53 protein-coding genes and 3 pseudogenes are annotated in these 56097 nt (G+C 72.6%); 31 read left to right on the top strand and 25 right to left on the bottom strand.

Annotated features, from left to right (window positions below; genetic code table 11):
• Positions 1-519 precede the first annotated feature (519 nt).
• Positions 520-906 (top strand): helix-turn-helix domain-containing protein, encoded by a 387-nt coding sequence (locus tag AB0P06_RS28735; RefSeq protein WP_363612333.1) that lies wholly within the window; start codon positions 520-522, stop codon positions 904-906.
• Between the two features lie 31 nt (positions 907-937).
• Positions 938-2160 (top strand): IS3 family transposase gene (locus AB0P06_RS28730; protein ID WP_363612331.1). Its coding sequence is split into 2 segments (ribosomal slippage): positions 938-1199 and positions 1199-2160, totalling 1224 coding nucleotides; the frame shifts between segments, so codons are not numbered across the junction.
• Between the two features lie 30 nt (positions 2161-2190).
• On the opposite strand, the gene AB0P06_RS28725 is transcribed toward AB0P06_RS28730, so the two are convergent.
• Positions 2191-2415, bottom strand: a complete 225-nt coding sequence (locus AB0P06_RS28725; RefSeq protein WP_363612329.1) for a hypothetical protein — start codon at positions 2413-2415, stop codon at positions 2191-2193.
• Positions 2416-2753: 338 nt separating this feature from the next.
• Here AB0P06_RS28725 and AB0P06_RS28720 point away from each other — a divergent pair, with 338 nt between their 5' ends.
• Positions 2754-3086: a hypothetical protein gene (locus AB0P06_RS28720; RefSeq protein ID WP_363612327.1), complete on the top strand. Its 333-nt coding sequence runs from the start codon at positions 2754-2756 to the stop codon at positions 3084-3086.
• 185 nt (positions 3087-3271) lie between these two features.
• Positions 3272-3856, top strand: a pseudogene (locus AB0P06_RS28715) (transposase); the annotation flags it as partial.
• A gap of 231 nt (positions 3857-4087) precedes the next feature.
• On the opposite strand, the gene AB0P06_RS28710 reads toward AB0P06_RS28715, so the two are convergent.
• The gene (locus AB0P06_RS28710; protein ID WP_363612325.1) at positions 4088-4897 is read right to left on the bottom strand and encodes a DUF4389 domain-containing protein; all 810 of its coding nucleotides are present in this window, start codon (positions 4895-4897) and stop codon (positions 4088-4090) included.
• Between the two features lie 378 nt (positions 4898-5275).
• Between AB0P06_RS28710 and AB0P06_RS28705 the strand changes: the two genes are divergently transcribed.
• From AB0P06_RS28705 to AB0P06_RS28685, 5 genes are all read left to right on the top strand, one after another.
• On the top strand, positions 5276-5668 hold the full coding sequence (locus AB0P06_RS28705) for a hypothetical protein (RefSeq protein ID WP_363612323.1): 393 nt from the start codon (positions 5276-5278) through the stop codon (positions 5666-5668).
• Complete coding sequence (locus AB0P06_RS28700) at positions 5665-7527, top strand: GMC family oxidoreductase (RefSeq protein WP_363612321.1); 1863 nt, start codon at positions 5665-5667, stop codon at positions 7525-7527. The genes AB0P06_RS28705 and AB0P06_RS28700 overlap by 4 nt, the downstream gene beginning before the upstream one ends.
• Positions 7524-8369: a hypothetical protein gene (locus tag AB0P06_RS28695; protein WP_363612319.1), complete on the top strand. Its 846-nt coding sequence runs from the start codon at positions 7524-7526 to the stop codon at positions 8367-8369. The genes AB0P06_RS28700 and AB0P06_RS28695 overlap by 4 nt, the downstream gene beginning before the upstream one ends.
• A gap of 218 nt (positions 8370-8587) precedes the next feature.
• Positions 8588-9262: a DUF402 domain-containing protein gene (locus AB0P06_RS28690; protein ID WP_363612317.1), complete on the top strand. Its 675-nt coding sequence runs from the start codon at positions 8588-8590 to the stop codon at positions 9260-9262.
• A gap of 98 nt (positions 9263-9360) precedes the next feature.
• Positions 9361-9807 (top strand): hypothetical protein, encoded by a 447-nt coding sequence (locus AB0P06_RS28685; protein WP_363612315.1) that lies wholly within the window; start codon positions 9361-9363, stop codon positions 9805-9807.
• Here the strand turns inward: AB0P06_RS28685 and AB0P06_RS28680 are convergent.
• The 7 genes from AB0P06_RS28680 to AB0P06_RS28650 form a co-directional block, all read right to left on the bottom strand.
• Positions 9773-10825, bottom strand: a complete 1053-nt coding sequence (locus tag AB0P06_RS28680; protein ID WP_363612337.1) for a bile acid:sodium symporter family protein — start codon at positions 10823-10825, stop codon at positions 9773-9775. The genes AB0P06_RS28685 and AB0P06_RS28680 overlap by 35 nt on opposite strands.
• A gap of 161 nt (positions 10826-10986) precedes the next feature.
• The gene (locus tag AB0P06_RS28675; protein WP_363612313.1) at positions 10987-11265 is read right to left on the bottom strand and encodes a hypothetical protein; all 279 of its coding nucleotides are present in this window, start codon (positions 11263-11265) and stop codon (positions 10987-10989) included.
• A 92-nt stretch (positions 11266-11357) separates the two neighbouring features.
• The gene (locus tag AB0P06_RS28670; protein WP_363612311.1) at positions 11358-12236 is read right to left on the bottom strand and encodes an isocitrate lyase/PEP mutase family protein; all 879 of its coding nucleotides are present in this window, start codon (positions 12234-12236) and stop codon (positions 11358-11360) included.
• Between the two features lie 385 nt (positions 12237-12621).
• A complete protein-coding gene (locus AB0P06_RS28665) occupies positions 12622-13245 on the bottom strand; it encodes a hypothetical protein (protein WP_363612309.1) in 624 nt (207 codons plus the stop codon).
• Between the two features lie 105 nt (positions 13246-13350).
• Positions 13351-14226, bottom strand: coding sequence for a class I SAM-dependent methyltransferase (locus tag AB0P06_RS28660; protein WP_363612307.1), 876 nt, complete (start codon positions 14224-14226; stop codon positions 13351-13353).
• 156 nt (positions 14227-14382) lie between these two features.
• Positions 14383-15774: an MFS transporter gene (locus AB0P06_RS28655; protein WP_363612305.1), complete on the bottom strand. Its 1392-nt coding sequence runs from the start codon at positions 15772-15774 to the stop codon at positions 14383-14385.
• On the bottom strand, positions 15771-16361 hold the full coding sequence (locus AB0P06_RS28650; protein WP_363612302.1) for a TetR/AcrR family transcriptional regulator: 591 nt from the start codon (positions 16359-16361) through the stop codon (positions 15771-15773). The genes AB0P06_RS28655 and AB0P06_RS28650 overlap by 4 nt, the downstream gene beginning before the upstream one ends.
• A 92-nt stretch (positions 16362-16453) precedes the next feature.
• Here AB0P06_RS28650 and AB0P06_RS28645 point away from each other — a divergent pair, with 92 nt between their 5' ends.
• The gene (locus AB0P06_RS28645) at positions 16454-16621 is read left to right on the top strand and encodes a hypothetical protein (RefSeq protein WP_363612300.1); all 168 of its coding nucleotides are present in this window, start codon (positions 16454-16456) and stop codon (positions 16619-16621) included.
• A 68-nt stretch (positions 16622-16689) separates the two neighbouring features.
• Here AB0P06_RS28645 and AB0P06_RS28640 read toward each other — a convergent pair whose 3' ends face one another.
• The 3 genes from AB0P06_RS28640 to AB0P06_RS28630 all read right to left on the bottom strand — a co-directional run bounded on the left by AB0P06_RS28640 (position 16690) and on the right by AB0P06_RS28630 (position 18983).
• Complete coding sequence (locus AB0P06_RS28640; protein WP_363612297.1) at positions 16690-17952, bottom strand: cation:proton antiporter; 1263 nt, start codon at positions 17950-17952, stop codon at positions 16690-16692.
• A 4-nt stretch (positions 17953-17956) separates the two neighbouring features.
• Positions 17957-18442, bottom strand: a complete 486-nt coding sequence (locus AB0P06_RS28635; RefSeq protein ID WP_363612295.1) for a TrkA C-terminal domain-containing protein — start codon at positions 18440-18442, stop codon at positions 17957-17959.
• A gap of 364 nt (positions 18443-18806) precedes the next feature.
• Positions 18807-18983: an antitoxin gene (locus AB0P06_RS28630; protein ID WP_363612293.1), complete on the bottom strand. Its 177-nt coding sequence runs from the start codon at positions 18981-18983 to the stop codon at positions 18807-18809.
• A 246-nt stretch (positions 18984-19229) separates the two neighbouring features.
• On the opposite strand from AB0P06_RS28630, the gene AB0P06_RS28625 reads away from it, so the two are divergent.
• From AB0P06_RS28625 to thrS, 3 genes are all read left to right on the top strand, one after another.
• Positions 19230-20717, top strand: a complete 1488-nt coding sequence (locus AB0P06_RS28625; RefSeq protein ID WP_363612335.1) for a M28 family metallopeptidase — start codon at positions 19230-19232, stop codon at positions 20715-20717.
• A 151-nt stretch (positions 20718-20868) separates the two neighbouring features.
• Positions 20869-22278 (top strand): dihydrolipoyl dehydrogenase, encoded by a 1410-nt coding sequence (gene lpdA, locus AB0P06_RS28620; RefSeq protein ID WP_363612291.1) that lies wholly within the window; start codon positions 20869-20871, stop codon positions 22276-22278.
• A gap of 277 nt (positions 22279-22555) precedes the next feature.
• Positions 22556-23812: a threonine--tRNA ligase gene (gene thrS, locus AB0P06_RS28615; RefSeq protein WP_363612289.1), complete on the top strand. Its 1257-nt coding sequence runs from the start codon at positions 22556-22558 to the stop codon at positions 23810-23812.
• A gap of 206 nt (positions 23813-24018) precedes the next feature.
• Here thrS and AB0P06_RS28610 read toward each other — a convergent pair whose 3' ends face one another.
• Complete coding sequence (locus AB0P06_RS28610; protein WP_363612287.1) at positions 24019-24639, bottom strand: C40 family peptidase; 621 nt, start codon at positions 24637-24639, stop codon at positions 24019-24021.
• Between the two features lie 223 nt (positions 24640-24862).
• Here AB0P06_RS28610 and AB0P06_RS28605 point away from each other — a divergent pair, with 223 nt between their 5' ends.
• On the top strand, positions 24863-25267 hold the full coding sequence (locus AB0P06_RS28605; RefSeq protein WP_363612285.1) for a RidA family protein: 405 nt from the start codon (positions 24863-24865) through the stop codon (positions 25265-25267).
• Positions 25268-25460: 193 nt separating this feature from the next.
• Positions 25461-26684, top strand: coding sequence for a serine hydrolase domain-containing protein (locus tag AB0P06_RS28600; RefSeq protein ID WP_363612283.1), 1224 nt, complete (start codon positions 25461-25463; stop codon positions 26682-26684).
• Positions 26685-26764: 80 nt separating this feature from the next.
• Here AB0P06_RS28600 and AB0P06_RS28595 read toward each other — a convergent pair whose 3' ends face one another.
• Positions 26765-27316, bottom strand: coding sequence for a YceI family protein (locus AB0P06_RS28595; RefSeq protein WP_363612281.1), 552 nt, complete (start codon positions 27314-27316; stop codon positions 26765-26767).
• Between the two features lie 546 nt (positions 27317-27862).
• On the opposite strand from AB0P06_RS28595, the gene AB0P06_RS28590 reads away from it, so the two are divergent.
• The 3 genes from AB0P06_RS28590 (at position 27863) to AB0P06_RS28580 (ending at position 30080) form a co-directional block, all read left to right on the top strand.
• Positions 27863-29362: a class I adenylate-forming enzyme family protein gene (locus AB0P06_RS28590; RefSeq protein ID WP_363612279.1), complete on the top strand. Its 1500-nt coding sequence runs from the start codon at positions 27863-27865 to the stop codon at positions 29360-29362.
• Between the two features lie 173 nt (positions 29363-29535).
• Positions 29536-29787 carry a hypothetical protein gene (locus AB0P06_RS28585; RefSeq protein ID WP_363612277.1) on the top strand — a complete coding sequence of 84 codons (252 nt, stop codon included), beginning with the start codon at positions 29536-29538 and terminating at the stop codon, positions 29785-29787.
• Positions 29784-30080, top strand: coding sequence for a phosphopantetheine-binding protein (locus AB0P06_RS28580; protein WP_363612275.1), 297 nt, complete (start codon positions 29784-29786; stop codon positions 30078-30080). The genes AB0P06_RS28585 and AB0P06_RS28580 overlap by 4 nt, the downstream gene beginning before the upstream one ends.
• Positions 30081-30233: 153 nt before the next feature.
• Here the strand turns inward: AB0P06_RS28580 and AB0P06_RS28575 are convergent, their stop codons facing one another.
• The 3 genes from AB0P06_RS28575 to AB0P06_RS28565 form a co-directional block, all read right to left on the bottom strand.
• On the bottom strand, positions 30234-31604 hold the full coding sequence (locus tag AB0P06_RS28575) for a condensation domain-containing protein (RefSeq protein WP_363612273.1): 1371 nt from the start codon (positions 31602-31604) through the stop codon (positions 30234-30236).
• A gap of 75 nt (positions 31605-31679) precedes the next feature.
• On the bottom strand, positions 31680-32831 hold the full coding sequence (locus AB0P06_RS28570; RefSeq protein ID WP_363612271.1) for a Cmx/CmrA family chloramphenicol efflux MFS transporter: 1152 nt from the start codon (positions 32829-32831) through the stop codon (positions 31680-31682).
• A 258-nt stretch (positions 32832-33089) separates the two neighbouring features.
• Positions 33090-33278 (bottom strand): hypothetical protein, encoded by a 189-nt coding sequence (locus tag AB0P06_RS28565; protein ID WP_363612269.1) that lies wholly within the window; start codon positions 33276-33278, stop codon positions 33090-33092.
• An 87-nt stretch (positions 33279-33365) separates the two neighbouring features.
• Here AB0P06_RS28565 and AB0P06_RS28560 point away from each other — a divergent pair, with 87 nt between their 5' ends.
• The 5 genes from AB0P06_RS28560 (at position 33366) to AB0P06_RS28540 (ending at position 39371) form a co-directional block, all read left to right on the top strand.
• Entirely contained in the window at positions 33366-34055 is a 690-nt protein-coding gene (locus tag AB0P06_RS28560) for a ScbR family autoregulator-binding transcription factor (protein ID WP_363612267.1), read from the top strand.
• A gap of 425 nt (positions 34056-34480) precedes the next feature.
• Positions 34481-35128 (top strand): ScbR family autoregulator-binding transcription factor, encoded by a 648-nt coding sequence (locus AB0P06_RS28555; RefSeq protein WP_363612265.1) that lies wholly within the window; start codon positions 34481-34483, stop codon positions 35126-35128.
• Positions 35129-35177: 49 nt separating this feature from the next.
• A complete protein-coding gene (gene ligA / locus AB0P06_RS28550) occupies positions 35178-37271 on the top strand; it encodes an NAD-dependent DNA ligase LigA (protein WP_363612263.1) in 2094 nt (697 codons plus the stop codon).
• A 464-nt stretch (positions 37272-37735) separates the two neighbouring features.
• Positions 37736-38527 carry a putative protein N(5)-glutamine methyltransferase gene (locus tag AB0P06_RS28545; RefSeq protein WP_363612261.1) on the top strand — a complete coding sequence of 264 codons (792 nt, stop codon included), beginning with the start codon at positions 37736-37738 and terminating at the stop codon, positions 38525-38527.
• A gap of 46 nt (positions 38528-38573) precedes the next feature.
• On the top strand, positions 38574-39371 hold the full coding sequence (locus tag AB0P06_RS28540) for a sterol carrier protein domain-containing protein (protein ID WP_363612259.1): 798 nt from the start codon (positions 38574-38576) through the stop codon (positions 39369-39371).
• 270 nt (positions 39372-39641) lie between these two features.
• On the opposite strand, the gene AB0P06_RS28535 is transcribed toward AB0P06_RS28540, so the two are convergent.
• Positions 39642-40769, bottom strand: a complete 1128-nt coding sequence (locus AB0P06_RS28535; RefSeq protein ID WP_363612257.1) for a nucleotide disphospho-sugar-binding domain-containing protein — start codon at positions 40767-40769, stop codon at positions 39642-39644.
• A gap of 587 nt (positions 40770-41356) precedes the next feature.
• Between AB0P06_RS28535 and AB0P06_RS28530 the strand changes: the two genes are divergently transcribed.
• From AB0P06_RS28530 to AB0P06_RS28520, 3 genes are all read left to right on the top strand, one after another.
• Positions 41357-43978 carry an RICIN domain-containing protein gene (locus tag AB0P06_RS28530; RefSeq protein WP_363612255.1) on the top strand — a complete coding sequence of 874 codons (2622 nt, stop codon included), beginning with the start codon at positions 41357-41359 and terminating at the stop codon, positions 43976-43978.
• A gap of 221 nt (positions 43979-44199) precedes the next feature.
• Positions 44200-44664: a GNAT family N-acetyltransferase gene (locus tag AB0P06_RS28525; protein ID WP_363612253.1), complete on the top strand. Its 465-nt coding sequence runs from the start codon at positions 44200-44202 to the stop codon at positions 44662-44664.
• A gap of 421 nt (positions 44665-45085) precedes the next feature.
• Complete coding sequence (locus tag AB0P06_RS28520; RefSeq protein ID WP_363612251.1) at positions 45086-45505, top strand: hypothetical protein; 420 nt, start codon at positions 45086-45088, stop codon at positions 45503-45505.
• Here AB0P06_RS28520 and AB0P06_RS28515 read toward each other — a convergent pair.
• Positions 45483-46580: a chitinase gene (locus AB0P06_RS28515; protein ID WP_363612249.1), complete on the bottom strand. Its 1098-nt coding sequence runs from the start codon at positions 46578-46580 to the stop codon at positions 45483-45485. The genes AB0P06_RS28520 and AB0P06_RS28515 overlap by 23 nt on opposite strands.
• Before the next feature lie 338 nt (positions 46581-46918).
• Here AB0P06_RS28515 and AB0P06_RS28510 point away from each other — a divergent pair, with 338 nt between their 5' ends.
• Complete coding sequence (locus AB0P06_RS28510; RefSeq protein WP_363612247.1) at positions 46919-47614, top strand: alpha/beta hydrolase; 696 nt, start codon at positions 46919-46921, stop codon at positions 47612-47614.
• 293 nt (positions 47615-47907) lie between these two features.
• On the opposite strand, the gene AB0P06_RS28505 is transcribed toward AB0P06_RS28510, so the two are convergent.
• Positions 47908-48408, bottom strand: coding sequence for an anthrone oxygenase family protein (locus AB0P06_RS28505; protein ID WP_363612245.1), 501 nt, complete (start codon positions 48406-48408; stop codon positions 47908-47910).
• Between the two features lie 1078 nt (positions 48409-49486).
• On the opposite strand from AB0P06_RS28505, the gene AB0P06_RS28500 reads away from it, so the two are divergent.
• Both AB0P06_RS28500 and AB0P06_RS28495 read left to right on the top strand, forming a co-directional pair.
• Positions 49487-49990 (top strand): carboxymuconolactone decarboxylase family protein, encoded by a 504-nt coding sequence (locus tag AB0P06_RS28500; RefSeq protein ID WP_363612243.1) that lies wholly within the window; start codon positions 49487-49489, stop codon positions 49988-49990.
• A gap of 186 nt (positions 49991-50176) precedes the next feature.
• Positions 50177-50704 carry a GNAT family N-acetyltransferase gene (locus AB0P06_RS28495; protein WP_363612241.1) on the top strand — a complete coding sequence of 176 codons (528 nt, stop codon included), beginning with the start codon at positions 50177-50179 and terminating at the stop codon, positions 50702-50704.
• A 167-nt stretch (positions 50705-50871) separates the two neighbouring features.
• Here AB0P06_RS28495 and AB0P06_RS28490 read toward each other — a convergent pair whose 3' ends face one another.
• Positions 50872-51141: a transposase domain-containing protein gene (locus AB0P06_RS28490; RefSeq protein ID WP_363612239.1), complete on the bottom strand. Its 270-nt coding sequence runs from the start codon at positions 51139-51141 to the stop codon at positions 50872-50874.
• Between AB0P06_RS28490 and AB0P06_RS28485 the strand changes: the two genes are divergently transcribed.
• On the top strand, positions 51134-51394 hold the full coding sequence (locus AB0P06_RS28485) for a hypothetical protein (protein ID WP_363612237.1): 261 nt from the start codon (positions 51134-51136) through the stop codon (positions 51392-51394). The genes AB0P06_RS28490 and AB0P06_RS28485 overlap by 8 nt on opposite strands.
• Before the next feature lie 53 nt (positions 51395-51447).
• On the opposite strand, the gene AB0P06_RS28480 is transcribed toward AB0P06_RS28485, so the two are convergent.
• The 4 genes and pseudogenes from AB0P06_RS28480 to AB0P06_RS28465 form a co-directional block, all read right to left on the bottom strand.
• A complete protein-coding gene (locus tag AB0P06_RS28480; protein ID WP_363612236.1) occupies positions 51448-51771 on the bottom strand; it encodes an integrase core domain-containing protein in 324 nt (107 codons plus the stop codon).
• Positions 51752-53125 (bottom strand): annotated as a pseudogene (locus tag AB0P06_RS28475) (IS30 family transposase). The gene AB0P06_RS28480 and the pseudogene AB0P06_RS28475 overlap by 20 nt, the downstream one beginning before the upstream one ends.
• Positions 53016-53402: pseudogene (locus AB0P06_RS28470) on the bottom strand (DDE-type integrase/transposase/recombinase); the annotation flags it as partial. The pseudogenes AB0P06_RS28470 and AB0P06_RS28475, both read right to left, overlap by 110 nt.
• Positions 53403-53457: 55 nt before the next feature.
• Positions 53458-54063: an AAA family ATPase gene (locus tag AB0P06_RS28465; RefSeq protein WP_363612234.1), complete on the bottom strand. Its 606-nt coding sequence runs from the start codon at positions 54061-54063 to the stop codon at positions 53458-53460.
• A 451-nt stretch (positions 54064-54514) separates the two neighbouring features.
• Between AB0P06_RS28465 and proP the strand changes: the two genes are divergently transcribed.
• Positions 54515-56005, top strand: a complete 1491-nt coding sequence (gene proP, locus AB0P06_RS28460) for a glycine betaine/L-proline transporter ProP (RefSeq protein WP_363612232.1) — start codon at positions 54515-54517, stop codon at positions 56003-56005.
• The last annotated feature ends 92 nt before the right edge of the window (positions 56006-56097 follow it).

Here is a 56097-nt window from a genome sequence, read left to right as displayed (position 1 = left end):
GCTACCTCGCCGGCCTTCACCTCCGCGGCGCAATGATCTGGATCAAGGACCTCACCCGAACCCATTGATCACGACCGAATACGCGGCCTAGGGCGGCACGCCGGCGCCTCCGCCGTACTCCCACGTGGTCTCGCACTCGCAGTACGAGCAGTGCGAGGCGGCATGGAACGTCAACTACTGGTCCGGCGGCGTGGCCTTCGCCACCACCCAGTGGAACCTCTGTATGAGCGCCCCGAGCTGACCTGACCCCCGCGGACAGCCCCGGCCGGATCGGGGGCGGGGCTGTCCGCGGCCCGGTCGCCGGGCGTCCGTCCGGGCAGAGAATCGGCCCGGACGGACACAGACGGCCCGCCGTCCGACCGAACTGTCGAACCGTCAGGCATGATGCGGCCTCGTACCGAATTGGTACAGACCACATGCGGTTCGCTGTGGTAGAACCTCAACTCTGCTCCGCGGGAGGCCCCGTGGCGCGGTGCGCCCGCCCCGCCGCACCCGCCGACCGAAGCTGGAGTCGATGTGATGGCCGCCGACCAGGAACCGGGCACGGAGACCTTCCTGACCACCGAGGGCAGCGTGTTCACCGCGCAGGACCTCTCCCGAGCCCTGCCGCTGTACCGGCTCACCACCCTGCAGTACGACGTGTGGCACACCGTGCTGGGGGAGATGACCGACGGCGGCTTCGTCACCCTCACCCTTGACGACATCGCGGAGCGGCTGGGAACCAGCAAGAGCAACATCTCGCCGGCGCTCAACCGGCTCGCCGAGCTCGGCCTGCTGTGGCGGATCTCCAACGGGCTGCACCGGATCAACCCGCGGATCGCCTTCAAGGGCTCCCAGGAAGAGTGGATCGAGGCCCTGGAGGAGGTGCCGGCCGATGTCCCAGAGGTCATCCTGCCCAGCTACTGAGCTTTGCCCCGCGACGTGGACACCCTGACACTTGGATCTTGTAGATCCAGGAAGGGAAGTCCAGACGGGATGTCCGTCGAAGTACTCGGACGAGTTCCGCCGTGATGCCGTCGCGCTGTACCGGGCCTCGGAGGGCCGGCGCACGTTCGCGGCGGTGGCGAAGGAGATCGGGGTCAACCATGAGACCCTGCGGAACTGGGTGCGCGCTGCCGATACCGAGCCGGCGTCGGCCGGGCAGATGCTGAACGCCGAGGAGCGGGCCGAGCTCGCGCGGCTTCGCACGGCCGAGCGCGAGTGGCAGGTCGAGAAGGAGATCCTGCGCCGGGCAGCCGCGTATTTCGCACGGGAGATGAAGTGAGGGCCCGCCGCTGGGACTTCATCTCCGCCCACGCCGCCGAGTTCGGTGTCCAGCGGTTGTGCGAGATCCTGGGCGTCGCCCGATCCGGTTACTACGCCTGGCGGGCCGGTGCTCGGGCGCGTGCCGACCGGGCGGCGGCGGAGGCCGCGCTGGTGGGTGAGATCCGCGAGGTCCACCGGGAGACGCGGGGCGCCTACGGGGTTCCGAGGGTGCGGGCGGAACTGCGGGCCCAAGGTCGGGTGGTCAACCGCAAGCGGATAGCCCGCCTGATGCGTGAGCACGGCATCATCGGCCGTCACCTGCGCAAACGCTGCCGAACCCTCGTCCAGGACAGGAGCGTGCCGCCGGCGCCGGACCTGGTCGGACGGGACTTCACTGCGGGCGGGCCCGATGTCCGGTGGGTTGGCGACATCACATATCTACCGGTCGGCGGCTCGTGGATGTACCTGGCCACCGTCATCGACCTGCACTCGCGCCGGCTCGTGGGCTGGTCGATGGCCGACCACATGTGTATTCGGCTGGTCGCTGACGTCCTGAAGGCCGCGGTGGCGACCTGCGGCGGCCTGGTCGACGGCGTGATCTTCCACTCGGACAGAGGCTCTCAATACGGCTCGGCCGAGTTCGCGGGACTCTGCCGGTGCCACGGGATCCGGCGGAGCATGGGGAAGGTCGGCTCCAGCTACGACAACGCCGCGGCGGAGAGCTTCTTCGCCTCGCTGAAGCGGGAGTTGATGCACGGGGCCCGATGGGCCAGCCAGCATCAGGCGAGGCTGGAGGTGTTCCGCTGGGTTTCCTTCTGCAACCTCCGCCGTCGCCACTCCACGCTCGGCTACCTCAGCCCGGTCCAGTTCGAACAGCAGACAGCGGCGTCCCGTAGGATCACCCTCGCCGCATGAAACCCCGGTGTCCACCTCCCGGGGGAAGGCTCAGTCGGCGACCTGGCCCGCCGCTGGGCCCAGGCCAACGGCCAGCCCAACGAACCGGTCGACCGCGACGGGCCCTGCAAATGCCTCGACGCCGCCCCCGACCACCGCCACCCGCCACTCACCGACGACGACCTGGTCGCCCGGCTCCTCACCGACGCCGACCTGGTCCTCGCCTTCACCGACAACCGGGCCCTGGACGCGCAGATCGCCGACGCCGCCGGGCACGCCCGCATCCCCGTCAGGAGGTTCACCGCATGACCAGCACCACCCAGGAGCCCGGCGGCGCCGACCTCGCCCGCACCGCCCTGCGCGCCGCCCGCCCCAACGGGGACCGAGCGCGACCACCGCCCCACGGTCGAGGACGAGCAGGCCCTGGCCGAAGCCGCCCGAGCCCGCGACCTTCTTGCACGCCACCGTGCCGCCCAGGCCGTCGCCCGCGGCCATGCCGTCCCGCTGCGCACCGCCCGCCAGTCGCAGCCCGGCGCCGTGCGCGGTGCCGCGTGAGGACGCCGACCGCCCGGCCGATGCCGAGTAGCCTCACACCCAACGAGAGGAGCGCCGCCATGAGTCAGCCCGCGCACGACGGAGTCGAGCTTATTCCCAGGCCCGAGCAGAACCCGGCCGCTCTCAAGGCCGCCCTGGCCGTGGTCGCCGCGGACCGCCTCCCGGAGATGATCGACGGGCAGACCAAGGCCATGGCCGAAGCCATCACCACGGGCAGCGTCCAGCCGATCCGCTCGTTCGTCGACCGCTGGGCCACCGTTGTCGAGATCGAACGGCACCCGGCCACCGCGCAGGCCTACCACCGGGCGAACTACCTCGCCAACCACGCCACCACCATCGCCGAGTGCCGTCAGCACGCCACCACCATCGCCGAGCTCTACCGCGCCGCCTAGCCGGCGGTGACCGGATGACCTGGAGCTGGGAGTACCTCCCCAGCCCGGAGCACGTCACCGCCGGCGCCCCGGCCGACTTCCTCGCCGCCGTCGAACACCGGGCCAACGAACTCGCCCGGGCCGCCGCAGCGCTCTACCTCGACGGCACCTCCTACCAGGGCAGCGGCGAACCGATGCGCTACCTCTACACCGACCCGGGCAAGCCCCGCATCGCCTGGAACGACGAGCAGGCCCGCGCCGACCTGGTCGACGCCCTGGTCCGTGACGCGCTCAACCTGCTCGGCCGCCTGCCCGAACGGCAGCTGGACGAGAAGGCCGCGGACGCGGTCGGGCTGCTGGCCCTGGTCGCCGGCCAGGACATGGAGGTCACCGACGGCTCCGACAGGCGCGACGGACGCTGGCGCATCGCCCGCGGCACCGTCCACGACCGGGTGGTCTCCACCGTCGATCCCGAGGCCCGCCACACCCACAAGAACCGAACCCGCTACCAGGACGACTTCCGCGCCCACGGCGCCTTCGAACCCGAGACCGGCCTGCTCACCGAGGTCGAGCTCACCGCCGGCACCGGCGCCGAGAACCACGAGGCCGCCGTCGCCCGGACTCTCCTCGCCGACGGGACCGGGGACCTGACCGTCCTCGGCGACACCGCCTACGGCACCGGCGACCTGCGCGAAACCCTCGAAACCGACGGCCACACCCTGATCATCAAACCGCCACCACCGCGACCCGCCGTCCCCGGCGGCTTCACCGCCGACGACTTCCACGTCGACACCGCCAAAGGCGAGGTGACCTGCCCCGTCGGCCACAGATGGAGGGGCACCCTCACCCGGGACACCCCTCCACCAACAAGATCTTCAGGAGACTTCTAGGCCTCCGGACGGATCGCGGGCCGGAACGCCGGAGAGGGCGCCGGACGGATCGCAAGACGGACCGGCGGACCGGCCGGACCCGACGGGATGGTCGGGGCCGGCCGGTCCGCCGGAGGTGTGATCCCGGGGCCGTTACCGTGCGGTGCCGGCCGCACCGGGCACGAGCGGCCCGGTGACCTGCTCGATGTCGTGACTGTCGTCCTCGTCCGAGGTGACGGCGGTGGTGATCGAGCCGGTGGCCCAGGAGATCAGCCCGATCAGGAGGAACGCCACCAGCAGCCCGCGCCCGCCGCCGCTCAGCACCAGCGGCCGGGTCGCCGACACCGGGCCGCCCGGTACCGAGCCCGGCTCGTCGCCGAAGAGCCGCTTGGGGTAGGCGGAGGAGACAAGCAGCAGATACGCCATGAACCGCATCCGGTAGCGCAGGATCGCCGCCGTCGCCTCGAAGAGCGGCAGCGGCATCCGGCCCATGATCAGCACCACCAGCCAGCCGAAGAACGCGACCGTCCACCACCCGGCGTACAGCAGGCTCTGGACGATCATCGCCGGGACGGCCAGGACCAGCCGGAAGAACACCGCGAGCCGGTTCAGCTCACCGGGCCGCAGTTCCACCCGCACCGGATACTCCGGGGTGTGGAACCGGAACGGCGGATAGCGGTCCACGGTGAGCAGCAGATACGCGTTCACCCGGGTTTCGTACGGGACGTAGTTGGTGAGGTAGACCGCGGCGAAGCCGGGCAGCCGGCCCAGTACCAGTGCGACGAACCAGCCGGCCACGGCGACGAAGAACGCCACCACCGACAGCACCCACACCACCACGAACTGCGGGATCAGCAGCAGGACGCGCACCAGCACGGTCAGCCGGTTCTGCGGGGCCGGGGCGGGCATGTCCAGCACCGGCAGCCACTCGTTCTCGACGGGGGCGGGGGGAGCCTGCCACATCCGGGCCTCCAGGTGTCGACACAACGCGGACGCGGCGGTGGGCGCACCGCGTGCTCCGAAGATCGCAGCCGGGCAGCATCACCGCGCGCTGCGCTGGGCCGAGCGGGGGACATCCGGGGCTCAGGGCCGTGGGCACCCGGAGGGTACGGGACCGAGCGGCGCGGGCGTGGCGCTACCGATCGGTTGGCTGATCGCATTCCGTTCATGGTCAGACATGGATCGGTCAAAAGAGTTCCAAGGAGGGGCACTTCCCGACATCGGGCCTGGCGCCACCGAAGCGGGAGGCAGGATCGCAGCGGCGGTCGGCCACGTCGTGCCACGTCCAGTCATGGAGTGGCATGTCCTGGCCACACAGCGATCACTGTGGGGGTGCCCGTTTTGCCAGCGACCGACGACCTCTTCGAGCCGGCCGACCACGCCGGCCCGGGCGATCTCCCGGACCCGGAGGACCTCGCCGACCGGACCGACCTCTCCGACTTCGACGAGTTCCTCAGGATCTCCGCCGGGCTGACCGGCTTCGACGAGACCGAGCTGCGGGCGACCGGCATGGCCCATGAACACCACCGCACCACGCTGGCCCACCGAGTCCGCGACGAGCACGCCCTCATCCACCTCTGGTACGTCGGAGCCTGGCCCAACGAGGCACCGTCCTCGGCCCGCGCCCACGACGAGGGCCTGATGTGGCGCACCTTCCACGGCACCCCGCCCGGCGCCGCCGCACCCGGCTACGGCAGCTGGGCCGAGGCCCCGCGCGGTGGTGGCGACCGGTGAGCGCGCGCTGGGACGCCATCGTGGTCGGCGCGGGCTTCGCCGGATCGCTCGTCGCCCAACGCCTCGGCGCGCAGGGCTGGCGGGTCCTCGTGCTGGAGGCCGGCCGACCCGCCGACAGCGCCGCCGCCACCGCGACGGCGTACCGCGCCGCAGCCGGGGGCACACCCACCTCCCCGTACCCGCACAGCGCGGACGCCCCGTCCCCCGACGTCGGCGACCTCACCGGGCTCCCGGACGGCGGCTTCACCGCCACCGGCTACCTCGTCCAGCGCGGACCGCTGCCCTACGCCAGCGGGTACCTGCGGGCCAACGGCGGCACCGGCCTGCTCTGGACCGGACTCGCACCGCGCATGCATCCCGAGGACCTGCGCACCGCCGACCTCGGGCACGGCCGCAACTGGCCGATCACCTACCGCGACCTCGAACCGTACTACCGCCGGGCCGAACGGGAGCTCGGCGTCGCCGCCGACGCCGACCGGCAGCGCGAGGCCGTCGGACTGCCCATCCCCGACGACTACGCCTTCCCGATGCGCGCCATCGCGCCGAGCTACCTCGACCGCCGCCTCGCCGACGCCCTCGACGGCCGCACCGTCCGCGACCCCGCCGTGGCCGACCCCGCCACGCTCACCGTCACGGCCACCCCGCACGCCCGCAACGGTCTGCCCACCGAGCCCGGGCGCCCGGGCCGCCCGCTCGGCAGCCCCTGTGCGGGCAGCGCCAGCTGTGTCCCCGTCTGCCCGACCGACGCCAAGTACACCCCGCTGCGCACCCAGGCCCGCTGGGCGCCCACCGTCCGGCTGCGCACCGAGGCGGTGGTCAGCCGGGTGCTGGCCGACGGCACCGGCCGGGTCACCGGCGTCGAGTACCTGTCCGGCGGTGCCGCCCACCGGGTGGAGGCGGAGCTGGTCGTGCTCGCCGCCCACGCGATCGAGAACGCCAAGCTGCTCCTGCTCTCCGGCCTGGCCAACCGCAGCGACCAGGTCGGCCGCAATCTGATGGACCACCCGGTGCTGCTCACCTGGGGCCTGATGCCCCGGCCCGTCGGCCCGTACCGCGGGCCGGGTTCGACCAGTGGGCTGGAGGCCTTCCGCTTCGGGGCGCCCCGCCTGCTCCGCGCGCCGTTCCGGATCGAGATCGGCAACTGGGGCTGGTCCTGGGCCGCCGGACCGCCGCAGACGGAGGTCACGGCGCTCCTGGGCGCGGGACTGCGCGGCAAGGAGCTCCGCGACCGGCTGGGCGACCGGCTCGGCCGACAGTTCTCGCTCCAGTTCGAACTGGAACAGCCCGCCGACCCGGCCAACCGGGTCACCCTCGACCCGTCGCTGCGGGACGGCCTCGGCCTTCCGCGCCCGGTGCTCGACTACGACCTCTCCGCGTACGTGCGGCGGGGGATGGCCTCCGCCCGGGCCGTCTCCGACCAGCTGTTCGCCCTCCTCGGCGCCGAGGACCACACCCGCTACGAAGCGGGCCCGCAGTGGCCGGGCCGGCTGGAGTTCGAGGGCCGCCCCTACGCCTACCGGGGCGCGGGCCACGCGGGCGGCACCCATGTCATGGGCGACTCGCCCGTGAACTCCGTCGTCGACCAGTGGCAGCGGTGCTGGGACCACCCCAACCTGTATGCCGTCGGCTGCGGTTCCATGCCCTCGCTCGGCACCTCCAACCCGTCACTCACCATGGCGGCGCTCGCGCTGCGCAGCGCCGACCGGATCCACCGCGACCTGCTGGCGCTGCGCCGCCCGGTGACCCTTCCCGCCACCCGGCCGCCGGGGCCTGTCTCCGCGTCCGTCTCCGGGCCGGCGCCGTCCCCCCTGCCCGCGCCGTCCACCCCGCCCGCCGAAACCATTCGGGAGTCCTCATGACCGTCGGCCTTCCGCTCCCGCCCGTGCCGGAGCCCTACCATCTGCCCTTCCACTACGGTGCCCTGCACAACATCGGCGTCGACTACCTGGTCGAGCCCGAGCCGGTGCGCGAACTGCTCGGCAAGCGGCACCCCGGGCTGGCCGCCGCCGAGTTCGACGGCATGGCCTGCGTCTCGCTCAACTACCAGCTCTACTTCGCGCACTACCCGGGCGGCGGCGGGATCACCCAGGAGGTGGAGATCAACGTCATCGCCCACCCGCTGTTCAGCGGCGACCGGGTGCCCGTGCTCAACTACGGCCAGTACGCCCGGGGGTACGACCAGACCAAACTGCTGGGCATCGCCCGGCTGCACGTCCTGTGCGACAACCCGCTCGCCATCGACGCGGGCACCAGGCTGTACGCCGAGCCCAAGTACCCCGGCTGGTTCGAGACGGTGATGCCCTCGCTCAACGCGCCGTCCGTCCGCGAGCGCTGGTCGGTCTCCTGCCGTCGGGCCTCGCTCGGGCCGGACGGCCTGCGGCGCCACGACGAGGAACTGTTCGCCGTCGAGGCGGACCTGGTGGGCCTGACTCCCGAACCGGTCAGCAACACGCCGATCACCGGCTACGGCACCGACGAGGAGGGCACCCTGCTGGCCGGCCCGCTCAACGTCCACCAGCCCTACCGCTACTACGCCCTCGACGACCGCACCGCCGAGCGGGTCCGCCTCGCCCTCGGCAGCCCGGCAGAGGAGGCCGCCCGCGACCTCGCCCGGCTCATCGCCGACGCCCCGGCCGCAGGGGTGTGGACCTACCAGTCCGCGCCGGTCGCCGCCCACAACCGTCCCTATTACGTTCGCTGACCGGGAAACGCCCGCCGCCCGCCGCTCGCACCCCCGGGCGGCGCGCGGACGGGCAGCGGCGGGCAACGGACGCACCCGGACGACCGCGCGTCACACCCCGACCCGGGGACATACCACCGCCGAGGGAGACGTCAACCCCACCGCCGAGCGGCCCCCCGATCGACTGATGCGCCGACGGGGCCGGCCCCGCGGCGCCCAGGCGCTGCCAGACTGCCGACATGACGGCCAACTCCGAGAAACCCTTCGAGCCGGGTGCCACCGCCATCCGGCGGGACATCATGCACGGCAAGGTGTGGACGGCGATGCCGCTGCGCACCCTCGCCGACACCGGCGACACCCTCGCCCTCGCCGCCTGGCCGGGCATCGAGAGCCTCGCGCCGACCACCTGGATCACCTCGCTGCGCACCGGTGACGAGGCGGTGCGCAAACAGGGGATCGCCGATCTCGCCGCCGGCCGCTGGGAACTCGGTCGCTGGGTCTGGCGCGACACCACCGTGCTCAGCTGCTACACAGCCGGCGAGTACTTCAGCGTGCACCGCTTCCTCGACGAGCAGGGCCGGCCGCTCCGCTGGTACGTCAACTTCGAACTGCCCCACCGGCGGACCGCCATCGGCATCGACACCTTCGATCTCTTTCTGGACCTGGTGGCCGCCCCCGACCTCTCCACGCACGCCTGGAAGGACGAGGACGAGTATGCGCAGGCGAGGCGGCTCGGGCTGATCGACGACGCGCACCACCGACTGGTGGACCAGGCCCGCGACCGCGCCCTTGGCCTGCTGCGGCGGCGGCAGGGCCCGTTCGCGCCTGCCGGTTCCACCTGGACGCCACCGCCCCTCTTCCCGCTGCCCACCCTGCCCGACACCGCGCTCTCGGCGCCGCCCGCCCGGCCCTGACCCGCCCCCTGGTGCCCGCCCCTGGTGAGGGGGCCGACCAGTTCTCCGCCCTCCGGGGTGGGCACCGGCGGGCGGAGTTGCTACGGTGGCCCGCCGGTATGGATGATCTCGAAGCTCTCGACCACCTGCACGACGGCGGGGACTACCGCCGCCTCGCCGAACGCACGGCCAACCCCGTGGTGCTGCGCGAACTCGCCCGTTGTGGGTACCCGTTCGTCTGGCACGCGATCGCGGCGAACCCGGCCACCCCGGGAGATGTCCTCGCCGGACTGGCCGATCGCCGGCACACCCCGTGGAACGACAACCGGCTGCTTCTGCTGCTCGCCGAACACCCCGCGACCGTGGGCGAGGCCCTGGACCGCGTGTACGACGCCGTCACCCGGCAACTCGCCGCCGGTCACCGTCCCTACGCGGCGGTACTGGCCCTGGCCCGGCGCCCCGACCTGCCGGGGGACCGGGCCAGGGGGCTGGGGCCGCTGCCCGGGGCCTCGGCCCGTCTTCGCCGCGGAATCACCCGGGAGCTTGCCGCACGCCCGGGTGGCTGACCCGGGCCCGCTGGTCGGCGGGCGTCGCCGGTGGCCCGGGCGCGGCCGGGTCGGCTTCGGGCGGCAACCCGGGAACGGCCCTGTCCGGCCCCGCCTCGTCGGGAGCCCTGGACCAGCGGCCTGCGAGCAGAGTGCCGGCCACCAGCTGAAGCTGGTGGTATGCCATCAGCGGCAGTACCAGCAGGCCGGCCTGCGGTCCGAACAGCACGGTGGCCATCGGCAGACCGTTCGCCAGGCTCTTCTGGGAGCCGCAGAGGACGGCCGCGATTCCGGACGCCCGGTCGAGCCCCAGCAGACGTGAACCGAGGTGGGCGAAGGCCAGGGCGGCGGCGAGGAGCGCGAGCAGCACGGCCAGCAGCCCGAGCAGGGCGGCGGGCGTGGCAAGGCTCCAGATGCCCTGGGCCATCGCCGCGCTGAACGCGGTGTAGACGACGAGCAAGATCGAGCCCCGGTCCACCGGAGTGAGCAGCCGTTTGTGCCGGGTGAGGGATCTGCCGATCCGCGGGCGCAGCAACTGCCCGGCCAGGAAAGGTGCCAGCAACTGCCCGCCGATCCGCAGCAGGCCGTCCGCGGACAGCGCGGTGTGCGAGCCCAGCAGCCAGGCGGCCAGCAGCGGGGTGAGGACCAGGCCGGCCAGACTGGAGTAGGTGCCCGCACAGATGGCCGCCGGGACATTGCCCCGGGCGGCGCCGGTGAGCGCCACCGAGGACTGCACCGTGGAGGGCACCAGACAGAGGAAGAGCACACCGGTCTGCAACTGCGCGGTCAGCGGAAACGGTGTCAGCACGGCGGTGGCGAGCCCGAGCAGGGGGAAGAGGACGAAGGTGCAGGCGAGCACCAGCCCGTGCAGCCTCAGATGGCGGAGCCCGTTCAAGGTCTCCCGGGCGGAGAGCCGGGCGCCGTAGAGGAAGAAGAGCAGCCCGATCGCGAGGTCGCAGGAGAGCTCGGCCGCCCGGGCGGCCGAACCGGTGGCGGGCAGCAGCGCCGCGAGGGCGACGGTGCCCGCGAGCGCCGCCATGTAGGGGTCGAGGCCGCGCAACCGGAGCCGTGGACCGGGCCGATCCCGGTCATCCCGGTCATCCGGGCCAGACGGCGCGGCCGCCCCGGGCGGGCCCGAGGGATCGGGTTCGGAGCAACCGGGGCCGGGTGGCGGCGGGCCGTGCCTCGGAAGCCCACCGCTCATCCGCCGCTCCCTGTCGTCGAGCCGGCCGTCCCGGAGCCCAGCAGGCCGCCCACCAGGGCGTTGGCGCCGTCGTGGTCGCTCCCCGCCGTCCCGCTGCCGGTCTGGAGGTTGGCCGTCCGGTCGACCTCCAGCACCGAGTCGGCGTGCGAGTTGTCGAGCACCGTGATCAGGCTGCCCTCCGCCGACGCGGGCACCGCACCGCAGACGAGTACCGCACAGACCCCGGCCAGCCCGGCGGCCGCCGCCCGCCACCGGGCCACCGCCCACCTCGCCACCGGCTCCGCCCCTGCTCCCGGCTCGGGCCCCGGCCCCAGCCCTGCCTTCGGCGGATCCGGATGGTTCGGCGCGGGCCCGGGCAGCGAGGCCGTCACGCCGTCACCGTCTCGCGCGGGCGGGCGATGTTCCGCTCCAGCAGTTCGGTGGACTCGCGCACCCCCACCTGGCGGCTCTCCCCGGCGGCGGCCGGCAGCCGGCCGTCGGCCACCTTCAGGCCGGCCAGCGCCTCGTCCATGGCGCGGTGCGCCGCGAAGAGGCACGGCGTGCTGTAGATCGCGACATCCACCCCGAGGTCGCTCAGCTCGGACAGCGAGAGCCGGGGCGACTTCCCGCCGGCGATCTGGTTGAACAGCAGCGGTTTGCCGTTGACGACCTGACGGATCCGCCGGATCCACTCCTCGCTGCGTACCCCGTCGACCAGGACGACGTCCGCGTCGGTGGCCGCCAGGGCCTCGGCGCGCTCCAGGATGTCGCCCTCCTCGGTGGCGTCCGTCCGGGCCACCACGACGAGGTCGCTGCGGTTGGCGAGGACGAGGTCCAGCTTCTCCAGGTACTCGCCGAGCGGGAGCACCTGCTTGCCGTCCGCATGGCCGCAGCGGCGTGGCCGTTTCTGGTCCTCCAGGATGACGCCCGAGGCGCCGATGCGTTCGAGTCGGCGCACCACGTGGCAGGCGACCTCGGGATCGACGTAGCCGTCGTCGATGTCGACCAGCAGATGGTGCCGGGGGAAGGCACCGCGCAGCCGCTCGACGAAGGCCACCATGTCGGGCCAGGCGATGAAGCCGATGTCCGGCAGGCCGTAGTAGGACGCCGCGAAGCCGAAGCCCGAGACGAACATGCCGTTGTAGTGCTCGGCCGCGATGGACGCCGAGTACATGTCGTAGACGCCGATGAGAGGGGTCGCCCCGGGCCTCGCGATCTCCTCGCGGAGCCGCTGTCCATAGCCCGAAGCCGTGTTTTCGTGCAGCAACGCCTTCTCCTCGCTTGTCAGGGAGGCGTCGTGCGGAGGGCCACCGCATCGGCTGCCGACAGGGCCGCCACCCCGCGCGACGCCACGGGACTTTGCCTGGACTTGGCCATATCTAGGACCAACTGAGGCGTAATCACTATGTGGCCTTTAATGTTCCGTGGGCAAATCTTTAAGCGAAGTTCCCTCGCAAGGGTGAATCCAGTCGGATCAATAGGAATGAAATATCAATAGCTGTGGCGCGCGGAGAGCGGCGAGATCCCGGTGGCTTCGGAGACCGGCGCGCAGCCGTGGCGGGGGCATCGGTGCCCGGGCGAGGGCGCGGTCGCAGGCCCGGGGGAGAGCGGACCGCGGTGGTCGGGAAGCGTCCGGGCGGCGGGCCCCGAGGTCACCGCAGCAGGGTGAACACCAGCGCGCAGACGCCGCCGAGTGCCGTTCCGGCCGCGACCTGGGCCGGGGTGTGGGCCCTCAGCGCCAGCCGCGACCAGCCCACCGCCGCCGGGACGGCCGCCGCGAACGGCAGCAGCGCCGGGCCGAACACCAGCACCAGGATCATCGCGGCGCCCCCGGCCACCGCGTTGTGCAGCGAGACCTGCCACCAGACCGTCACCGCCAGCGCCGACAGCAGGCCGCCGAGCATGGCGACGACCAGTGCGCAGACCTCCGCCGGGGCGTGCAGCGCGTACAGCAGTGCCACCCCCGCCAGCACCGACAGCAGGCTCGCCGCCAGCGGCACGACGCGCTGGCGGCGGATCCGGACGTGTTTGTCGGTCAGCGTGCCGCGCCGGACCCCCAGCGCGATGATCCCGATGGGTACCACCCCGCAGAACGAAGCCGCCAGCAGCCCCCACCCGGCGCCCGACCAGCCATCGGCGCTGTGGGCGCCGACGAGCAGGAGCAGAGCTATGACGAGATGGGCCGGCGCCAGGACGTCGGTGACGATCCGCGCGCCCTTCTCGCGGGGCGAGGCGACCGCGAAAAGCGGCGGCTCCGGCGGGACGAACGTGCTCATCGGGGCAGCCCGGAGGCTATGGGCGAGACGGTGGCGCGGCGCATGGCGACAGCGTACTGACCCCGGCCGGGAGCCGGATCCGGGGCCGGACCGCCCGGTCCGTGTTCAGCCGGTCCGGACCGCCTCGGCCGCGCGGCGGCTGCGCAGCGCCTGGAGCACCCGCCGGGTCGCCCTGGTGGCGACCGGCGGCAGCAGGTCCAGCGCCAGCCGGCGCGAGGCCGACCGGGGCTGCGTCCCGGCCGGCCGCACCGGGCGCTTCAGCCGCAGGACCCGGGCGTCGGCGATGCTGTCCTCGTCCAGGGAGTAGCCCTCGGACCGCCAGTCCCGGCTGAGCAGGACCCGCTGTGCGGCCTCCGCGTCCCCCCAGGTCCCGTAGAACTTCATCGGGGTGAGCAGCACCGGGCGCAGCCCGCCGGTGAACACGGCCTGCCAGACCGCGGCCGAGACGCCCGGGGTGTGCTCGGAACGGTAGTCGTCGAGCACCACCAGGCCGTCCTCGGCCAGCGCGGCCCGGGCCACCCCGATGTCCCCGGCCACGTGCTCGTACAGGTGCGAGGCGTCGACATGGACGAAGCGACAACTGCCCGCCGGGATCCGCCCGTCGGCCAGCGCAGAGGTGGGCGCCTGCACGATCACCGGCAACCGGGCGTGGAACGCCAGGTAGTTGGCCTCGAAGGCGCTCCTGGTCAGGGTCTTGCGGTAGGACATCGTCATCTCGGCGGCGTTGTCGGCGTCGCCGGCCTCGGAGTCGAACAGGTCGCATACGGTCAGCTGCTCGCCGGGCTTGAGGTGGTCGCCGAGGAGTACGGCGCTGCGGCCGAGATAGGTGCCGAGTTCGAGGATGTCGCCGGTGCGGCCGGCCTCGTTCTGGGCGGAGAGGAAGTGGCCGAAGGCCTCCTGGTCGACGTTGAAGAACCAGCCCGGGATGCCGTCCCGCGTCAGGCGCGGCGGGTGGACGGTACTGGTGGCGGCAGCGGGCATGAGGGCCTCCAGAGGGTGCGGGCGTGGCCCGGCGGACGGTTCACGCCCTGGCGACACCATGGTGTGAGGCGGATCATCATAGCGACGGTTCCGCCCGGTTGCGCCAGGTCCGGAAGGCCGCAATTCCGGTCACCCCTCGCACCGTTCCGGGGGCTCTCAGGCGCGGCCCCGGACGGCCTCGGGCCGGGCCGGAACGCCGGCCCCCGACGGGCCGGGGAGGGCGGCGGCGAGCACGGTGCCCAGGGCCGCGACGACGGCCAGGGTGAGGACGGCCGGGCCGAGCGCGGTGGTGAGCGGCGCGTGGCCGGCCAGCGTGGTCGCGGCGGCGACCCCGACGGCGGGGCCGATGTTCAGGGCGGTCTGCTGGAGGCCGCCGGCGACTCCGGCATGGGTCGCGGCCGCCTCGCGGACGACGACGGCGGTCGCGGTGACCATCACCGTCCCGAAGCCGGCGCCCAGCAGCAGGAAGCAGCCGCCGATCGCGACGGCGCCGGAGGACTCGTCCAGCCCGGACGTCAGCAGCGCGCCCAGGGAGATCAGCGCCATCCCCGGGACTGCGGCGCGCCGCGCTCCCTGACGCTTCATCAGAACCGTGGAGGCGGGGGCGGCGAGCACCATGGCCACGGCGAGCGGCAGCGCCCGGAGGGCGCTCGCCAGCGGGTCGAGGGCGAGCACGTCCTGCAGGAAGTAGGTCCCCAGAAAGAGCGTGCCGAAGATCGCCGTCGAGGCCGTCAGCAGGACGCCGAGGGCGGCGGTGACCGTCACCGACCCGAGCACGGCCGGCGGCAGCAACGGGTGGGCGGCGCGCCGTTCGTGCCGGGCGAGGGCGAGACCGAGCGCCACGGTGACGAGCAGCCCGAGCCCGGTGGCGGTGGTCCAGCCCCGCTCCGGTATCCCGACCAGCGTGTGGACCAGGCAGACGAGTGTGACCGCGAGCAGTCCGGCGCCCGGCAGGTCGAGCCCGGCGGCGCGGCCGTCCGAGGGCGGCCGCGGCAGCCGTACGGCGAGCGCCGACAGGCCGACCGCGAGGGCCGGACCGACGGTCAGGAAGAAGACGGCGCGCCAGCCCAGTTGGGCGGTCAGCGCGCCGCCGACCAGCGGACCGGCCGCGGCCGCCAGGCCGATCGCACTGGTCCGCAGTGCGATCGGCATCGCGAGCCGGTCGGCCGGGTAGGCCGCGCGGAGCATGCCGAGGGTGGCCGGTTGCAGCAGCGCGCCGGCCGCGCCCTGGGCGACGCGCAGGCCGACGACCCAGCCGATGCCGGGCGCGAGGCCGATCCCGGCCGACGTGGCGGCGAAGCCCAACGCGCCGATGGCGAAGACGCGTTGATGGCCGTAGCGGTCTCCGAGCCGGCCGGCGAAGACCAGCAGGCTCGCCACCGCGATCAGGTAGGCGGTGCTGGTCCACTGCACCGCTCCGAGGGAGGCGTGCAGGTCGCGCTGCATGCTGGGCTGGGCGACGGTGAGTACCGTCCCGTCCACGGCGACGATCACGGCGCCGGTGATGCTGCCGGTGAGGACGAGGCCCCGGCGGCCGACCCGGTTCACCGGGGCTCCGGGCCGAGGTGGGCGTCCAGGGCGGCCCGCAGCAGCGGCTCGATGTCGTCGGCGCCGGTGGCCAGCCGCAGACTGCCCCAGGTGCGGAGCTGGGCGAGGCCGTGCAGGTTCGCCCAGAGCGCGGTGGCGACGGCCGCCGGCGCCCCGCCGGACGGTGGCCGGACCTCGGCGACCAGGCGGGTGAAGGTCTCGAAGAGCGGCAGGGTGGTCCGCCGCAGGTCCGCACCGCTGCCTTCCAGGAGGTCGTGGCGGAACATCAGCTCGAACATGCCGGGGTCGGCGGCCGCGAAGCCGAGATAGGCGCGGCAGAGCGCGGCGAGCCGGGTGCGCGGGCCGGCCCCGGGGCCCGCCTGGGCGTCGGCGGCGGCCAGGGCGGCGGCCAGTTCACCGAAGCCGTGTCCGGCGATGGCGGCGAGGAGTTCGCGGTGGGTGGGGAAGTGGCGGCGGGGGGCGCCGTGCGAGACCCCGGCCCGGCGGGCGATCTCGCGCAGGGTGAGCGCGTGGACGCCCTCGCCGGCCAGTAGCTCGACCCCGGCCGTCACCAGACGTGCGCGAAGACCCCTGTCCTGATCGTTCATGGACACTGTCTACCAGCGCGCCGTAGACAGTGTCTATCCGCGGGTGCGCACCGGTCGGTGCCGGGGGAGCCGGACGGGGGATTATCGGCGGTATGGACGAAGGCGGCGAGCCGGCCTGCTGGCCGGACCGGGTGTGCGAGGAGTGCGGGCGGCTGCGCGAGCGGCCCGGGCCCGGCCGGTGCGAGCAGTGCGGCGCGGAGCCCCCGACGGGCCGGAAGGATCACAAGAACCCGGACGAGCAGGACGGCCGGAAGAGCTGAGGGCGTCTCCTGCGGATCCTGCCGGGTGTGCGACGGGATCCGCAGGAGACGCCCTGGCCTGCTGGGGGTCAGCGCGGCAGGCTGTTGACCTGTTCCTCGTGGGCGAGCTCCGGCTGCTCGGGGATCAGCCCCGGCGGCACGTCCGCGACGGTGGCCGGCGCCGGGCGGCCGCGCCGGCGCAGCGCGCCCAGCCGCTCCACGGCGGGCTGGGTGTACCGGGCCGCGAGCGGGCCGGTGACCACCAGGATCAGGACGTACGCGGTGGCGAACGGCCCGAGTTCGGGTTCGATGCCCGCGGTCACGGCCAGCCCGGCGATGACGATCGAGAACTCGCCGCGGGAGACCAGCGCCCCGCCGGCCCGCCAGCGGCCGCGTTCGGCGATTCCGGCGCGGCGGGCGGCCCAGTATCCGGTGGCGACCTTGGTGAGCGCGGTGACCACGGCCAGCAGCAGGGCCGGCAGCAGCACGGGCGGGATGCTGGCGGGGTTGGTGCTGAGCCCGAAGAAGACGAAGAAGACCGCGGCGAAGAGGTCCCGCAGCGGGCTGAGCAGGGTGTGCGCACCCTCGGCGGCCTCGCCGGAGAGGGCGATGCCGACCAGGAAGGCCCCGACCGCGGCCGAGACCTGGAGCTGTTGCGCGATGCCCGCGACCAGCAGGGTGAGCCCGAGGACGACCAGCAGCAGCTTCTCCGGGTCGTCGTGGGAGACGAACTTCGAGATCAGCCGCCCGTAGCGGAGCGCGATGAACAGCACCGCGCCGGCCGTGGCGAGGGCGATGGCCAGGGTGATCGAGCCCGCGAGCAGCCCGGCCCCGGCCAGCAGGGCGGTGAGGATGGGCAGGTAGACGGCCATCGCCAGGTCCTCCAGCACCAGGATGCTGAGGATCACCGGTGTCTCCCGGTTGCCGAGCCGTCCGAGGTCGCCGAGTACCTTGGCGATCACCCCGGACGAGGAGATCCAGGTGACCCCCGCCAGCACCACGGCCGCGACCGGCCCCCAGCCGAGCAGCAGGGCCGCCGCCGCGCCGGGCAGCGCGTTGAGGACGAAGTCCACAGCGCCTGCCGGGTACTGGGCCTTGAGGTTGGTCACCAGATCGGCGGCCGTGTACTCCAGGCCCAGCATCAGCAACAGCAGGACGACGCCGATCTCCGCGCCGGTGGCGACGAACTCCTCACTGGCGCTGAGCGGCAGCAGTCCGCCCTGTCCGAAGGCCAGTCCGCCGAGCAGGTAGAGCGGGATGGGGGAGAAGCCGTAGCGGCCGGCTATTCGGCCGAGCAGGCCGAGGACCAGGATGACCGAACCGAGTTCGATGAAAACGCTCGCGGTGTGCATCCGATCACTCCCTGCCCAGAATCGCGGCGGCGGCGTCCACGCCCTCGCGGGTACCGATGACGATCAGGATGTCCCCGCCGGCCAGCCGGAAGTCCGGCGCGGGGGAGGGGACGGCATCGGTGCGGCGCAGCACCGCGACGATGGAGGCGCCGGTGGCGGTCCGCATCTGGGTCTCGCCGAGCAGCCGGCCGTTCCAGTGCGAGGTGCCGCTGACCGGGATGCGCTCGGCCACCAGGCCGAGGTCGGTGGTGTGCAGCAGGCCCGGGCTGTGGTGGGCCGGGGTCAGGGCGTCCACCAGGGCGGCGGACTCATCGGCGGTCAGCCGGAACGCCTGGGAGCAGGCGTCGGGGTCGTCGGACCGGTAGACGTTGAGGCTCCGTGAGCCGTCCCGGTGCGCGATGACCGACAGGTGCCGCTGTTCTCGGGTCGTCAGGTCGTACTGGACGCCGACACCGGGCAGGGTGGTGGTCCGGACACGGGGGATCGACACGGCGGCTGTCCTCTCGTCAGGGCTTCCAACGGCGTGCGCGACTGCGCCGGAACAGGGGCCGGCCTGGCGGGCGGTGCGGGGGTGACCTGCGCCGCTCCACGTGCGGCACGCGGAAGCGCTACCGCCAATAGTAATGAGTATGTAAAGTCCGCCGGTGGCCGGGGACGCCGACGGCGTGGCGAGCACCCCGGAGAAGGGGCTCGGCGGCCCGGGGATCGGCCGGGATGCGGAGCCCCGGAAGCGCGGGTCCCGAGACATGCGGCACCCCGGTCCGGATCGGGCGTCGGACCGGGGTGCGGGGTCCACGGGGCGGTCGGACCGCTCCGGCGGGCTGTCGGGCCCGCGAATGGCGCGAGGCCGAGGGCTACTGGGGCGGCTGGTCGCGGAACTGGTCCTTGAGCTTCTCCTGGGCGGTGTCCACCTGCCCGCTGTACTTGCCCTGGGTACGCTCGTCGATCATGTCGCCGCCCTTGTCTACGCCCTTCTCGGCCTGGCTTTCGTGGCCCTTCAGCATCTGCTTGATCTTCTCGATCATGGACATGCGGTCACACTCCTGGATGAGACGCCCCCTCCCTTCCAGGATCACCGCGCGGCCGGGTGTCCGCATCCGGTCAGCTTGCGCGGCGGGGTTGGCAAGCCGACGCCGGGCATGTCAAATCGGGAGTCCCACGGACTGTCGGAAGGACTCGCCTTGAACGCCTGGACCCGTCGCCTGACCGCCCCGCCCCGCTCCTCGGCCGCCCCGGCCCGCCGTGCCGCGGGCGCCGCGCTCGCGGTGGCGGCCCTGGTGACCCCGCTGCTGCTGGTCGGTGCCGGGAGCGCCGCCGCCGACCCCGACCCGGCGCGGAAGGGGGCGAAGCTGGCGGCGCGGCTGGTCGCGGAGAGCAGTGCCCGTGATGCCTACGACACCCTGAAGGTCCTCCAGCGGATCGCCGACCGCAACGGCGGCACCCGGGTGGCGGGCGCGCGGGGGCACGACGAGTCGGCCCGCTACGTCTACGAGCAGGCCCGCCGGGCCGGGCTGAAGGTGTCGAAGCAGGAGTTCGAGTACACGTTCTTCGAGGCGCTCACGGAGCGGCTGACGGTCCTGTCGCCGCAGAACGAGTCCGTGCCCGTGAAGGCGATGACGTACTCGGCCGGCGGCCCGGCGGCCGGCCTCACCGCCGAGCTGGCGGTCGTCCCGGTGGACGACACCACCGGCTGCGAGGCGGGCGACTACGCCGTCGGCGCGTTCACCGGGAAGATCGCGCTGATCAAGCGCGGCGGCTGCAGCTTCGCGATCAAGCAGGCCGCGGCGGCGGCGGCCGGCGCGGTCGGGGCGATCATCTACAACAACACCGAGGGCGACCTCAACGGGACCCTCACCGACCCGACGGCGGGCCGGGTCCCGACCGGCGGGATCACCCAGGCGGCCGGCCAGGCGCTGGCCGCCGAGGCCGCCGCCGGTCCGGTCACGGTCGGCCTGGACATCCGCACCTTCATGGAGAAGCGCACGACCTGGAACGTGATCGCCGAGACCCGCGGCGGGGACGCGAACAACACCGTCTTCATCGGCTCCCACCTCGACTCGGTGGCCGCCGGACCGGGTATCAACGACAACGGCTCCGGCTCGGCGGGCATCCTGGAGGTCGCCAGGAACCTCGGCACCCGGCCGGTGAAGAACAAGGTCAAGTTCGCCTGGTGGTCCGCCGAGGAGTTCGGCCTCAAGGGCTCCGAGGCCTATGTGACGTCCCTGTCCGAGGCCGAGCAGAAGAAGATCAAGCTCTATCTGAACTTCGACATGATCGCCTCGCCCAACTTCGCCCAGTTCGTCTACGACGGCGACGACTCCGACCACGTCGGCTCCGGGCCCGGCCCCGACGGCTCGGCACAGTTGGAGCGGCACATCACCGACTACCTGGACCGCCGGGGCAAGGCCCACGAGGGCACCGACTTCACCGGCCGCTCCGACTACGGACCGTTCATCGACGCGGGCATCCCGGCAGGCGGCACCGACACCGGCGCCGAGGTGATCAAGTCCGCGGCGCAGGCGGCCCGGTACGGCGGCACCGCCGGAGTGGCGTTCGACAAGTGCTACCACAAGGCCTGCGACAACCTGGGCAACCTGGACCTGGGCGCCTTCGACGTGAACATCGACGTGATCGCCGACTCCGTCGGCACCTACGCCTGGGACCTCTCCTCGCTGCACGCGCCGGTGACGCCGCAGCACACCGACGGCCAGGCCGGCAGCGGCGGCGGCCTGCGCGAGGGCCACACCCACGAGGTGGACGCCTGACGCGCGGCCTCCGCCGGCGGGCCCGCCGCTCCCGGTGCGGCCCGCCGGCGGAGGCGGGCGTCCGGAGGGCCCCGATGGGTGCGCCGGCCGGGCTCCTGACACGATGGCATCCGGATCACGTCACCGTGGCACCTCCGGAGGAGTCAGCACCATGAGCAGCACGCACTACGACGTCGTCGTCCTCGGCGCGGGCCCCGGCGGCTACACCGCCGCCGTCCGGGCCTCTCAGCTGGGCCTGCGCACCGCCGTCATCGAGGCGAAGTACTGGGGCGGGGTCTGTCTGAACGTCGGCTGCATCCCCTCCAAGGCGCTGCTGCGCAACGCCGAGCTGGCGCACATCGTCACCAAGGAGGCCAAGACCTTCGGCATCAAGGTCGAGGGCCAGGTCAGCTTCGACTACGGCGAGGCGTTCCGCCGCAGCCGCTCGGTCGCCGACGGCCGGGTCAAGGGCGTCCACTACCTGATGAAGAAGAACGGCATCACCGAGTACGACGGCCGGGGCACCTTCGTCGACGACCGCACCCTCCAGGTCGCGCTCAGCGGCGGCGGCTTCGAGGTCGTCACCTTCGACCACTGCGTCATCGCGGCCGGCGCCACCACCCGGCTGCTCCCCGGCACCAGCCTCAGCGACCGCGTGGTCACCTACGAGGAGCAGATCCTCGCCGAGGAGCTTCCGGGCAGCATCATCATCGCGGGCGCCGGCGCGATCGGCGTCGAGTTCGCCTACGTGCTGCACAACTACGGGGTGAAGGTCACCATCGTCGAGTTCCTCGACCGGATGGTGCCGCTGGAGGACGTCGAGGTCTCCGCCGAACTCGCCAAGCAGTACCGCAAGCTCGGCATCGAGGTGCTCACCTCCACCCGGGTGGAGTCCATCGACGACAGCGACCCGGCCGCCAGGGTGAAGGTCACCGTGGTCCGCGACGGGCAGCAGCAGGTCCTGGAGGCCGACAAGGTGCTCCAGGCGATCGGCTTCGCACCCCGGGTGCACGGCTACGGCCTGGAGAACACCGGCGTCAAGCTCACCGACCGGGGCGCGATCGCCGTGGACGGGCGCGGCCGGACCAGCGTCGAGCACATCTTCGCGATCGGTGACGTCACCGCCAAGCTGATGCTCGCCCACGCGGCCGAGTCGATGGGTGTGATCGCCGCCGAGACCATCGGCGGGGCGGAGACCATGGAGCTGGACTTCGTGATGATCCCGCGCGCGACCTACTGCCAGCCGCAGATCGCCAGCTTCGGCTACACCGAGGCACAGGCCCGGGAGCTGGGACACGACGTCAAGGTCGCCAAGTTCCCGTTCGCCGCCAACGGCAAGGCGCACGGCCTCGGGCACCCGATCGGATTCGTCAAGGTCATCAGCGACGGCAGGCACGGTGAGCTGCTCGGCGCCCACCTGATCGGGCCCGAGGTCACCGAGCTGCTGCCGGAACTGACCCTGGCGCAGCAGTGGGACCTGACGGTGCACGAGGTCGCCCGCAACGTCCACGCCCACCCGACCCTCGGCGAGGCGGTCAAGGAGGCGATCCACGGGCTGGCCGGTCACATGATCAACATGTGATCCGCCGGGACGGCGAGGGCCGCCACCCGCCTCGGGTGGGCCCCGCCGGCGCGCGGCTGCGTGGTCCCCGCACTGAGCACCGCGGGGTCTTCGGTGTCCCGCCAGATTTCCTGCCTCAGGGGCCGTCGGCCTGCTACCGTGGCGACCATGAAGCGCGCTGTTGTCGTCACGACGACGCCGGAGAGAGTCCCGGCGCGCTGACTGCTGAGCTAGTCCGAAGCCCCGGGGTGAGTGCCCCGGGGCTTCGCCGTACCGGTCCACTCGCCCGCAGAACCGAGTGGAGACCACCGCCATGCACGACCATCGCAAGCTCGGCCGCGAGCTCGAACTCTTCGACACCGACCCGCTGATGGGCTCCGGCCTGCCGTACTGGCTGCCGGCCGGGGCTGCCGTCCGGCACACCCTGGAGGAGTTCATCCGTGAGCGTGAGCGGCGGGCCGGCTACCGGCACGTGTACTCGCCGGTGCTCGGCAAACGCGAGCTGTACGAGATCTCCGGCCACTGGTCGCACTACCGCGAGGACATGTTCCCTCCGATGGACCTGGGCGCCGAGCAGGTCGTGCTGCGGCCCAGCCTCTGTCCGCACCATGCCCTGATCTATCGCTCCAGGGCCCGAAGCTACCGGGAACTTCCGCTCAGGATGGCCGAGTTGGGTAGTATGTACCGCTCCGAGCCGTCCGGGGTGCTCGGCGGGCTGACCCGGGTGCGGGCGATCCAGCTCAACGACGGGCATGTCTTCTGCACCCCCGAGCAGGCCGGCGACGAGGCGGTGGCCGCGCTGGAGCTCATCCGCGAGGCGCACCGCGCGCTCGGCATTCGTCCGGTCCGCTATCGCCTCTCGCTGCCCGGAGAGGGCGGCAAGTACGTGGCCGATCCGGCGCTCTGGGAGCGGGCCACCGCGCTGCTGACCGAGGTGCTGGAGCGCTCCGGGGTACCGTTCGAGGCGACCGAGGGGGAGGCGGCGTTCTACGGGCCCAAGATCGACATCCAGATCGCCGACGCCGCCGGGCGCGAGTCCACCCTCTCCACCGTGCAGATCGACTTCCACCAGCCGGAGCGCTTCGGCCTGCGCTACATCGGCGCCGACGGCGCCAGGCACCGGCCGGTGATGGTCCACCGCAGTGTCATCGGCAGCGTCGAACGAGTGGTCGCCCACCTCATCGAGCTGTACGGCGGCGCGTTCCCGGCCTGGCTGGCCCCCACTCAGATCGTGCTGCTGCCCGTCTCCGACGACGAACTGCCACCGGCGGACCGGCTCCGGCAGCGCTGCCTCGACGTGGGCCTGCGGGCCGAGGTCGCCGGGCCCGAGCACGGCAGCCTGGGTGCCCGGATCCGGGCGGCCCGACTGGTGCCCTACCAGGCCGTCGTCGGGGCCAGGGAGGCGGCGGACGACCTGGTCGCCCTGCGGCTGCGCGACGGCCGCCGACTTGACCCGCTGCCCGCCGGCCAGGCCCTGGCCCGGATCGGCGCCCTGGTCGCGGCGGGCAGCTCCGACCTGTGGGACGGCGCCGACCTGTGGGACGGTGCCGTGTAGGCGGCCCTGTGAGGGGGAGCGGTGCGTCGGCCGGGGCGGCCGCCGCACCCGCCGCCCGAGGACGGCCCGGTCCGCGACGTCCCGGTGGGCGCCGAGGCCCGCGCGGTGCGGGACGACGTCCTCGCGCCGCCGGGCGCACAGGAGTGCCAGGCGCTCCAGGGTTGCCGCTCCGCGTCCACCAGGGGCCGGCCGACGCGGAGCAGCCGCTACCCGAGTGCCGACGGGCGCCTGGCGCCCGCGAACTCGCCTGCCCAGCGGGGGATTTCGAGCACGCCCTCAAGGCGGGCGACCAGCGTCCCGGTGTGCTCGGCGTGGATCATCGCGCCCCCGCCCGCATAGATCCCGACGTGGTGCAGCGGAGCGTCCGGGCGGGAGAAGAAGAGCAGGTCGCCGGGGAGCAGGTCGGCGCGCGCCACGGCGGCGGAGCGGTGGTACTGGGCGACGGTGTAGTGCGCGAGCTCCACCGCGCCGCCGCTGGCCCGGTACCAGCAGTACAGGGAGAGCCCGCTGCAGTCGAAGCCGACCGTGCTCTCGCCGAGGCACTTGCCGTTCAGACAGCCGTTCTCCTCGTCGCAGAACCCGAGGCCCGCCCCCAGTCGGTCGCCGCCACCCCACGCGTACGGCACCCCGGTCTGCGCGGCCGCCACCTCGGCGACCCGCCGGCCGAGCGGGCCCGGCTCGGCGGACGGCTCGGGGGACCGCGCGGTGGTGGCCGGGGCCGCGGCCCCCGCCGGGGCGGCCGCCAGTGCCGGGGCGACGCCCGCCCCCAGGGCCAGCCCCAGCACCCGGCGGCGGCCGACACCTCGACCCGAGGACGACAAGACCATGGCAGACCCCTTGCGCTCCGCTGTCCGACACCCGCTGTCCGACGGAGCACCAGGATCCCGGCCGGGCGGTCCGACCCGCCATCACCCACAGCGGTGAACCGGGAGCACGGGCGCCGGAAGGCGCGGGCCGGGGGCGCGGACCGTCCGCCGGTAAATCGGTTGACGGGTGATCACCACCTGCCAAGCATGGACGGTGAACGCCCTTCGACCTCTGGAGAGCCCGATGAGCAGTGCCGTCCGACTGATTCGCAACCCGCAGCTCACCCAGGCCGTGGACTACGCCTACGGGGCGGCCGTCGACGCGCCGGTCCGGTCGCTCTGGCTCGCCGGCGCCTGCCCGCTGGACACGGAGGGGCGGACGGTCGCGCTGGGCGACTACGAGGGGCAGGCCCACCAGGCGATGCGCAACCTGAGAGCCGTGCTCGAAGGAGAGGGCGCCGCGCTGACCGACCTCGTCCGGACCACCGTCTACGTCGCCTCCTCGGATCAGGCAGACCTGGTGAAGGTGTGGAACGTCTACCGGGGGTACCTGGGCGGGCATGACGTGCCCAGCACCCTGCTCGGCGTGACCGTGCTGGGGTACGACAACCAGCTCGTCGAGGTCGAGGCGGTCGCCGTGCTCCCCTGAGCCGGGAGCGCGGCCGTCGGGCGTACGCCGCTGGGCGCGTTCTCGGCGGGCCCGTCTCCTCCCGGCGGCGTACCGGGGTACCTCTGCCGATCTACCCTCGGCTCCTCACCTGGGGCGACGACCCGAAGGCCGTGCAACGGCCAGGCTGGCGACAAGGCGGACGGGGCGTCCGCCTTGACCAAGGGGAGGGCTTATGAAACATCGTTTCGCCTGCGGACTGGCCGCAGCGGTCTGTCTGGCACTGGCGGCTCCGGCCGTACCGGCCGTCGCGTCCACGGTGGGCGCCGTGGACACGGTCGGCACGGCCGGCGCCGAGAATGTGGCCGGCACCTTCGGCGGGGGGCAGCGGCAGACCGCGCTGGAAGGGCTGACCCGGGCCGGCGCGACCTCCGCCATCGCGGAGATCCGTGACCGTGCCGGGGTCTGGCGCGGCACCTCGGGGGTGTCGGACCAGGCCACGGGCGCGCCGGTGCGCGGGGACGGACGCTTCCGGGCGGGGAGCGTCACCAAGATGTTCGTCGCCACCACCGTGCTCCAGCTCTCGGGAGAGCACCGGCTCGGCCTGGACGACCCGGTGGAGCGCTACCTGCCGGGGCTCATCCCGAACGGTGCGAACATCACCCTCCGTCAGTTGCTCAACCACAGTTCCGGACTCTGGGACCCGACCAACGAGAAGGGCGGGATCTTCCCCGACGAGGCCGATCTCCCCGCGCTCCGGGAGTGGGTCGCCAAGGGCGGGCTGAACCGCACCGTCACCGCGCGCGAGCTGGTGGCCGCGTCGACGGCGCACGCGCCGTACTTCCCGCCGGGGACGCGGCACCACTACTCCAATGTCAACTACACCCTGCTCGGCATGATCATCGAGCGGGTCACCGGGCACGGCTACGCGCAGGAGGTCTCGGCGCGCATCCTGCGGCCGCTCGGGATGACGCGGACCACCTTCCCCGGACTTTCCAGGGGCATCCCGGGGCCGCACGCGCACGGCTACCTCACGCTGGGCGAGTCTCCCGACCCGGCCCAGAACGACGTGGACGTGACCGAACACAACCCGTCCTGGGCCGGTGCCGCGGGGGAGCTGATCTCGACCACCGACGACCTGCTCCGCTTCGAACGCGCCCTGATCGGAGGCAAGCTGCTGAAGCCCTCGCTGATGCGCGAGATGACCTCGATGATCCCGCTCGGGGAGGAGAAGAAGGTCCAGGCGGAGTACGGGCTCGGGCTGGCCCGGGTGCAGCTTTCGTGCGGGGAGATCCTCGGCCACAACGGCGGGATCTTCGGCTACTCCACCGAGCTCTGGGGGACCGCGGACCGGCAGGTCGCGCTCTCCTTCACCCCGCGTGGTGGTGAGGCCGAGCAGACGGCGCAGGCGCAGGCGGACTGGGCCTTCCTGAACGCGGCCTTCTGCGGCAAGCGCTGACGGCGGCCCGGGCGGGTACCACGGCTCCTCGGCCGCGGTACCCGCCCGGGCGGCGGGCGGTGGAGCGCCCGAACGGCGGACTACTCCTGCTTGATCGCGGAGATGTCGAACTCCAGCACCACCTTGTCGCCGACCAGGACGCCACCGCCCTCCAGCGCGGCGTTCCAGGTGATGCCGTAGTCCTTCCGGCTGATCGTGACCGAGCCCTCCAGACCGACCCGGAGGTTGCCGAACGGGTCGCGCGCGTTGCCGGTGTACTCGAAGTCGATGCTGACCGGGCGGGTCGTCTCCTTGATGGTGAGATCGCCGGTGACCACGTAGTCGGTGTCGCTCTTCCGCTCGACCGCCGTCGAAGTGAAGGTGATCGCCGGGAAGTTGGGGGCGTCGAGGAAGTCGTTGGTACGCAGGTGGCCGTCCCGCTGCTCATTGCCGGTGTCGATGCTGTCGGTGGTGATCGACACCCGGCCGGTGGAGCGGCCCGGGTCGCCGCCGTCCAGATGGGCGGTGCCCTCGAAGGTGTGAAAGGACCCGCGGACCTTGGTCACCATGGCGTGGCGCGCCACGAATCCGATCCGGGTGTGCGCGGGGTCCAGTACGTAGTCGCCGGTGAGGTCGGAGAGGGTGGCAGTCATGGTCAGCGGGTCTCCTGGCTGGTGCGGTGGCGGCGGTGCGACGGCGGTGCCGATGCGGGCCGGGTGGCCGGTCGAACGCGGGCCGGGCCGCCTGGGGCCACGCTAGGCGGATACGTCCGGCCCCGCATGCGGTTGTTCACCCGGACGGCCCAGCTGGGTCCTGGCGGGTGCTGCCGGGCGCGGGCGGGCCGGTGGCGCGGCGACGCCGGTCCGGCCGTGCGTGGCCGAACCGGTGGGGTGTCGCGGTGGGGGAGCCGCCCCGGGTGCTACGCGCATAGCACCGACGACCTGCGGATTCTTCGCGCGGAAGATTCCGGCAGTTCCTTGACCCTCGGAGTTCGGCTGTGCCACTCTCTCAGCCAGGTCTGGACCAATGCCCTATGGAGAGGTGTTCGGGGCCGGCCTGATGGGGCAACGGGGAGAGTGTCAGGTTCCATGCACAGAGCCACGGTTGGCGATGCCGAAAACGCTTCCGGCGGGACTGCGTCCGATGGGGGCGCTGCCGGTGGGACTGCCGTCGGCGGGACCGCTTCCGGTGCGGCCCGGGTGGCCGGGCCGCCGGCCGGCCGCACCGTGCACGGTCTGCTGGAGCTCCGCTCGGCGGCACAGCCCGACCGCACGGCGATCAGCACGGACGACGGGCAGCGGCTGACCTTCGCCCAGTGGCAGGACCGCTCGACCGCCGCGGCGACCGCCCTGGTCCGGCGCGGAATCCGGCCCGGTGACCGGGTCGGCCTGCTCTTCGGACTGCGCGACTGGCCCGAATTCGCCGTCCACTACTGCGCGGTGACCAGGGCCGGCGCCGTCGCCGTGCCGGTCTCGGACCGCCAGCCGGCCGAGGCGGTCGCCTATGTGCTGCGCCACTGCGGGGCCGCCGGCCTGATCGCGGGCCCCGCCGCGACCGTACCCGGCGGTTCCTGGTGGGTCGCCGGGCCCGCCGAGCTGGCCGCCGAAGTGCCCGAACCGGCTCTGGAGGACGTGGAGTTGCCGGAGGTCACCGCCGAGCACCTGGCCCAGGTGCTCTACACCTCGGGCACCACCGGGCGCCCCAAGGGTGTCCTCGCCACCCACGGCAACGTCGTCCACGGCACCCGGCCGACGGCCAGGCACCGGCCGCTGGCGCACTCGGAGGAGTTCCTGCACTCCTTCGCGGTCGGCACCAACGCCGGGCAGACCATGCTGATCAACGCGCTCACCGCACACCCGGCCGCCCTGGTCGCCACCCGCTTCACTCCGGGCCGGTTCGCCCGGCTGATCCAACAGCGGTCGGTGGGAAGCGTGTTCGTGGTCCCCGCGATGGCCGCCGAACTGCTCAACGCCGGCGTGCACACCCGCTACGACCTCTCCTCGGTACGACTGCTCGGCTCGACCGCCGCCGCGCTGCCGCCCACCGTGGCCGCCGCGCTGACCCGGGCGTTCCCCAACGCCACCGTGGTCAACTACTACACCTCCACCGAGGCCGCGCCCGCGCAGACCGCGATGATCTACGACCCGGACCGCCCGACCGCACTCGGCCTGGCCGTACACGGCACGGTCATGGTGGCCGGGCCGGACGGCCGACCGCTGCCGCCGGGGGAGACCGGGGACGTCCACCTGCGCTCGCCCGGGGCCCAGCGCGCCTACTACCGTGACACCGAGGCGAGCGCGGCGGTCTTCCGCACCGGCTGGGTCCGGATGGGCGACGTCGGCTTCCTCGACGAGGACGGCTACCTGCACCTGGTGGATCGCGAGTCCGATGTCATCAAGTCCGGTGCGTACAAGGTCTCCACCCTCCAGGTCGAGGCGGCGGCGCTGGAGCACCCGGCGGTCGCCGAGGTGGCCGTCGTCGGGCTGCCGCACCCCGTCCTCGGGATGAGCGTCGGCGCGGCCGTCGTCCCCGTCCCCGGCGCCGGGTTCGAACCGGCCGACCTCCGGGCCTTCCTCGCCGACCGGCTCGCCGGGCACGAGATCCCCGTCCGGATCACCACCCTGGACACGCTGCCGCGCAATGAGGGCGGTAAGCCGCTCAAGCGCGCCGTGCGCGAACTGCTGGCCGCCCCGGCCTGACCGGGACCGCCGCTCCGTCAGGGCCCCGCCTTCCCGCCTTCGTACCTCCACCTTCACGGCCCACCCGCCGTCCTCGGCGTCACCCGGCGCGTCGGCGTACCCGCCGTCCGACCGGAGTGCCCCTGCGCGTCTCCCCCTCCCCTGGCACCTCCCGACTCCGAAGCGAGCTGTCGATGCCCGACCGCATCCCCGAACCGTCCCCCGTCACCCCCACCGCCGTCGGCCTTTCGCGGCAGGGCGTCTGGCTGACCGAGCGCCTCGGCGCCGCGCGCACCGGCTTCCACCTTTCGCGGCGGATCACCTTCGAGCGGGTGGACACCGCCGCCCGGATCCGTACGTCCCACGGCGTGGACGTCGAGTTCGACGTCTTCTTCGACACCCCCCATGCGACCGGCCTCGCCGAGGCCGTGAAGGAGCAGCTGTGACCGACCGTGTGAGCACCGTTCAGGCCGAGGGCCTGCTGACCATCCTGGCCGGCTTCGTCGCCGAGGCCTCCGACGGAGCCGTGACCGCCGCCGAGCTGATGGCCGCGGCAGACACCCCGTTCGTCGCGCTGGGCATTGGTTCGCTCGCCCAACTCCGCCTGGTGGACGCGGTGGAGGAGCGGTTCGAGGTCTTCCTCGACCTCGACGACGGCGGCGACTTCCTGCGCAGCCTCGGCGCGCTCGCCGAGCACCTGGCGGTCGGGCACGGTGTGGCCGGCCCGGGAGGGAGCTGACGGCACCTCGGCAGGTGCCGCGCGGTGTCCGGCGGTTTCCCGCAGGCGTGACTCAGGGGGAACCCGGGTCCCCGCCCGATACGTCGGCGGCGTTCGCGGCGACGGCGAGCACCCCGGTCCGCTGCGAACGCCCGCCAGGGCCGATGGGTTGGGTCAGCGCGCGGCCCGGGTGACGCGTTCCTCCACCGCTCGGAGGAAGGGCTCGACCTCGGCTGCGGGGAAGTACCGGGTGTCCACCAGCAGGGTGGCGAGCGCCTCGCCGTCGCGGTGCGCCAGGCCGAAGAAGAACTTGCAGTCCTGCCGGGCCCATCGCGACCGCCACCCGAAGCGCCCGGCCGGGAGACCGTCCGGATCCCCCTGCTCCGGTGCGCCGCCGCCCGGCGGGCGGTCCGGTTCGCGGTGGTCGTTGAAGAGCGCGTTGAGGTCCAGTTCGGTGCCGCGTCGCTTCCCCTCCTCCGCCACCGCCGCCGCCAGCGCGCCGGGGTCGTAGTGGCCGTGCCGGAAGGTCTGCATCTGGGACCGCCAGGCCCGCTGGGCCAGTTCGTCGAAGTCGCCGGAAGTCCCCAGGACGACAAGGCCGTTCTGGGCGAAGGCGCCGACCGCCGTCCGCTGGGCCTCACTCACCCGGTTGCCCATGATGACCTTCAGCGGGACGGCGTCGGCACCCGTGCGCTCGCCCAACTCCACCCCGACGGCGGCCAGGACGACCGCGCTCGCCGACGTTCCGGTGCGGACCGCCGCCACCCGGCTCGCCGAGTCCAGCCGGGGGCAGACGAGTTCGCCCTCCCACCAGCGCTCCGCCTCCCCGGGGCCGGCCTCCTCGGGCCACAGGGAGGCCGGAATCCCGGCGAGTTGTCGGGTCCAGAGGCCGATCGCGGCGTTGCTGCGGGCGGCCGCCTGCGGGCCGGCCTCGTACGCGGCCTGTTCCCTCGGCCGGCGGCCCGGTGGTGGCGGCGGCAGGGTGCCCGGGCGCCGCCGCGCCTGGACGAGCAGCCGGCGCAGGTCGTCCCGCACCACCTGCGCTCCGGTGCCGTCGGCGGCGATGTGCGCCACGGTCAGCACCGCTCCCGCCACCAGGCCGTCCACCAGCACCGCACTGACCCGCAACGGCAGCCCGTCCCCGAGCAGTTCGAAACGGACCGCCCTGTCCTGCGCGGCGACGCGCCCCAGGGCGGTGGCCACCGGCTCGCCGGCCGGGGCCGGAACCAGCCGGACGGGCAGCATGCCCCGCCCGTGCAGCCGTTGCTCCAGCGAGCCGTCGGGTGCCAGGCGGTACAGGGTGCGCAGGGACTCGTGCCGCTCCAGCAGCGCCCGCAGCGACGCCCCGAACGCCTCCGGTTCGACGGGATGGCGCAGTTCCAGCGGCAGCGCGATGTTGAAGTAGTGGTCGTCGGGCGCGTACCAGGAGATCGGTGCCCAGATCGTCCGCTGCCCCCAGGTCGCCGGTCCGGCCTCCTCCGCCAGCCCCTCGAAGCGGACCTCCAGCCGCCCGCCCTTTTGCAGCCCGTCGTCGTGCATCGGCATCGGGACGTCCCCCGCCTTCCGGTGGTACAGACCATCATGTGGCACCGGATCCTAGGGCGTTCCATCGTGCCCGGGCTACCGCCTGCCCACCGTGCGGACCAGCGGCAGGGCGGCCGCGACCAGCACCGCGCTGACCCAGAGCGGCGAGCGGTAGCCGAGGCCCGCGTCGATGGCGGTGCCGCCGAGGAGCGGGCCGGCCGTCGCCCCGGCATTGAACGCGGCGGTGGCGAAGGCGCCCGCGAGCGTCGGGGCGTCCGGTGCCGCGTAGAGGACCTCCGCGACCAGCGTGGCGCCGACGGCGAAGGAGAACGAGCCCAGGAGCAGGACCAGTCCGAGGGCGGCGACCGGCTCGTCGGCGGTCATCGCGAAGGCCGACCAGGCGGTGAGCAGAACCGCCCCGCCCGCCGGCAGCAGGAGGCCGGGCCGGGTGTCGGCCAGGCGGCCCGCCGTGGTGACGCCGGCGAAGGCACCCAGCCCGAAGAGCGCCAGCACCGCCGGGACCCATCCGGGCGTGATGGCGGTGACGGTCGTGACGAGGGGCGCGAGGTAGGTGAAACCGCAGAACGTGGCGCCGTTCACCAGGGCGGCGAGCAGCAGGATGCGGACCGGCCGAGGCCGGCGCAGGGCGCGCAGTTCATCGCGAGGGGAGGGAGCCTTCGGCTGCTCGGCCGCGGTGTCGGCCGTCGGGCGGGGCAGTGACCTCAGGACGGCGATCAGGGCCGGTGCCGTCACCACCGCCACCGCCCAGAAGGCGGCGCGCCACCCCCACACCTGTCCGAGCAGGGCGCCCGCCGGCACACCTACGACGCAGGCCATGGTGGTGCCGCCCAGCAGCACGGCGGTGGCGCGCCCCTTGGCGTTCGGCGCGACCAGCCCGACGGCCGTGCTGAGGGCCACGGCGAGGAAGCCGGCGTTACCGAGCGCGGCGACCACCCGGCAGGCGAGCAGCACCGGGTAGCTGCTGGTGGTCGCACCGATCACATGAACGAGCAGGAAGGCGCCGAGAAAGGTCGCGAGCGCGCGCCGCTGCGACCAGCGGCTCCCGACCGCCGCCATCAGCGGCGCCCCCACGACCATCCCGGCGGCGAACGCCGAACTCAGCGCTCCGGCGGCCGGGACGGACACCTGGAGGTCGTCGGCGAGGTCCGGCACGAGACCGGACAGCATGAACTCGGAAGTCCCCTGGGCGAAGACCGCCAGGGCGAGCAGATAGAGAACGAAGGGCACAGCAAACCCCGCAACCATGTCGAAAAACCCCGGCAGCGGATCCGGGCAACGGCCGGATCCGCCGGTGAACGCGCTCGCGGTACCACCAGGGGCCGCGCGTGCGGCGGCCGGTGGTGGTCAGCGTCTTGACGCCTCAGGGCTCGACATGGGGCAGAGGGTAGCAATGGTGGGCTCGCGGCCGCCAGGAAGTTCGGGTGCTTCGCGGATCGGCCCGGCCGCAAGCCGGACTTCGCGGATTGCATACCGAATATCCGGTTTCTATGCGCGCGAATCGGTGAGGAGTTCGAGGTGGTGCGGGTCGGCGAGGTCCGCCCGGTCGGCGGGGACCACGGGAGCGGTGCGGTGGTGGAGGGGGCACGGCCGGCGCCCTGGCGTGCGCAGGGCGGCCCGGGTGGCGGCGGTGCCGATGAAGCCGGTGGTGCCGGTGATGAGGATGTGGCGATTCATGGTCACGTCCTTGTGGCCCGGCGGTGGCTGCTTGTTAAGATACGGGGTGTTTGGTTTTGTTTTCCAGGTGCGCAGGGTGGGGTGGTTGTGGTGGTGCGGCAGGAGCGGGCGGTGCGGACGCGTCGGGCGATTCTGGAGGCGGCGGCGTCGGTTTTCGATGAGTTCGGGTATGAGGGGGCGACGATTGGTGAGGTGGTGGCGCGGGCGGGGGTGACGCGGGGGGCGGTGTACTTCCATTTCGCGTCGAAGCGGGAGTTGGCGCAGGGGGTGGTGGAGGAGCAGTTCGTTCAGGAGGAGATTCCTGAACGGGTTTGCAAGCTGCAGGAGTTCGTGGATACGGGGATGGTGGTGGCGCATCTGATGCCGCGGGATCCGCTGTTGAGTGCGGGGGCACGGTTGTCGTTGGGCCAGGATGCGTTCGGGGATCTGGGTGGGGGTGTGGTTCCGGGGTGGATCGTGCGGTTGGAGGGGTTGCTGGTGGCGGCGGGGGAGCGGGGGGAACTGTTGCCGCATGTGGTGCCGGCGGATTCGGCGTGGCTGGTGACGGCGTCGTGGGCGGGGGTGCAGATCCAGTCGCAGAAGTTGTCGGGGCGGGTGGACCTGGAGCGTCGGGTGGCGGGTCTGTTCCAGCATGTGATGCCGAGCATCGCGGTGCCGGGCGTCCTGGGCTCGTTGCTGATGGGGCCGGACCGCGGAGCGCAGGTCGTGGCGGAGGTCGCGGCGGCCCGTGCGGCGGCGGTGGCCGATGTGGCGGCGGAGGGCGTCGGCGTGGCGTAGTGGTGCCGGGGGCGGCACGTGGGCCGGTAGGGCTCGCCCGTGTTGTCACTCCGTGAACGTCCTTGCTGGGCAGGGGGATTCGGCGGCGGCGCGTGACCGGTGAGGTCCGGCGCCGCCTTCGCCGTTTCCGGGGGCGGTGTCGGGTGCGGGGGCCGAGGGTCGGTCGGGCCTCCTCGGTGGGGGGCGTTGGTGCGGGAGTTGGGGATGGAGCCGTCGGCGGGGTTGCGGCGGTTGCGGCGTTCGGTTCTGATGGCGGGGCCGGAGCGTGGGGAGTCGGAGCGGGCGGAGGTGGTGGCGGGTACCGGGGGCGAGGGTGCTCCGGGCGGCGGACGCCTCACCCGGGTCGGGCGAGAGTCGGCGCCAGTCCGGGCGCGGGTACGGCGGCGGTCCTGATGTGCTTGCGGGTGTGAAGGGTTGTGGGTTCGGTGGTGCAGGAGAGGTCGGAGCGGACACGGGGACGTCTGGTCGAGGCGGGTGCGGCGCTCTTCGACAGAAGCGGCTACGCGGGGGCGACGCTGGGCCAGATCGCGGGGGCGGCCGGAGTGACGAAGGGGGCGCTCTACTTCCACTTCGCCTCCAAGGAGGAGTTGGCGCGGGCGGTGCTGGAGCGCGCCGAGGGCTCGATGCGTGCGGCCTGCGGCACGCTGCGGGCCGGTGCGTCGCCGCTGCAGGCGGTGATCGACGCCGGGTACTGGCTGGTCGAGTCGCTGGAGTCGGACGCGGTGACGCGGGCGGCGTTCCGCCTCGGCCGCGAGGGCGGGGTGTGGCAGGGCGGGACCGGGCCGGTCGGCTCCATGTCCGGGGTGGAGGGCTTCCACGCGGTATGGGCGGGCATGGTGCGGGAACTGCTCTCCGCGGCACGCAGGTTGGGGGAGCTGCGGGACCGCTCGGGCGGGGTCGGGCCCGAGACGCTGGTGGTGACGGCGGCGTGCGGGCTGGAGGTGGTGTCCGGCGGCGGGTGCGGCCGGGAGGAGCTCTCGCGCCGGGTCGAGGCGCTCTGGGAATGGCTGCTGCCCTGCCTGGTGCCCCCGGGCGCGGTGGGCGCCTACCGGACCGGGCCCCCGCCCCGCTGACGCCGGCCGGTGCGGGGCGAATGTCAGTGCGAGTCGCCATGATGGCGGTATGAAGGACGCAACCACCCTGGCCTCTCCCGCTGTCTTGGCCTCCCCGGACGCCTACGCCGATGCCGTCGCCACCGCCGTGCGCGCGGCCGCGGCCTACTACGCCGACGGCACCACCCCGCTCGGCGACGACGAGTACGACGCCCTGGTGCGCACGATCGAGGCCTACGAGCGCGAGCACCCGCAGGAGGTGCTCCCCGACTCCCCGACCGGCAAGGTCGCCGGCGGCGCGGTGGTCGGCGACGTTCCGCACTCGGTGCCGATGCTCTCGCTCGACAACGTCTTCTCGGCGGAGGAGCTGGACTCCTGGGCGGCCGGTCTGGAGCGCCGCCTCGGCCGGCCGGTGACCGCCTGGTGCGTCGAGCCGAAGCTGGACGGCCTCGCCGTCGCCGCCCGTTACCGGGCCGGCCGCCTCACCCAGGTCCTGACCCGCGGCGACGGTCTCGCGGGCGAGGACATCACCCACGCCGCCGACGCCGTCCTCGGTCTGCCCGACCGGCTCGCCGAACCGCTCGACGTCGAGCTGCGCGGCGAAGTCCTGCTCACCCACGAGCAGTTCGAGCACGCCAACGCCGTCCGCACCGCCCACGGCGCGACGGCCTTCGCCCACCCCCGCAGCGGCGCCGCCGGGACTCTGCGCGCCAAGGACCGCCCCTACCGCGTCGAGCTGACCTTCTTCGCCTACGACGCCCTCGGCCTGCCCGGCCTCGACCACGGCGAGCTCCTGGCCCGCCTCGCCGGGCTCGGTGCCCACACCGCCGCCGGCACCGCGGCCGACCCCCGGCGCTGTGCCACCCTCGCCGAGGCGCAGCAGCGGATCGACGAGATCGCCGCCCTGCGCGCCGCCCTGCCGTTCGGGATCGACGGGGTCGTGGTCAAGGCGGACGCGGTCGCCGACCAGGAGCAGGCCGGGTCCGGCTCCCGCGCCCCGCGCTGGGCGGTCGCGCGCAAGCTCCAGGCCCAGCACAAGGTCACCCGGCTGCTCGGCGTGGAGTGGAACGTCGGCCGGACGGGCATCATCGCGCCCCGCGCCGTCCTGGAACCGGTGGTGATCGACGGCGTCACCGTCACCTACGCCACCCTGCACAACCCGGCGGACATCGAGCGCCGGGGCCTGATGATCGGCGACCAGGTCTTCGTCTACCGCGCGGGTGATGTCATCCCCCGGGTCGAGGCCCCGCTGGCGGACCAGCGCACCGGTGCCGAGCAGCCGGTCGTCTTCCCCGAGGTCTGCCCACGGTGCGGGGACGCCATCGACACCTCCGAGCAGCGCTGGCGCTGTGTGCGTGGCCGCGCCTGCCAGACCGTCGCCTCGATCATCTACGCGGCCGGCCGCGACCAGCTCGACATCGAGGGCCTTGGCGGCACCCGGGCCGTCCAGCTCGTCGAGGCCGGACTGGTCACCGACCTCGCCGACCTCTTCACCCTCACCAGGGAGCAGCTCCTCACCCTGGACCGGATGGGCGACACCAGCGCCGACAAGCTCCTCGCGGCCATCGAGACCGCCCGCGCGCAGCCCCTCAACCGGGTGTTCTGCGCGCTCGGGATCCGGGGCACGGGCCGCACGATGTCCCGCCGGATCGCCGCGCACTTCGGCGCGCTGGCGGCGATCCGGGCGGCCGACGCCGAGGCGCTCGCCGAGGTCGACGGCATCGGTGTCGAGAAGGCCGCCGTGATCGTCGCCGAACTCGCCGAGGTGGCGGTCCTGTTGGACCGGCTCACCGCACAGAACGTCGGTACCGCGGTCACCGCGCCCGTCGTACCGGCCAGGGCCGACGGGTCCACGGCGGCAGCCGACGGGGTGGAGGACGGGGTCGAGGGGGCCGAGGGTGGAGCGGCGGTGGGACCGCTGGCCGGCCAGCACGTGGTCGTCACCGGTGCCATGACCGGCGCCCTGGCCGAGCTGTCCCGCAACGCGGTGAACGAACTCGTCGAGCGCGCCGGCGGCAGGGCCTCCTCGTCCGTCTCCAAGCGCACCACGCTGCTGGTCGCCGGGGAGAAGGCCGGCTCCAAGCGCGCCAAGGCGGAGGAGCTGGGCATCCGGATCGTCACCCCGGAGGAGTTCGCCGTCCTGGTCGCCGATCAGCTCGGCTGACATCCGCGGCTCCGGCTTCGGCTCTGGCTTCCGCTTCCGCCCCCGCCCGGGCCCAGGCCTGCCACGTCGGCCCGCCGCCGGTCACGGGTGCGACGCCCCGCATGGTCGAGGCGCGTCACCTCTCCGTGGCCGAAGAAGCGTTTGACGCCGTCGAGGTCGCCCGGCACGCCGTCGGGGAACGGTGTCTGCCGGGCGCGGTGGAGGCGGGTCACCGCAGCTGGAGACCCACCCGGGCCCCTTCCCCCGCCCGGCGAAGGGCGGTGCCCGGGTGGGGTAGGGTGACCGGTGCCGAATGTGATCGCGATCTTGGGGAGGTGAGACCCATTACCGGTGTGTCGGAGCGGGTGCTCCCCGGGAACGGCCGTGTGGGCGTGGCGCCGAGCGCATAGCGCGCCGCGCCGGTTCGGTGACGGCCTTGTGGGGAGCCCTGGCGGATTGTTCCGCCTTTTCTTTGAGGGGTTCTCTTGTCGGTTTTCTCTTCTGTGCTGCTGCGTTCGTCGGTCGCCGCCCGGCTGCGGGCGGCGGGGTGCGTGTTCGCCGAGGACGAGGCGCGCATCCTGCTCGCCGCCGCCACCACACCGGCTCAGCTGGCGGGCATGGTCCGGTCCAGGGCGCAGGGCCGTCCGCTGGAGCACGTCGTCGGCTGGGCCGAGTTCGGGGGCCTGCGGATCAGCGTGGACGACGGCGTGTTCGTCCCCCGGCGCCGCAGCGAGTTCCTGGTGAGCGCCGCGGCCGGGCTGACGGGCGCGGACGCGCTGGTGGTCGACCTGTGCTGCGGCAGCGGCGCACTGGCAGCGGCTCTGGTGACGGCGGTCGGACTCCCGGTCGAGGTGTACGCGGCGGACGTCGACGAGGCCGCCGTGCGGTGCGCGCGCCGGAACCTGGCCGCCGTCGGGGGCCGGGTGTTCCAGGGCGATCTCTTCGAGCCACTGCCGGCGGCCCTGCGGGGCCGGATCACCGTGCTGCTGGCCAACGTGCCCTATGTCCCGACCGCCGACATCGAACTGCTGCCGGCGGAGGCCCGCCTGCACGAGGCGCGCCCCGCGCTGGACGGCGGTGCGGACGGCCTGGACGTGCTGCGCCGGGTGGCGGGGCAGGCCCCGGAGTGGCTGGCCCCGGGCGGTTCGCTGCTGTTCGAGACCAGCGAGCGGCAGGCGCCGGAGGCCCTCGCGGTGGCGGGGGCGGCCGGGCTGGACGCGGCCCTCTCCTGGTGCGAGGACCTGGACGCGACCGTGGTGACCGCCACGCGCCGCTGACCACCGGCCGGCCCGTCGGTACGCCTGCGCACCGGGCACCGGGCGGGTGCGGCTGCTGGACGCCGACCGCGCCCGCCCGGCGGTGGAGGCGGTGTACGACGGGGTGCGGCGGACCCGGACCGGCTGGCCGCGGCGCACCACCCCGCTCTGGGACGTCCGCCTGTACGACGAGCCCCGGATCCGGGACGGCGCGACCGCCCTGCGCCACGCCGTCCACCACGACGCGGACGGCACCCCCACCGGCTACGCCCTCTACCGCCTCAAGTCCGCCGAGCGCCAGGCGTTCAGCGGTAACGGTGACGCCGGCGGCGGCACGGTGCGGGTCGTGGAGCTCGCCGCGGCGAGCCCGCAGGCGTATGCGCGGCTCTGGGGCCACCTCATCGGTGTCGACCTGTTCGACCGGCTCACCCACGAGGGCGCGGTGGACGAAGCGCTGCCGTATCTCCTGCGCGACCCACGGGCCCTGCGCAGCACGGTGGTGGACCGGCTCTGGGTACGCCTGGTGGACGTGGCACGCGCCCTGGCGGCGCGCCCGTACGCGGCGCCCGTGGAGACGGTGATCGAGGTCGAGGACGCCTTCTGCCCCTGGAACACCGGCCGGTACCTGCTGCGCGCCGGGGCCGGTCGGCCGGCGCTGTGCGAACGCACCGATCGGGAGGCGGAGTTGGCGCTGCCGGTGGCCGATCTCGGCTCCGCCTACCTGGGTGGAACGGCCCTGGCGTCGCTGGCCGGAACGGGCCGGGTGCGGGAGAGCCGCCCGGGAGCGTTGGCCGCGCTGGACGCGGCGCTGCGGGTGGAGGGCGCGCCGTTCTGTCCGGGCGGGGAGTCGTTCCCGGTGTACTGACCGAGGCGGGCGTACTGCCGGGCACGGGCCGCAGGACGGCGAGGGCCTGGGGCCCGGGCCGGCTCCGGGCCGTCGCCGGGTAGTGGGTGAAGGGCGCGTCGCACCTTGGCTTCGGGTACGCGGGGGCGGAGTCGTGCGGGATCCGGTGAATTCGCCATAGTGGCAAGGGGTTTGTGGGGTGCGTCGGATTCGGTTTCCGTCGCCTGCCCCATCCGGCAGAGCCGCAGGTCGTCCGACCTGCGGCTCTGGCGTTCCCCGGGGCTGTGCGGGTCAGTGGGGGGCGGTCGCGAGGGCTTCGATGGCGGGGACGAGGGCGGCGGGGGTGGGGAGGGCGTCGTTCTCGGCCCGGAGGCGGGCGGCGGCGTCGCGGAGCCCCGGGTCGGTGACGAGGCGGGTGAGGAGGGGGGTGTCGACGTCGTCGGAGGCGGAGCGCAGGGCGGCACCGGTGGCGGTGAGGATGTCGGCGACGGCGAAGTTGTCGGCGCCCTGGGGGAGGAGGAGCTGGGGCACGCCGGCCTGCAGACCGGTGAGCGTGCTGCCGGAGCCGCCGTGGTGGACCACCGCGTCGCAGACGCGCAGCAACTCCGCCAGCGGGACCCACGGCAGCGGGCGGACATTGGCCGGGAGTGTGCCGAGGAGGGTGAGGTCGGCGTCGCCGACGGCGAGCAGGAACTCGGCGTCGACCGAGGCGGCGGCTTCGATCAGGCGGGCGATGGCGTGCAGGCCGTCCATCTCGGCGACCACGGTACCCAGGGTGACGGCGACCCGCGGTCGGGCGCCGCGGCGCAGCAGGCCGGCGGGGACCACGCCACCGCCGTTGTAGGGGAGATAGCGCATCCGCAGGCCGCCCGGGTCGCCGCCGAGCGCGGCCGGGACGATGTTCAGCGGGGTGGACTCGGCAGGGGCGGCGACGCCGTGTGCCTCGTAGAGGTCGGTGAAGTGGCCGGCCAGTCGCGCGGCCATGTCGAGGCCGGAGGTGAAGCCGAAGTTCTGCAGCGCCGCCGGGATCTTGAGCTTGGCCGCGACCAGCTGGGCGGAGGCCAGGCAGGAGTCGTGGATCAGCAGGTCGGCGTCCCACTCGTCGGCGGTGGAGAGCAGGCCGTCCACGGTGGATCGGGAGGCGTAGGCGAAGGCGGTGGCGGCCAGATCGAGGATCTGCTCCTGAGCCAGCTCCGGCATGGCGTAGTGCGCATCCTCACCGGCGACGACCTCGAACGCCTCCCGGAGCGGTCGGCCGTCGCCGATCTCGACGATCGGGAAGCCGGCCGCCCGGAGCTGATCCATGGGCTTCGGGCTGGCGAACAGGATCTCGTGCCCGGCGGCCCGCAGGGCCTGTGCGGTCGGCACCATCGGGAACAGGTGGCTGGGCGCGGCCGGGCCGGTGAAGAGTATGCGCACGGTTGTCTCCTGGTCGTTCTTCGGCTGATCGAGATCGAATCTGCGCGGGCCGGGCCCGCCTTCTCCGTCAACTGATGGACGGTCAATTCCTCTTCCCGGCACGATCGATAATCGGACGTTCTGGCAGAGGCCTTGTCAACGGGGGTACGGTGTGCTCCGCTCTCCCGCCCCGGACACCGGGGCGGCGCTCGCGGCCGAGCGCGGCCTGCCGTTCTCGACCTGGAGTCCGGCCAAGCCGATCGACTCTCTGACCAGGTCGGCGACCCGCCGGGTCGGGATCGTCCGCGCGGTGATCACCCGCGGTAGCCGATGCCCGCCGGAAGAGTCGATGCCGGCCGGAAGAACTGTGCCACCGGCCACTTCTGTCGGCAGTACAGCCTGGTCCGGGCAGGGGCATTCATGATCTGCTGGCCGCGCACACGCATGTGCACACCGCCATCACACAAAGGCTCTCCATGAGGCGATTTATTCAACGACGGGCGGCGTGGCCCGTGTCGGCCGTCCTGCTCGCGGGGGCATCGGTCACCGGTCTGTCCCCGGCCCCGGCCTCGGCAGAAGTGCTGACGCCTCCGCTCGGACAACCGGTGGTGTTCCAGAGCATCGGAGACGGGCAGGGCGACGGAGGCAGCCAGGGCCTCGCCGGAGGCAGTGGCTTCCAGATCTCCGGTACCGAGATCCTCTTCCGCGCGACGCCGCCCAAGGGTGACGAGGACAACCAGCAGTGGAAGCTGGAACAGTCCGGCGCCGGCACCTACAAGGTGCGAAGCCTCACCAAGGACGGCTGCATGAGCCGTAGTTCCGACACCGCAGGCAACGCGCGCCTGGCGTTCCAGCAGAACTGCGCCGACCCGAGCACCGACTGGATCTTCGACCGGGTGAAGGGTGAGCGCTACCGCATCCATCCGGCGCAACACCCCCAGGAGACCCTGGAGACGCCGCTGGACCTGTCCGGCGAGGTCACCTTCTCGCCCATCACGGTCAGCGGCGACCGCCAGCAGTGGTACGTCACTCCGGTCGCGTTCCCGCACGGCGCCATGCCGGCCGACGGCGACCGGACACTCGATCAGATGACCTTCCTGACCACGCACAATTCCTTCAACAACACTCCTGACACCAACGGCCACGCCTGGTTCGTGGCCAATCAGAACCAGTCCATCGCGAACCAGCTCCAGGGCGGAGTACGGGCTCTGATGCTCGACGCCCACTACAACAACGGCAAAGTCCGGATGTGCCACGAAACCTGTATGGGTGACGACGGCGGCAAACCGATGTCCTACGTCCTCACCGACATCGCCAACTTCCTCAAGGCCCCGGGCAACGAGAACGAGATCGTCACCGCCTTCGTCGAGGACTACACCACCGCCGAGCAGATGCGTGCCGAGGTCGGCGGCCAACTGGGGGCCGGCGGCCAACTCGACGGCCTGGTGTTCGACCCGCTCGACGACAACCCGACGGACGGCAAGCCCGGATTCGAGGTGAGGGCCAAGGGCTGGCCCACGCTGTCGGCGCTGCGGTCGAGCGGGAAACGCCTGATCCTCTTCTCCGACCGCGACGACAAGACGGACCTCTTCCCTGACGACCCGAGCCGGAACGTCGGCTTCATGTTCCAGAAGGACTGGACCGTCGAGAACTACTGGACCATAGGCGGCCCCGTCGGGAACTCGGACTGGACCTGCAAGTCCCGGTGGAACGAGATCCCCCTCGCGAAAGAAGAGAAGGGGTTCCGGCGCCTGTTCGTCATGAATCACTTCCGTGACGCCCCACTGTTCGACACGGCGGCGAAAGCCGACAACGAAAAGGTCCTCAACCGCGCCGAACGGTTCTGCACCCCGGCCGCACGCAAGAAGCCGAACTACCTCGCCGTGGACATGTACGAGCTGGGCAACCCGCTGAGTGCCGTTCAAGCACTCAACCAGTACACCTACCAGGGCGACACCCCGGGCTACGGCGGCACCCCGAACGAGGTCGTTTCGAACAAACCCGTCGCCGACGCACCCGGCGGTTCGCTGAACGCCGCCTACTCCTACCTCCAAGGGGTCCTGGACGCCCACGTCGACAGCGCCCGTCCCCTGGGAGTGCCGCGAAGCTACACCGGCGGCCACTTCGACGACACCGGCGACTTTCCCGACGGCTACCAGACCTCCTTCACCTACGACAACGCGGTCGTCATCGCCGCGCTGCTCCAGGGGTCCCGCCGTGACCCCGAACGCGCGATCCGACTCGGCGACAGCCTGCTCTACGCCCAGCAGCACGACCCCGCCACCGCCAACGAAGTCATGACCAGGACCGACGGCAGGATCCGCGCCTCCTATCTGCCCGACCCGTTCATCACGACCCTCGGCCGGGACTACCCCGTCGGAACCCCCTACATCGGCGGCTGGTCGGTGTACACCGGGAACATGGCGTGGGCGGGAATGGCGTTCTGCCACCTGTACCGGGCGACGGGAGACAACAAGTACCTCGACGGCGCGCTCAAGGCGGCCGAGTGGATCCAGGCCAACGCCTACGACGGCGGCGGCATCCCGGGCTACACCGGCGGCTACGCCGATACCTCGGAGAACGGCACCGCAATGGTCAAGAAGACCTGGAAGGCCACCGAGCACAACATCGACGTCGGCGCGCTCTTCGGCATGCTCGCGGATATCACCGGCGTCCAGAAATGGCGCGACGGGTCGAACACCGCCTTCGCCTTCGTGAAGAGCATGCAGGCCGACGACGGCCGCCTGTGGACCGGCACCGGCAATGACGGCGCCAGCATCAACCAGGACACCATCCCGGCCGACGTGCAGATCTGGAGCTACCTGGCAACCCTCAGCCCGGACTTCTCCCGCTCGGTGGACTGGGCAGCGCAGAACATCAAGGCGACCGACGGGATCTTCACCGGGATCGGCTTCGCCAACCCCAACTCCTACCGCCCCGACCTGGTGCAGCTCTACAGCTCCAAGGTCTGGTTCGAAGGCACCGCCCACCTTCTGGCCGCCTACCACGCCCGCAGCGCTCCCGGCGACGGCGACAAGGCCGCGATCCTCCAGAAGACCCTGGAAGACGCTCAGACCTCAGCTCCCAACAACGACGGGCACGCCATCGTCGCCGCCTCCAGCGACGGACTCGAAACCGGCCAGGGCGACCTCTACTACGCCTCACGCCACACCGGCGCCACCGCCTGGTACCTGCTGGCGGGCTCAGGAGCGAACCCCTTCCGCCTGTAACGACACAACGCCCACTGAACAGGGCGGCCTTCCCGCAGTTCCCGGCCGACGACCGCACCGACTCGCGTGCCGTCAGTCCATTGCATCGGCGGAGCCTCGGGCAACTGCGCGCAGTCGCCCGAGGCTCCGGCCCGGCGCCTGCTTGAACAGGGTTTTCCCGGTCCTGACGGACGGTCTGGTCGATGGGCGGGGTCCGGGTGTGGGCTGGGTGGCATGGGGCCGTGGATGGGGTCGGCCCGGGCGGGTTTGTTGTGCGTCGTGCGTGCGGGTCGGAGTCGGAGGCGCTGGCCGGGATCGATGTGGTCGCGGCCGGGGGTGACGTCGGGCGGCGGGCGAGTATCCGGCGGTGGTGCCGGCAGGGCCTGGTGGTCGTGGCGGAGGACGTGTCCGGTCTGCTGGGGTACTGCGTGCTTGAGTACACGTTCTTCGAGCAGGGTTTCGTCACGATGCTGATGGTGGCGCCGCCAGCACGTGGCAGGGGTGTCGGTCACCGGTTGCTGGAGGCGGTCGCCGACTCGTGTACGACCCCGAAGCTGTTCACCTCGACGAACGTCTCCAACCGGCCGATGCGGCGGCTTCTTTGGCGAGCCGGATGGAGCCAGGTCGGTTTTCTCCACGGTCTCGATGAGGGCGACCCCGAGCTGTTCTACCTCTGCCGGCCGCAGCCGCAGCCGGCGAGCCCGTGACGGATGGTTTGAGGGGCCCGTACGGCGCCGCCGGACAGGCCGCCCCCGTGGGCCTGTGAGGCCCTGTCACGTCCTGTTGTCCGCGGCGCCTCCCGTGCACGTCCCGGCGGTTTGACCGGGGGAGCCGGCCGGCCCGTGGCGTGTCCGCGGTGGTACGTGTCTTCCGGTTGCGGGGTGTCGTCCGGTGGGTGCTGGTTCCGTCCGGTGGGGGTGTGGGGCGGGGGTGGTTCGTGGGGTGTGTGTCCGGTGTGTCCCCGTGGGTGGTGTTGGCCAAGTCACGTTGTGGCGGGGGGACTTGATGGCGGGGGGTGGTTCTAGAATTGCGGTGGGTTCCCCCGTGCGCCGATTTCCCTCGCCGGTGCCGGGTGGCCTGGGGTTGGGGTAGGTGTTCAGTGGCGACCAGGGGAAGGGCGGCGACCGTATGAGTCCCGCACTGCGACCGTTTCGTGTCGAGGGGAAGGCCGTTCAGCTCGCCGGGTATCTGGCGCAGGAGGAGATCGGTGATCTCGTCGGCTGTTCGTGTATCGGTGACGAGGTCGTCATCGATCTGTCCGACACGCATTTCCTGATCGGTCTCGTCGAGGTGGGCGGAGCGCTGCGGCTGGACTTCCACATGGCTCACGACGGTGCCGCGCGTGCCCGTTCCTGGAGCCGCCGTCTGCCCGCGGGTACGGGAGGGCGTGAGATCGCCCGGCGTATCGCGCTGGACGTGCGGGCCCTGGCCCGGGAGCTCGCCCCGCTGCGCCGCAACCCCCCGGTGCCGGTGGCGCCGGGGGGTGCGGGCAGTGCGGGTGACGCGGGTGATGCGGGTGGTGATGTCAGCGGCCCTGGAGGGTTTTGACGTTGTTGCCGAAGGTCCAGTTCTTTGAGCCGTCCCAGTTCAGGGACCAGGTCATCAGGCCTTTGAGGCGGTTGGTGGTGGTGGTGCCGTAGGTGTTCCAGGCCTGGGCGACCTGGCTGGTGTTCATGTAGCCGCCACCGGCGCCGGGCTGGGCGGGCAGGCCGGGGACCTGCTTGTCGTAGGGGACACGGACGGTGGTGCCCTGGACGGTGAGGCCCTTGTCGAGGCAGTCGGTCTGCTGGGTGAAGCCCTGGACGGTGCCGGCGGAGTAGGAGTCGCCCGCGCAGCCGTACATGCTGCCGTTGTAGTACTGCATGTTCAGCCACCACAGGCGGCCGTTGTCGGCGTATTTCTTGATGACGGGCAGGTAGGCGCCCCAAATGGAGCCGTAGACGATGCTGGCGCCGGTGACGTAGGCGGTTTCGGGGGCCATGGTCAGGCCGAAGCCGGCGGGCATCGCGGCGAGGATGCCGTCGATGATGCGGATCAGGTTGGACTGGGAGGGGGAGAGGGCGGTGATGCTGCCGCTGCCGACGAGGCCGGTCTCGAGGTCGATGTCGATGCCGTCGAAGTTGCCGGCTTTGAGGATCGGCACGATGGTGGCCACGAACCGGTCGGCGACGGCGGTGGAGCTCAGGTCGATGCCGGCTGCGGCCCCGCCGATGGACATCAGCACGGTCAGGCCGTTGGCCTTGGCCTGGCACACCTCGGTGGGGGTGGGAACCTTGACGCCGGTGTCCATGCCGTCCTGCCACAGCGCGGTGCCGTCGGAGAGGATCACCGGGAACGCGGTGGTGACGACGTTGTAGCCGTGCGCGGGGATGCGGGCGTCGGTCAGCGGGATCCAGCCCATCGGCGGGTGGACGCCGTTGGCGGCGCCGTCCCAGTTCTCCCAGTAGCCCTGCAGCACCTTGCCCGTGGGCCGGCTCTGCAGCGCGCAGGTGGCGCCTGCGGCGGCCTGTGTCCCCGCCCGGGCGGGGGCGGGTGAGGTGGGGGCGGCGGTGGCGGCGGGCGCGGCCGAGGCGAGGGCCAGTGCCAGGGCGGCGCCCAGCAGTCGTGCGGTCCGTGTGGTCATGACGGTGTGCTCCCTTCCGGCCATGGCCTGGCGGGCCCGGGGCGGGCCGGCGTGGGGGAGGCCATGGCGAGTGACGTGGGGGTGTTCGGCGGGAAGCCCGACCGCGGGGTGTCGCGGCCCTGACAGGTGTGGGGTGTCCGGGGCGCGTTCCGCGGTCGCAGGGAATCGTAGGAGCACCCTGACGAACCGTCAATAGGTCTGGACCAATCGGTGGTCCGGGGAGCCCGGAGCCCGGATCCCGGTTCCCGGTTGACGGTGCCGGCGCCTGTCTCGTCCGTGCGGGCCGGCGCGGGTTCGGCGAGCATGGGTGGCAGGCCGGGGTCGGCGTGGAGGTGGCGATGAGAGTCGTGTTCGTGCACGGGGCGTGCGTGCGGGACGGGTCGTGGTGGTGGCACCGTACCGCCGGGCTGCTGCGGGAGCGGGGGGTGCCGAGTGTGGCCCCGGCGCTACCGAGCTGCGGTGAGGCGGGCCTGCCCGGCGGCGTCGACGGTCCGGGGCTGCCCGAGGACGTTGCCGCGGTGCGGCGGGTGCTGCGGGCCGGCGACGAGCCGACCGTCGTGGTCGCCCACAGCTACGGCTGTGTGGTCACCGCGGAAGCCGCTGCGGGAATCGGGTCGGTGCGCCACCTGCTGCTGGTCTCCGGTTATCTGCCCGAGGTCGGGCAGAGCCTGTCGGAGTTCGGGGACGGCGGCCCCGCCCCGTTCCTCGACGTCGACCCCGGCGCCGGCACGTTCGGGGTCCGCCCCGAACTGCTCGTGGACACGTTCCTGCAGGACTGTGACGCCGAGGTCCAGGCGCAGGCGGCGGACCACCTCGCCCGGCAGAGCGTGAAGGTGACCGGGCAGCCGGTCGGGGCGGCCGCATGGCGGCAGGTGCCCTCGACGTACCTCGTCTGCGCTCAGGACCGGGGCACCGCGCCGCGGCTGCAGCGCGAGTTCGCCCGCCGGGCCGGCGGCGTCGTCGAGCTGGACGCCGGCCACCACCCGTTCCTGTCCCGGCCCGCGGCGGTCCGGGACCTGCTGCTGAGCCTGTGACGGCAGCCGCGGACGAGCCGGGCCGGCGGTCCGGGGGCCCGGAGCCCGGAGCCCGGAGCCCGGAGCCCGGCGTGCTGCGCGACGGCCGGCTGCTCGTGCGGCTGCGGCCCGGCGGCCGCGCACTGGTCCGGCTCCTCCTGGCCGGGCCGGGCGGCTTCCTCCGCCCCGGCGGTCGCCCGGCGGACGGAGACGGCCTGCGGGTGCTCGCCCGCGTTCCCCGGCCCGAGCCGCCGGGACACCTGCCCACGCCCCCCGGGCAGGTGCTCGCCGCCCCGCGCCCTGCCTCCGTCCGCTCAGGCGCCCGCGCCGCCGTGGAGGACCAGCGCCCAGCACAGGCACCCCAGTGCCGCCGTGCACAGCAGCGCCCGTGCCACGTTCCACCGCACCCACCGCGCCTCGAACCGCCCGCGCACCGCCGCCGGGTCCCCGATCCGCGCCGGTGTCCCCGCCGCGGCCAGCGCGTCGTTCAGCGGGATGTTGATCCGCCGGGTCACCCCCAGCGCCGCCACGTAGAACACCAGCGCCGCCACCACCGCCGGCAGCACGTGCCGCCCGTCGGCCGGTACGTGCAGCGCCACCGCCGCCCCCGTGCACAGCAGCGCCCCCACGAACCCCAGCATGAACCAGCCGTTGAGGATCGCCACGTTCACCCGTTGCATCACCTCGATGAACGTCCGGTCCTCCGCCTCCCGCAGCGCCGGCATCACCGAACACGCGTAGGCGTAGAACAACCCGGCCGTCAGCCCGGTCGTCACCGTGGCGGCCACGAGCGCGATCACACGCGACAGTTCCATCGTGCAGTTCCCTTCCGGCGGCCGACCCGCCGATCAACCGTCACAACACCGGCCACTGCTTACCCCGGCCACTCAAGACCCTCTCAAATGACAGACCGTCAACCCATGACCAGCACCCAACGGTTGGGTCACGGTCGCGCTCTCGCGGGACTCCTCGAAGGCCCCCGGGCCCGCGGTGCGTTCCTGCCGTGCCCCGTCGTCGCCCCCACGTGATCCGGGGCGTATCGGCGCAGGACCTCGTCGAGCCCGCTCGGTGGCGTCCACCGGGGCGCCGTCGGGCCCACTCGTGAGATCGCAGAACGTGATGGCGTCCAACAGGTCGGACGCAGGCCGCTGGAACGCCGCCAGGTCATGTGACAGCCCCAGCTCGGCCGCCTTCCGCTCGGAGGACGCGTGGTGGGCCACGAACGGGCAGGCCAGCGGGGGCCACCCCGGCCGGGCGAGACAGCGAGCACCATCGATCATGTGCCGACCGGTATCAACCGCAGAGGGCACATACCCCACGTCGTGCAGGATCGCGCTCACCATCAGAGGCACACCTCGACCGCCCGGATCCGGGGCCGGCAACTTGGCCCGGGCGAAGACCGGTTGAGAGTGTTCCCACCGAGGAGGAAATTCCGACAGGAGCCTGTCCGCGAGGTCGTGCGCAGTTTCCAACCGCATCGCCCCAGGCTACGGGTCGTCCGGTGAATGATCTCCGGGCTGGATCGGCCGGGGCCGGCTGCTGTGGGCTGCTCGTGGTCCCGATGGTGCTCTTGCCCGCCGTTTCAGCCTGTCCGGCGTCGTCATGGAGCAGGGCGCCAGGACGGTGTGGCCGAGAGCGCCCGGCGGCTGCGAGTGGGAGGTCCGCGGGGAGTGGATCACCCGCCCGCGGACCCCGGCACCGCGCCGGCGGCGCGAGGCGCGGACGGCCGACCCGGCCCCCGCGCCGCCGGGAGTCGCCACCGGAGAAGTCTCCCGCCCCGCCCCGTCACACTCGCGTGCCGCGCTCCGTCGAAGCGGTGACAGCCACGGACCCGAAGGAGACGGACACCATGAACGACGCCCGGATGCCCGACCCCGCCTCGTCCCCGGGGCGATGCCCGCGATCCTCGCCGTGGCCAAGGCCGCCCGCACCGGCGGCGTTCCGCAGACCACCCTGGAACTGGTCCACCCGCGGGCCGGCCGGATCAACGGCTGCAGCTACCGCGTCATCGGCGGGATCGCCGGCACCGGGAAAAACGGCGAGAGCGACGAGCGGCTGCACGCGGTCGCCGCCTGGCGCGAGGTGCCGTACCTCACCGACGCCGAACGCGCGGCGCTCGAACTCGCCGAACACGTCACCCGCCTCGCCGACCGGGCCGTGGTGCCCGACGACGCCTGGAACGCCGCCGCCCACTTCGACGAGAAGCAGCTCGCGAGCCTGGTCCTGTGGATCAGCCTGACCAACCTCTTCAACCGCCTCCACGCCACCACCCGCCAGCCGGCGGCGCCACCTGGTAACAGGGAGATCGGGAGTCAAAAAGCGCTCTGGGTCGAACTGCCCGTCCAACCGCCCACACGCCTGCCTCGCTCCCGCTGCTCCTCGGCCGGGATCGACTGAACACCCCTGAACCGGATCTCCCGTGCGACCCCCTCGCGACGGGCCGGCATCCCGGGCGTGGAACGCGGTGTTCGGCCGACGGCAGGACCACCTGCCGGTACGCGCTTACGTGGATCAGCCGGTGCAGTGCATGTGACGGAAGAAAATCATGCGAGACACATCAGGTGCATCGTCAAGAATGTCCTCATGACCCGTCGGATCGAAGCCCCCTGCGCCGCCGATGCCGCAGCTGTGGGCCGGATGCAGCTGAGGGCTTGGCTCGAGACGTACCCCAACGAAGCGGCGGGGATCGACGAGACGTGGATCCGCGAGCACCGCGGGTCCTCTGCCACGGCGGAGGGCATCGCCCAGTGGCGGGAGTTCATTGAGGAGGCCGAGCGGCAGCCGGACCTGCTCTTCTGCCGTGTCGTCCGCTCCGAGGCGGAGATCGTCGGGTTCCTTTGCGGCCGCCGGGACGGGACGGTCACCCTCGGACCGATGTACCTGCTCGACGAAGCCCAGGGCCAGGGCATCGGACAAAGGCTGATGGGCGAGTTCCTCGCATGGGCGGGGGACGTGCGGATACGCCTCTGGGTGACTGATTACAACGAAAGGGCGGTCCGCTTCTACGAGCGCCACGGATTCACGTTCACAGGTGAGCGCGAGCTCTGGAGAGGCAGGCTGTCCAATGCGCGCATGGTCCGCGACTCCACGCTGGACCGCGAGATCATCTGAGACACCGGGCGGATCGGACCAGTTCGTCCGAGAGCGGGGCCCGACGGATCGGGCCGACCAGACGGGGACGGGTTCTTCATGGCCGCTGCCATGTCACCATGACGCGCGGCCGACGGGCGCAACGCACCCGGCGGGGAACGGCGTTCGAGCGCTCGAAGACGCTTCGGTCAGTGGCGCTCCGGAGCGCTCGCACGGGAACCGCCGCGTCGCGCCCGCCCGGCCCCGCACGCCTGGTCTCCCAGGAACGCGCCGGGGGTGTGCGGCCAGGCGACGGGCCCGGCCAGCGTCTCGAAAAGCGCCTTGAACGGTTTGGTCCCCACCCGGCGACGCGCCCGGCACAGCGCGGAGATGCACGGCCGCGCCAGGGCGAGGGCATCCAGACCGGCGGCGAGCTTGCCCCACACCGCTCCCCCCTCGCTCCCCAACGACTTGGACAAGCGCAAGCAGGTCTCCATCATCAAGTGCGAGGCGACCCCGGACGGGTGGCACGCGGAGGGTCTGGCGGCCAACCCGGACAAGAAGGCGGCGAATTACAAGATCGCGGTTGACTTCACCAACCCCGAAGCCACACTGCTCGCTTCCGGCAGTACCTCCCTGGACGTAGACGCAGAAAAGGACGGAAAGTGGGAAGTGCGGGAGAAATTCACCGCGCCCAAGGGAACATTGTGCGTGCTGGGCCCAGTGTCCTGAGAGGGGAGACGGACACAGTGTAGGCTTTGCCCTATTTCGTAGACACTCGCCTGTTATAGAACCAAGTCCAGGTTAATGACGCTCGTGGCGTGCTGCTGCTCGTAGTCGATGGGGCTGCGGTAGCCGAGGGCGGAGTGCCGCCGCTTGCGGTTGTACCAGGCCGGCCAGGCGAAGACCGCGATGCGGGCCTGCGCCCGGGTCAGCCGGCGTGAACCGTAGAGCAGTTCACGCTTCAACGCGGCGAGGAATGACTCCGCCAGCGCGTTGTCGTAGCTGGAGCCGACCCGGCCCATCGAGCGCCGTATCCCGTGCGTCCGGCAGACCCCGGCGAACGCACCCGACGTATATTGGCCAGGTTCAACCAGTGGACGCAACACTGGCTTGTTGGGTCGATAGTAGGTGGTCGTTGAGGGCTTCGGCGGGTGTCTTCCAAGCGAGGGTCTTGCGAGGCCGGCTGTTGAGCGTGGCAGCGACCGCCTCGATATCCTCCGCGGTCCAGCGGGACAGGTCTGTGCCCTTCGGGAAGTACTGCCGCAGCAGGCCGTTCGTGTTCTCGTTGGTACCGCGCTGCCAGGGGCTGTGCGGGTCGGCGAAATAGACCGGGACGCCGGTCTCGATCGTGAACCGGGCGTGTGCCGACAACTCCTTGCCGCGGTCCCAGGTCAGTGACCGCCATAGCTGCTCGGGCAGGGTGCCGATCGTCGTCGCAAGTGCATCCTTCATCGTCACGGCGCCGTAGCCAGCCAGCGGCGGCCCGTTCTTGGTGCGGGGGACGACGCCGTAGCCGTCCTGGCGGGGCAGGTAGACGAGCACCGTGAATCGGGTCGTGCGCTCGACCAGCGTGCCGATCGCCGATCGCTCGAGTCCGATCAGCAGGTCGCCCTCCCAATGTCCGGGCACAGCGCGGTCGTCGGCTTCGGCCGGCCGTTAGCTGATCAATACCTCAGGCGTGATGTGGGCCCACGCCTGCCGCTTGGATCGGGCCCGGGGCACCCGCGGGGCCCTGCCGGTGCGCAGGCAGGTGACAAGCTCGCGCTTGAGCGCTCCCCTGCCTTCGATGAACAGGGCCTGGTAGATCGCCTCGTGGCTGATCCGCATGGAATCATCATCGGGGAAGTCGACCTTCAGCCGGTTCGCGATCTGCTCCGGACTCCACGCCGTGGCCCACCGGCGGTCGCCGCGGTGCGGCTTGTTCCTCCCGTTCCACGGCGCGGCCTCTGGCCCCAGTGCCGTCCCGTCCGGGCGGCTGACCTGGCCTGAAAGTCTGTCCTGCACGTAGTCCCTCAGCCGGTCGTTCGCGGCCAGCTTTGCCGTCTTCGGGCGCTGAGCCACGAGGTCGGCCTTCCACTGCGCGACCGAAGCCCGATAGTCCATTCGGCCGCCACGGGGCGCGGCGTTACGCCGTAGCTCTCGGGACACGGTCGATGGATCGCGGCCGAGGCGTCGCGCGGTCTCCCGGACTCCGATGCCCTGCGCTTTGAGGATCGCGATCTCTTCACGCTCGTGGAAGGACAGGTACCGGCCGGACTGTGGGGCAAGATCCATCGGTGGCATGCCGCCACCGTGCCGAAACCACCTGCAACCCGCTGCCTGGGATACGCCGACCGCGGCTGCCGCCTCCTCAGCCAGCACCCCCTTCGCGATCTCCCGCCAGAACTGGCGTTCCACTTCCCGCCGAAGCGCTGGCGCACCCGGGGATTTCATCGGCGACCGCCCGGTCAACGCCGCCATCCACCCTGCTGGCCTGCCCATCAACACCTCCGAGGACGAGGTGTTGCGACGACCGATTGAATCTGCCCCGGGCGCCGTGGTCCGGGTGAAACACCACCCCGCGCATGTCGCCGCCCCGGGCGTCGACGGCGGCCTGGACGGCGCCAACGGGCCGCAGCCGGCGCGCATGTGTTCCGCGAGCGACCAGCCCACGACCCTCCCGCGAGTGCATGTCGATCACCGTCGCCAGGTACATCCACGACCCACCGACCGGCAGGTACGTGATGTCCCCGCACCAGCGAACGTTCGCCGCCCCGGGCCCCGTTCTTTGGGTGCCGCCCCGGGCCCCGGTCCTACCCGGCGGCGTGCAGGGCGGCGTGGAGACGGGCGGGCAGGCTGTCCCAGGGGCGGCAGTCGACCACGGGCAGGGTGTGTTGGCGGGCTTGGTCGCCGAGCCAGTGCGAGAAGCGGGCGCTGACCTCGGCGCGGTGCGCCTGGACGCCGTACTCCGGCTCCCGCTCGGCGTAGTTGGCGGCGATCTGTCCGGCGTCGGCCTCGTGAAGGAACACTGCCTGTACCCGTCGGCCGGCTGCTGTGCCTTCGTGCATGGCCCGTGCGGCGGCGGCCGGGGTGAGGTAGTCGCCCTCGATGACGGCGGGTACGTTCACGGTCAGCCGGTTGCGTACGACTCCCAGCACGGCGGGTTCCAGCGCCCGGGCGGTGGCGATCTGGAGGTCCAGCACCTGGGTGGCGGGGAGTTCGGCACTGTCCGGCAGGGTGTTGAAGTGGTGCAGGTCCGGGTGCTGTCCGGCGGTGGTGATCTCCTGTATGGCGCTGACCACGTCGTCGAACTCGACCACGAACGCCCCCGATTCCCTGGCGAGCCGGGCTGCTGCCCGGCTCTTGCCGATGCCCGACGCTCCGCCGAGCAGCACGATGTCCCATGCTCCCGTTGTCATGGGGCGACCGTATCGCGCGGGCTCGGCCCCGGTTCTCGTGGGCCATGACCTTCGCGCAGACACCGTCCAGCAGCGGGCTCGGACGGTCCACAGGCTTCTGGAAGCCGCCCGTGCGCCCGTCGGACCACTGGCCCGGCCCCACCACCATCGCGCGCCCGGAACCCGACAACGCCTGGACCATCCCGCCGCCAGCGGCCGGCGTGGGCAGCCCCGAGTCCGGCGGCGGCGCCCGCGCGCCGACCTGGTCGAGCAGGTGACCGGGCCGGACGGCACACCGGGGCGCAGCGTGCGGCGGCGCCCGCCCGGCACCCCCGGCCCCGCCTCGGTGACGTCCCCCGCCCCGGCCCGGCCGGGTGTGAGTGATCTCTCACCGCCCCGGCCAGGGCGTTTGGGCCCGGCGTGAGCGGTCAGGCGGGGACGGTCCACCGTCCCCGGCAGAAGAAGCGGACCCTTGCGCCCATCGTCACCGACCGCCACCCCGCCCACCCCCGCACCCGGCCCGCCCGCTCCCGGGCCCGCTCCCGGGCCCGCCGCCGCGTCCGCTCCCGGGCCCGGTGGCGGGTCGCCTGTACCCGGCCGGGTCACCGTCGTCGAGCCGGGTATGTTGCGTCGCGCGGTCACCGCCGCGGCCCTGGGCAACGCCATGGAGTGGTTCGACTTCGGCGTCTACAGTTATCTGGCGGTCACCCTGGGCAAGGTCTTCTTCCCGGCCGCCGACGGCACCGCGCAACTGCTGGCCGCCTTCGCGACGTTCGCGGCGGCCTTCCTGGTCCGGCCGCTGGGTGGCCTGGTGTTCGGGCCGCTCGGCGACCGGCTCGGGCGGCAGAAGGTGCTCGCCGCCACCATGATCATGATGGCGGCCGGTACCTTCGCCATCGGCCTGATCCCCTCCTATGCCACGATCGGGATCTGGGCCCCGGTCCTGCTGCTGCTCGCCCGTATGGTGCAGGGCTTCTCCACCGGTGGCGAGTACGGTGGCGCGACCACCTTCATCGCCGAGTACGCTCCCGACCGCCGCCGCGGGTTCCTGGGCAGCTGGCTGGAGTTCGGGACCCTGGTGGGCTATGTCGCCGGGGCCGGCCTGGTGACCGTGATGACCGCGTTGCTGGACGAGCGGAGCCTGCTCTCCTGGGGCTGGCGTCTGCCGTTCCTGGTCGCCGGTCCGCTCGGCCTGATCGGTCTCTATCTGCGGATGCGTCTGGAGGAGACCCCGGCTTTCCGCGAGCTGAGCGACCGCGACGGCGCTGCCGACCGGGCCGGCGCCCCGGCGCGTCCGGGGGGCGGGCTGCGGGAACTGGTGACCACCCACCGGCGGGCCCTGGCGCTGTGTGTGGCGCTGGTGCTGGCCTACAACGTGACCGACTACCTGCTGCTGTCCTACCTGCCGACGTACCTGAGTACCGAGCTGGGTTTCGATGCCACCCACGGGCTGCTGGTGGTGGTGGCCGCGATGGTGCTGATGATGGCCGTCAACGGGCCGCTGGGGCTGCTGTCCGACCGGATCGGGCGGCGTCCGGTGCTGATGGCGGGCTGCCTGGGGTTCCTGGTCCTGTCGGTGCCCGCGCTGCTGCTGATCCGCCGGGGCGCCTACCCGGCGGTGCTGCTGGGCGTGGGCGGGCTGTGCCTGCTGCTGGCCTGTTTCACCGCCACCATGCCGGCCTCGCTGCCGGCGCTGTTCCCCACCCACATCCGCTACCGGGCGATGTCGGTCGGCTTCAACGTCTCGGTGTCCCTGTTCGGCGGCACCACGCCGCTGGCCGTCACCTATCTGATCGGCGCCACCGGTGACCGGATGGTGCCTGCCTACTACCTGATGGCCGCGGCGGCGGTCGGTGTCGTCGCGGTGCTCCTGATGCCCGAGAGCGCCGGCCGTCCGCTGCCCGGTTCGCCCCCGGCGGTCGCCTCCGAACGGGAGGCCCGGCACCTGGCGGACGCCGGTTAGTACTGCAACGGTGCTTAGCGTGACGAGGCTTCAGCTCTTGGGCTGTGGCCTCGTCTCTTGTAGTGGCTGGTCCGGGCCTGGTGTTGGCGTCG

Source organism: Kitasatospora sp. NPDC088351 (assembly GCF_040685575.1).
GTDB lineage: Bacteria > Actinomycetota > Actinomycetes > Streptomycetales > Streptomycetaceae > Kitasatospora.
This window is presented reverse-complemented; position numbering and strand designations above follow the sequence as displayed.

What these genes read in the sequence shown, in the direction of transcription:
- lpdA (WP_363612291.1), top strand. Translation starts at nt 20,869, where the DNA reads ATGAGCAGCACGCACTACGACGTCGTCGTCCTCGGCGCGGGCCCCGGC.
- AB0P06_RS28575 (WP_363612273.1), bottom strand. Translation starts at nt 31,604, where the DNA reads ATGCCGATGCACGACGACGGGCTGCAAAAGGGCGGGCGGCTGGAGGTC.
- AB0P06_RS28465 (WP_363612234.1), bottom strand. Translation starts at nt 54,063, where the DNA reads ATGACAACGGGAGCATGGGACATCGTGCTGCTCGGCGGAGCGTCGGGC.
- AB0P06_RS28710 (WP_363612325.1), bottom strand. Translation starts at nt 4,897, where the DNA reads ATGTGGCAGGCTCCCCCCGCCCCCGTCGAGAACGAGTGGCTGCCGGTG.
- AB0P06_RS28500 (WP_363612243.1), top strand. Translation starts at nt 49,487, where the DNA reads ATGCCCGCGATCCTCGCCGTGGCCAAGGCCGCCCGCACCGGCGGCGTT.
- AB0P06_RS28515 (WP_363612249.1), bottom strand. Translation starts at nt 46,580, where the DNA reads ATGACCACACGGACCGCACGACTGCTGGGCGCCGCCCTGGCACTGGCC.
- ligA (WP_363612263.1), top strand. Translation starts at nt 35,178, where the DNA reads ATGAAGGACGCAACCACCCTGGCCTCTCCCGCTGTCTTGGCCTCCCCG.
- AB0P06_RS28610 (WP_363612287.1), bottom strand. Translation starts at nt 24,639, where the DNA reads ATGGTCTTGTCGTCCTCGGGTCGAGGTGTCGGCCGCCGCCGGGTGCTG.
- AB0P06_RS28660 (WP_363612307.1), bottom strand. Translation starts at nt 14,226, where the DNA reads ATGCCCGCTGCCGCCACCAGTACCGTCCACCCGCCGCGCCTGACGCGG.
- AB0P06_RS28695 (WP_363612319.1), top strand. Translation starts at nt 7,524, where the DNA reads ATGACCGTCGGCCTTCCGCTCCCGCCCGTGCCGGAGCCCTACCATCTG.
- AB0P06_RS28600 (WP_363612283.1), top strand. Translation starts at nt 25,461, where the DNA reads ATGAAACATCGTTTCGCCTGCGGACTGGCCGCAGCGGTCTGTCTGGCA.
- AB0P06_RS28585 (WP_363612277.1), top strand. Translation starts at nt 29,536, where the DNA reads ATGCCCGACCGCATCCCCGAACCGTCCCCCGTCACCCCCACCGCCGTC.
- AB0P06_RS28680 (WP_363612337.1), bottom strand. Translation starts at nt 10,825, where the DNA reads ATGGCGGCGCTCGCGGGCACCGTCGCCCTCGCGGCGCTGCTGCCCGCC.
- AB0P06_RS28690 (WP_363612317.1), top strand. Translation starts at nt 8,588, where the DNA reads ATGACGGCCAACTCCGAGAAACCCTTCGAGCCGGGTGCCACCGCCATC.
- AB0P06_RS28605 (WP_363612285.1), top strand. Translation starts at nt 24,863, where the DNA reads ATGAGCAGTGCCGTCCGACTGATTCGCAACCCGCAGCTCACCCAGGCC.
- AB0P06_RS28720 (WP_363612327.1), top strand. Translation starts at nt 2,754, where the DNA reads ATGAGTCAGCCCGCGCACGACGGAGTCGAGCTTATTCCCAGGCCCGAG.
- AB0P06_RS28505 (WP_363612245.1), bottom strand. Translation starts at nt 48,408, where the DNA reads ATGGAACTGTCGCGTGTGATCGCGCTCGTGGCCGCCACGGTGACGACC.
- AB0P06_RS28565 (WP_363612269.1), bottom strand. Translation starts at nt 33,278, where the DNA reads ATGAATCGCCACATCCTCATCACCGGCACCACCGGCTTCATCGGCACC.
- AB0P06_RS28595 (WP_363612281.1), bottom strand. Translation starts at nt 27,316, where the DNA reads ATGACTGCCACCCTCTCCGACCTCACCGGCGACTACGTACTGGACCCC.
- AB0P06_RS28645 (WP_363612300.1), top strand. Translation starts at nt 16,454, where the DNA reads ATGGACGAAGGCGGCGAGCCGGCCTGCTGGCCGGACCGGGTGTGCGAG.
- AB0P06_RS28650 (WP_363612302.1), bottom strand. Translation starts at nt 16,361, where the DNA reads ATGAACGATCAGGACAGGGGTCTTCGCGCACGTCTGGTGACGGCCGGG.
- AB0P06_RS28665 (WP_363612309.1), bottom strand. Translation starts at nt 13,245, where the DNA reads ATGAGCACGTTCGTCCCGCCGGAGCCGCCGCTTTTCGCGGTCGCCTCG.
- AB0P06_RS28510 (WP_363612247.1), top strand. Translation starts at nt 46,919, where the DNA reads ATGAGAGTCGTGTTCGTGCACGGGGCGTGCGTGCGGGACGGGTCGTGG.
- AB0P06_RS28495 (WP_363612241.1), top strand. Translation starts at nt 50,177, where the DNA reads ATGACCCGTCGGATCGAAGCCCCCTGCGCCGCCGATGCCGCAGCTGTG.
- AB0P06_RS28630 (WP_363612293.1), bottom strand. Translation starts at nt 18,983, where the DNA reads ATGTCCATGATCGAGAAGATCAAGCAGATGCTGAAGGGCCACGAAAGC.
- AB0P06_RS28685 (WP_363612315.1), top strand. Translation starts at nt 9,361, where the DNA reads ATGGATGATCTCGAAGCTCTCGACCACCTGCACGACGGCGGGGACTAC.
- AB0P06_RS28520 (WP_363612251.1), top strand. Translation starts at nt 45,086, where the DNA reads ATGAGTCCCGCACTGCGACCGTTTCGTGTCGAGGGGAAGGCCGTTCAG.
- AB0P06_RS28640 (WP_363612297.1), bottom strand. Translation starts at nt 17,952, where the DNA reads ATGCACACCGCGAGCGTTTTCATCGAACTCGGTTCGGTCATCCTGGTC.
- AB0P06_RS28735 (WP_363612333.1), top strand. Translation starts at nt 520, where the DNA reads ATGGCCGCCGACCAGGAACCGGGCACGGAGACCTTCCTGACCACCGAG.